The 55,609-nt window shown below is 70.1% G+C and carries 51 protein-coding genes (1 of these 51 cut by a window edge); 24 read left to right on the forward strand and 27 right to left on the reverse strand.

All coding sequences use genetic code 11. The annotated features are described in order from the left end of the window. Positions 1 to 691 precede the first annotated feature (691 nt). Positions 692 to 2,779 carry a M23 family metallopeptidase gene (locus HNR01_RS14125; RefSeq protein ID WP_183668170.1) on the forward strand — a complete coding sequence of 696 codons (2,088 nt, stop codon included), beginning with the start codon at positions 692 to 694 and terminating at the stop codon, positions 2,777 to 2,779. A gap of 167 nt (positions 2,780 to 2,946) precedes the next feature. On the opposite strand, the gene gluQRS is transcribed toward HNR01_RS14125, so the two are convergent. After that, on the reverse strand, positions 2,947 to 3,834 hold the full coding sequence (gene gluQRS, locus HNR01_RS14130) for a tRNA glutamyl-Q(34) synthetase GluQRS (RefSeq protein WP_246417510.1): 888 nt from the start codon (positions 3,832 to 3,834) through the stop codon (positions 2,947 to 2,949). 29 nt (positions 3,835 to 3,863) lie between these two features. Further along, positions 3,864 to 4,163, reverse strand: a complete 300-nt coding sequence (locus tag HNR01_RS14135) for a hypothetical protein (protein WP_183668172.1) — start codon at positions 4,161 to 4,163, stop codon at positions 3,864 to 3,866. A gap of 276 nt (positions 4,164 to 4,439) precedes the next feature. Between HNR01_RS14135 and HNR01_RS14140 the strand changes: the two genes are divergently transcribed. Further along, positions 4,440 to 4,658 (forward strand): hypothetical protein, encoded by a 219-nt coding sequence (locus tag HNR01_RS14140; protein ID WP_017486666.1) that lies wholly within the window; start codon positions 4,440 to 4,442, stop codon positions 4,656 to 4,658. Positions 4,659 to 4,688: 30 nt separating this feature from the next. Here the strand turns inward: HNR01_RS14140 and htpG are convergent, their stop codons facing one another. Together htpG and HNR01_RS14150 are read right to left on the reverse strand one after the other, a co-directional pair. Further along, positions 4,689 to 6,563 carry a molecular chaperone HtpG gene (gene htpG / locus HNR01_RS14145; protein WP_183668173.1) on the reverse strand — a complete coding sequence of 625 codons (1,875 nt, stop codon included), beginning with the start codon at positions 6,561 to 6,563 and terminating at the stop codon, positions 4,689 to 4,691. A gap of 156 nt (positions 6,564 to 6,719) precedes the next feature. Beyond that, positions 6,720 to 7,034 carry a hypothetical protein gene (locus HNR01_RS14150; RefSeq protein WP_017486668.1) on the reverse strand — a complete coding sequence of 105 codons (315 nt, stop codon included), beginning with the start codon at positions 7,032 to 7,034 and terminating at the stop codon, positions 6,720 to 6,722. A gap of 323 nt (positions 7,035 to 7,357) precedes the next feature. Between HNR01_RS14150 and HNR01_RS14155 the strand changes: the two genes are divergently transcribed. The 7 genes from HNR01_RS14155 to HNR01_RS14185 all read left to right on the forward strand — a co-directional run bounded on the left by HNR01_RS14155 (position 7,358) and on the right by HNR01_RS14185 (position 15,939). Continuing rightward, on the forward strand, positions 7,358 to 8,953 hold the full coding sequence (locus HNR01_RS14155) for a gamma-glutamyltransferase family protein (RefSeq protein WP_183668174.1): 1,596 nt from the start codon (positions 7,358 to 7,360) through the stop codon (positions 8,951 to 8,953). 139 nt (positions 8,954 to 9,092) lie between these two features. Then, positions 9,093 to 10,730, forward strand: coding sequence for a dihydroxyacetone kinase subunit DhaK (locus HNR01_RS14160; protein ID WP_017486670.1), 1,638 nt, complete (start codon positions 9,093 to 9,095; stop codon positions 10,728 to 10,730). An 11-nt stretch (positions 10,731 to 10,741) separates the two neighbouring features. Further along, complete coding sequence (locus tag HNR01_RS14165) at positions 10,742 to 11,587, forward strand: class I SAM-dependent methyltransferase (RefSeq protein WP_183668175.1); 846 nt, start codon at positions 10,742 to 10,744, stop codon at positions 11,585 to 11,587. Between the two features lie 54 nt (positions 11,588 to 11,641). Further along, positions 11,642 to 12,931, forward strand: coding sequence for an oxalate/formate MFS antiporter (gene oxlT, locus HNR01_RS14170; protein WP_026105849.1), 1,290 nt, complete (start codon positions 11,642 to 11,644; stop codon positions 12,929 to 12,931). 126 nt (positions 12,932 to 13,057) lie between these two features. Beyond that, positions 13,058 to 14,296 (forward strand): precorrin-6y C5,15-methyltransferase (decarboxylating) subunit CbiE, encoded by a 1,239-nt coding sequence (gene cbiE / locus HNR01_RS14175; RefSeq protein ID WP_183668176.1) that lies wholly within the window; start codon positions 13,058 to 13,060, stop codon positions 14,294 to 14,296. Then, entirely contained in the window at positions 14,275 to 14,694 is a 420-nt protein-coding gene (locus HNR01_RS14180; RefSeq protein ID WP_183668178.1) for a cobalamin biosynthesis protein, read from the forward strand. The genes cbiE and HNR01_RS14180 overlap by 22 nt, the downstream gene beginning before the upstream one ends. A gap of 87 nt (positions 14,695 to 14,781) precedes the next feature. Beyond that, positions 14,782 to 15,939 (forward strand): GGDEF domain-containing protein, encoded by a 1,158-nt coding sequence (locus HNR01_RS14185; RefSeq protein ID WP_183668180.1) that lies wholly within the window; start codon positions 14,782 to 14,784, stop codon positions 15,937 to 15,939. Here the strand turns inward: HNR01_RS14185 and HNR01_RS14190 are convergent. Then, positions 15,919 to 16,824: a LysR family transcriptional regulator gene (locus HNR01_RS14190; protein WP_017486675.1), complete on the reverse strand. Its 906-nt coding sequence runs from the start codon at positions 16,822 to 16,824 to the stop codon at positions 15,919 to 15,921. The genes HNR01_RS14185 and HNR01_RS14190 overlap by 21 nt on opposite strands. 89 nt (positions 16,825 to 16,913) lie before the next feature. Here HNR01_RS14190 and HNR01_RS14195 point away from each other — a divergent pair, with 89 nt between their 5' ends. From HNR01_RS14195 to HNR01_RS14205, 3 genes are all read left to right on the forward strand, one after another. Beyond that, entirely contained in the window at positions 16,914 to 17,357 is a 444-nt protein-coding gene (locus HNR01_RS14195) for a PACE efflux transporter (RefSeq protein WP_183668182.1), read from the forward strand. 64 nt (positions 17,358 to 17,421) lie between these two features. Beyond that, a complete protein-coding gene (cobM, locus tag HNR01_RS14200) occupies positions 17,422 to 18,252 on the forward strand; it encodes a precorrin-4 C(11)-methyltransferase (protein ID WP_183668184.1) in 831 nt (276 codons plus the stop codon). Beyond that, positions 18,249 to 19,574, forward strand: a complete 1,326-nt coding sequence (locus tag HNR01_RS14205; RefSeq protein WP_183668186.1) for a cobyrinic acid a,c-diamide synthase CobB — start codon at positions 18,249 to 18,251, stop codon at positions 19,572 to 19,574. Before cobM ends, HNR01_RS14205 begins: the two co-directional genes overlap by 4 nt. 265 nt (positions 19,575 to 19,839) lie before the next feature. Here the strand turns inward: HNR01_RS14205 and HNR01_RS14210 are convergent, their stop codons facing one another. Beyond that, positions 19,840 to 20,247 (reverse strand): helix-turn-helix domain-containing protein, encoded by a 408-nt coding sequence (locus tag HNR01_RS14210; RefSeq protein WP_017486678.1) that lies wholly within the window; start codon positions 20,245 to 20,247, stop codon positions 19,840 to 19,842. 449 nt (positions 20,248 to 20,696) lie between these two features. Between HNR01_RS14210 and hmuQ the strand changes: the two genes are divergently transcribed. Next, a complete protein-coding gene (hmuQ, locus tag HNR01_RS14215) occupies positions 20,697 to 21,032 on the forward strand; it encodes a heme-degrading protein HmuQ (RefSeq protein ID WP_017486679.1) in 336 nt (111 codons plus the stop codon). A gap of 159 nt (positions 21,033 to 21,191) precedes the next feature. On the opposite strand, the gene HNR01_RS14220 is transcribed toward hmuQ, so the two are convergent. Beyond that, positions 21,192 to 22,472: an MFS transporter gene (locus HNR01_RS14220; RefSeq protein ID WP_183668188.1), complete on the reverse strand. Its 1,281-nt coding sequence runs from the start codon at positions 22,470 to 22,472 to the stop codon at positions 21,192 to 21,194. A gap of 385 nt (positions 22,473 to 22,857) precedes the next feature. On the opposite strand from HNR01_RS14220, the gene HNR01_RS14225 reads away from it, so the two are divergent. Further along, positions 22,858 to 24,363 carry a sugar transferase gene (locus tag HNR01_RS14225; protein WP_183668190.1) on the forward strand — a complete coding sequence of 502 codons (1,506 nt, stop codon included), beginning with the start codon at positions 22,858 to 22,860 and terminating at the stop codon, positions 24,361 to 24,363. A 36-nt stretch (positions 24,364 to 24,399) separates the two neighbouring features. Here HNR01_RS14225 and HNR01_RS14230 read toward each other — a convergent pair whose 3' ends face one another. Further along, complete coding sequence (locus tag HNR01_RS14230; protein WP_183668413.1) at positions 24,400 to 24,993, reverse strand: Fur family transcriptional regulator; 594 nt, start codon at positions 24,991 to 24,993, stop codon at positions 24,400 to 24,402. A 208-nt stretch (positions 24,994 to 25,201) separates the two neighbouring features. Here HNR01_RS14230 and HNR01_RS27905 point away from each other — a divergent pair, with 208 nt between their 5' ends. Genes HNR01_RS27905 through HNR01_RS14240 form a run of 3 tightly spaced genes read left to right on the forward strand, consistent with a single transcriptional unit; the run spans position 25,202 to position 27,161 of the window. Then, entirely contained in the window at positions 25,202 to 25,333 is a 132-nt protein-coding gene (locus HNR01_RS27905) for a hypothetical protein (protein ID WP_255538675.1), read from the forward strand. A gap of 8 nt (positions 25,334 to 25,341) precedes the next feature. After that, positions 25,342 to 26,277 carry a metal ABC transporter ATP-binding protein gene (locus HNR01_RS14235; RefSeq protein ID WP_375373205.1) on the forward strand — a complete coding sequence of 312 codons (936 nt, stop codon included), beginning with the start codon at positions 25,342 to 25,344 and terminating at the stop codon, positions 26,275 to 26,277. After that, positions 26,274 to 27,161: a metal ABC transporter permease gene (locus HNR01_RS14240; RefSeq protein ID WP_183668192.1), complete on the forward strand. Its 888-nt coding sequence runs from the start codon at positions 26,274 to 26,276 to the stop codon at positions 27,159 to 27,161. The genes HNR01_RS14235 and HNR01_RS14240 overlap by 4 nt, the downstream gene beginning before the upstream one ends. Before the next feature lie 79 nt (positions 27,162 to 27,240). Here HNR01_RS14240 and HNR01_RS14245 read toward each other — a convergent pair whose 3' ends face one another. After that, positions 27,241 to 27,837 carry an exopolysaccharide biosynthesis protein gene (locus HNR01_RS14245; RefSeq protein WP_026105853.1) on the reverse strand — a complete coding sequence of 199 codons (597 nt, stop codon included), beginning with the start codon at positions 27,835 to 27,837 and terminating at the stop codon, positions 27,241 to 27,243. A 285-nt stretch (positions 27,838 to 28,122) separates the two neighbouring features. Here HNR01_RS14245 and bcsS point away from each other — a divergent pair, with 285 nt between their 5' ends. Next, positions 28,123 to 28,899, forward strand: a complete 777-nt coding sequence (gene bcsS, locus HNR01_RS14250; protein ID WP_183668194.1) for a cellulose biosynthesis protein BcsS — start codon at positions 28,123 to 28,125, stop codon at positions 28,897 to 28,899. 70 nt (positions 28,900 to 28,969) lie between these two features. Here the strand turns inward: bcsS and HNR01_RS14255 are convergent, their stop codons facing one another. Continuing rightward, entirely contained in the window at positions 28,970 to 29,704 is a 735-nt protein-coding gene (locus HNR01_RS14255; protein WP_183668196.1) for an SDR family NAD(P)-dependent oxidoreductase, read from the reverse strand. Positions 29,705 to 29,866: 162 nt separating this feature from the next. Between HNR01_RS14255 and HNR01_RS14260 the strand changes: the two genes are divergently transcribed. Together HNR01_RS14260 and HNR01_RS14265 are read left to right on the forward strand one after the other, a co-directional pair. Continuing rightward, on the forward strand, positions 29,867 to 30,733 hold the full coding sequence (locus tag HNR01_RS14260; protein WP_017486690.1) for a formyltransferase family protein: 867 nt from the start codon (positions 29,867 to 29,869) through the stop codon (positions 30,731 to 30,733). Between the two features lie 4 nt (positions 30,734 to 30,737). Further along, positions 30,738 to 30,902: a DUF2256 domain-containing protein gene (locus tag HNR01_RS14265; RefSeq protein ID WP_017486691.1), complete on the forward strand. Its 165-nt coding sequence runs from the start codon at positions 30,738 to 30,740 to the stop codon at positions 30,900 to 30,902. 8 nt (positions 30,903 to 30,910) lie between these two features. Here HNR01_RS14265 and HNR01_RS14270 read toward each other — a convergent pair whose 3' ends face one another. The 4 genes from HNR01_RS14270 to HNR01_RS14285 form a co-directional block, all read right to left on the reverse strand. After that, a complete protein-coding gene (locus HNR01_RS14270; RefSeq protein WP_183668198.1) occupies positions 30,911 to 31,504 on the reverse strand; it encodes a nucleotidyltransferase family protein in 594 nt (197 codons plus the stop codon). Beyond that, complete coding sequence (locus HNR01_RS14275; RefSeq protein ID WP_183668200.1) at positions 31,491 to 32,501, reverse strand: molybdopterin-binding protein; 1,011 nt, start codon at positions 32,499 to 32,501, stop codon at positions 31,491 to 31,493. Before HNR01_RS14275 ends, HNR01_RS14270 begins: the two co-directional genes overlap by 14 nt. Before the next feature lie 4 nt (positions 32,502 to 32,505). Continuing rightward, positions 32,506 to 33,225, reverse strand: coding sequence for an XdhC family protein (locus HNR01_RS14280; RefSeq protein WP_183668202.1), 720 nt, complete (start codon positions 33,223 to 33,225; stop codon positions 32,506 to 32,508). A 64-nt stretch (positions 33,226 to 33,289) separates the two neighbouring features. Then, positions 33,290 to 33,613 carry an XdhC family protein gene (locus tag HNR01_RS14285; protein ID WP_012452917.1) on the reverse strand — a complete coding sequence of 108 codons (324 nt, stop codon included), beginning with the start codon at positions 33,611 to 33,613 and terminating at the stop codon, positions 33,290 to 33,292. Positions 33,614 to 33,795: 182 nt separating this feature from the next. Between HNR01_RS14285 and HNR01_RS14290 the strand changes: the two genes are divergently transcribed. Next, complete coding sequence (locus HNR01_RS14290) at positions 33,796 to 34,908, forward strand: branched-chain amino acid ABC transporter substrate-binding protein (protein WP_183668204.1); 1,113 nt, start codon at positions 33,796 to 33,798, stop codon at positions 34,906 to 34,908. A 336-nt stretch (positions 34,909 to 35,244) separates the two neighbouring features. Continuing rightward, positions 35,245 to 35,523: a translation initiation factor IF-1 gene (infA, locus tag HNR01_RS14295; RefSeq protein WP_017486696.1), complete on the forward strand. Its 279-nt coding sequence runs from the start codon at positions 35,245 to 35,247 to the stop codon at positions 35,521 to 35,523. Positions 35,524 to 35,600: 77 nt separating this feature from the next. On the opposite strand, the gene parC is transcribed toward infA, so the two are convergent. After that, entirely contained in the window at positions 35,601 to 37,847 is a 2,247-nt protein-coding gene (gene parC, locus HNR01_RS14300) for a DNA topoisomerase IV subunit A (protein WP_017486697.1), read from the reverse strand. Positions 37,848 to 37,966: 119 nt separating this feature from the next. After that, a complete protein-coding gene (gene recO, locus HNR01_RS14305) occupies positions 37,967 to 38,710 on the reverse strand; it encodes a DNA repair protein RecO (protein WP_017486698.1) in 744 nt (247 codons plus the stop codon). Between the two features lie 127 nt (positions 38,711 to 38,837). On the opposite strand from recO, the gene HNR01_RS14310 reads away from it, so the two are divergent. Together HNR01_RS14310 and HNR01_RS14315 are read left to right on the forward strand one after the other, a co-directional pair. Beyond that, positions 38,838 to 39,230 carry a hypothetical protein gene (locus HNR01_RS14310; protein WP_017486699.1) on the forward strand — a complete coding sequence of 131 codons (393 nt, stop codon included), beginning with the start codon at positions 38,838 to 38,840 and terminating at the stop codon, positions 39,228 to 39,230. 255 nt (positions 39,231 to 39,485) lie between these two features. After that, on the forward strand, positions 39,486 to 40,181 hold the full coding sequence (locus tag HNR01_RS14315) for a gamma-glutamylcyclotransferase (protein ID WP_017486700.1): 696 nt from the start codon (positions 39,486 to 39,488) through the stop codon (positions 40,179 to 40,181). A gap of 106 nt (positions 40,182 to 40,287) precedes the next feature. Here HNR01_RS14315 and HNR01_RS14320 read toward each other — a convergent pair whose 3' ends face one another. The 11 genes from HNR01_RS14320 to HNR01_RS14370 form a co-directional block, all read right to left on the reverse strand. After that, entirely contained in the window at positions 40,288 to 41,073 is a 786-nt protein-coding gene (locus HNR01_RS14320) for a lytic murein transglycosylase (RefSeq protein ID WP_153875597.1), read from the reverse strand. A 238-nt stretch (positions 41,074 to 41,311) separates the two neighbouring features. After that, the gene (gene dnaE, locus HNR01_RS14325) at positions 41,312 to 44,833 is read right to left on the reverse strand and encodes a DNA polymerase III subunit alpha (protein WP_183668206.1); all 3,522 of its coding nucleotides are present in this window, start codon (positions 44,831 to 44,833) and stop codon (positions 41,312 to 41,314) included. Between the two features lie 612 nt (positions 44,834 to 45,445). Further along, positions 45,446 to 46,156 (reverse strand): ABC transporter ATP-binding protein, encoded by a 711-nt coding sequence (locus HNR01_RS14330; RefSeq protein WP_017486703.1) that lies wholly within the window; start codon positions 46,154 to 46,156, stop codon positions 45,446 to 45,448. Between the two features lie 14 nt (positions 46,157 to 46,170). Further along, complete coding sequence (locus tag HNR01_RS14335) at positions 46,171 to 47,490, reverse strand: lipoprotein-releasing ABC transporter permease subunit (RefSeq protein ID WP_017486704.1); 1,320 nt, start codon at positions 47,488 to 47,490, stop codon at positions 46,171 to 46,173. A 12-nt stretch (positions 47,491 to 47,502) separates the two neighbouring features. Beyond that, positions 47,503 to 48,828, reverse strand: coding sequence for a proline--tRNA ligase (gene proS, locus HNR01_RS14340; protein WP_017486705.1), 1,326 nt, complete (start codon positions 48,826 to 48,828; stop codon positions 47,503 to 47,505). Positions 48,829 to 49,303: 475 nt separating this feature from the next. After that, entirely contained in the window at positions 49,304 to 49,642 is a 339-nt protein-coding gene (locus HNR01_RS14345) for a DUF1467 family protein (RefSeq protein ID WP_183668208.1), read from the reverse strand. A gap of 70 nt (positions 49,643 to 49,712) precedes the next feature. Beyond that, positions 49,713 to 50,117: a methylmalonyl-CoA epimerase gene (gene mce, locus HNR01_RS14350; RefSeq protein ID WP_017486707.1), complete on the reverse strand. Its 405-nt coding sequence runs from the start codon at positions 50,115 to 50,117 to the stop codon at positions 49,713 to 49,715. Positions 50,118 to 50,249: 132 nt separating this feature from the next. Then, positions 50,250 to 51,923, reverse strand: coding sequence for a ribonuclease J (locus HNR01_RS14355; RefSeq protein WP_017486708.1), 1,674 nt, complete (start codon positions 51,921 to 51,923; stop codon positions 50,250 to 50,252). A gap of 19 nt (positions 51,924 to 51,942) precedes the next feature. Beyond that, positions 51,943 to 52,833 (reverse strand): biotin--[acetyl-CoA-carboxylase] ligase, encoded by an 891-nt coding sequence (locus HNR01_RS14360; protein ID WP_183668210.1) that lies wholly within the window; start codon positions 52,831 to 52,833, stop codon positions 51,943 to 51,945. A 6-nt stretch (positions 52,834 to 52,839) separates the two neighbouring features. Further along, complete coding sequence (gene nuoN, locus HNR01_RS14365; RefSeq protein WP_017486710.1) at positions 52,840 to 54,279, reverse strand: NADH-quinone oxidoreductase subunit NuoN; 1,440 nt, start codon at positions 54,277 to 54,279, stop codon at positions 52,840 to 52,842. After that, positions 54,276 to 55,609 carry the 3' portion of an NADH-quinone oxidoreductase subunit M gene (locus HNR01_RS14370; protein WP_183668212.1) on the reverse strand. Its footprint extends 250 nt past the window's final position, so the window shows 1,334 of its 1,584 coding nt (coding positions 251-1,584); its start codon lies off the right edge, out of view; its stop codon occupies positions 54,276 to 54,278. Before HNR01_RS14370 ends, nuoN begins: the two co-directional genes overlap by 4 nt.

Below are 55,609 nucleotides of genomic sequence, written 5' to 3' on the forward strand. Positions count from 1 at the left end.
CTTCATCTCTCACGGTCCGGCCAAAGCCAGACCCGCAAGGACATGAACAAGCCGCCCACGTTTCTCTTTCTCGTCGATTCACTTGTCAAAGAGCACGAAGCCGACACCCGAAGGTGATGCCTCCACCAAAGACGCGCCGACAGCCCGGTTGCCCGGCCCATGCAGCCCACCCTCGGCGATGAAGTCCGCGGCGCAGGTCGAACCCGCCGCCAGCGGTCCGCGGCGTCTAGAGCCGGCGAACCGTCCTGTCAACCGCCCCGATCAAGCGCCACGGCGCCGGAGACGATCGACACCCCGGGACGAGAAGGACAGCGATCGCCCGATCCAGTTACCCGGATCAGCTCCGCTCCACCGACAATCCCGAAGACCGTCGAAGCCCTCGCCCACCAAGCGGTGGACCGCGGCGCCCCGTCGGTGAGGCAGCATTTATGGGGTCAACGATCCGGCGTCAACGGCCCAGTCGAAAAAAGTTCCGCAGCACATCACGCCAACATGACCGCCGTGCGACGGCACCCTTCCGGGGACGCGTCGGTGAAGGGAGTGCCGTCGCCTCAATCTGGACATGCTGGCCTCGGACATCCGTCCCGTCGGTCACCCTTCCTGCCTCGAACTCCCCTGTCGCTCGCGCCGCGTGCGTCTGGTAGGACGAAGCGGCAGAATCCGGTCCGAAGCGCCGACGCAGAGGAAGTCCGTGACGCGCGAGCGACTGAAGATCGGGGGAACGGCCGGGACGGCGAAGCAGCGCCCGCCGACGCTGCCGCGCGGCGTCGAGCCGCCGCTCAACCTCTTAGGCGCGGATGCCCGGCAGATCGACCGCCGGGACGTCAACCTGCGCTGGCTCTGCGCCAGCGCGCTCACCGGCATCACCGGTGTGCTCCTGATGGGCGCGGCGATCCATGTTTCGCTTCAGGGCGAGGTTTCGCTCGCCGCCGTCTCGGATCGTCCGAATCTCGGGCCCCGCCCGCAGACCCAGGCGCCGTCGATCGAGGAACCCGGCATCGCCTCCGCCCAGAAGGGCGACCGGCTTGTGCGCAACCTGATGATCGCTTCGGCCAAGCAGAGCTTTCGCACCCCGGTCACCGTGCGGCTCGGCGATCGGGAGATCATCAAGGTCCGGCCCTTCGTCCGGATCTCGTCCAACCTGTCGATGTCGACCGGCGTGTTCGCCAGCGATATCCCGCGTTTCGATCCGATGAAGTTCGTTTCCGACGAGCCGCAGGAACGCGCGCCCGATCCCGGCGCGGCGGACGCGCCGGGGGCCGAGGTGACGGTGGTCAAGCGCGATCTCGCGGAGATCGCGATCGATCCGGGGTCGCCTGCACTGTCGGACGAGGACGTGACCGCGCAGATCGAGGAGGAGCGGCGTCTCGCGGCAGAGGCCGGGCGCCGGACGGCCCTGCCGCTGGCGCCGCAGATCCTGCTCTCGCGCACCCTGCAGCAGGGCACCGCCTTCAGCGGATTCGGGGACGGCAACGGGAAGCCCAAGCTCGGCGAGGAGAACAGCCCCTTCAAATCGATCGAAGTCCTCGTCGTCCCCGAGAACGTGACGAAGCTCGCCAAGGTCGAGCTCCGCTCCGGCGAGGCGCCGCTCGTCGAGGAGCGCGACCTCGCGCTCAAGCGCGGCGAGACCCTCGATGGCGTGCTGAAGGCAACGGGGCACGCCTCCGACGCGGCGATCGCAGGCATCGTCGCGGCGCTCGGCGGCAAGGCCAAGGTGGCGGCCCTGTCGGAGGGCCAGCAATTCCGCGTGCAGATCGCGCCGGGCCCGAAACCCGGCGACGGGCGGCAGGTGACCCGGGTGGTGCTGTTCGGCGAGAGCGGCGTCCAGGCGATCGCCGCCCTCAACGATCACGCGGCCTTCGTGCCGGTCGCGCCCCCCGTGGACGAGTCGCGGGGGCGCAACCGGGAACAGGCTCAGGCCGACGCGCCGGACGGCGAGGAAGAGGACGAGGGCAGCGGGCCCCGGCTCTACCAGAGCCTCTACGAGACCGGCGCGCGCCACGAGGTGCCGCGCTCGACGATCGAGGATATCATCCGGATCTTCAGCTACGACATCGATTTCCAGCGCCGCATCTCATCCGGCGACGGGATCGACCTGTTCTACACCTACGACGAGGAGGCCGGCCCCAGCGCCGCCGAGCGGCCGGAACTGCTCTACGCCGCGCTCAATCTGGGCGGCGAGTCGCGCAAGGTCTACCGCTTCCAGTCGCCCGACGATGGCTCAATCGACTATCTCGACGAACAGGGCCGCTCGCTCAAGAAGTTCCTGATCCGCAAGCCCATCGCCGACGGCATCATGCGTTCGGGCTTCGGCTACCGGCGCCACCCGATCCTCGGCTACGCCAAGCTGCATACCGGCGTCGACTGGGCCAACCCGATCGGCACGCCGATCGTGGCCGCCGGCAACGGCACCGTCATCAAGGCGGAATGGGACTCGGGCTACGGACGCCGGGTCGAGGTGCAGCACATCAACGGCTACGTCACGACCTACAACCACATGTCGCGCTTCGCCCGCGGGATCAGCGCCGGCACCCGCGTGCGGCAGGGGCAGGTGATCGGCTATGTCGGCTCGACCGGCCTCTCCACCGGCGCGCACCTCCATTACGAGGTGATCATCAACGGCCACTTCGTCGATCCGATGAAGATCCGCGTGCCGCGCGGGCGCGAACTCGACGGTCGCCTGCTCGCCGAGTTCAAGCGTCAGCGCGACCAGACCGAGACGACGATGCAGAAGTCGAAGACCGCGACGGCGATGGCGCAGCGCGACGCGATGCGGTGAGGCGGCGGGGACGACCGGGTGCGGCGAGCGCCCGGGCCGATCAAGTTCGGATCGTTCGAGACGATCGCACCGTACCTGGCCCCCTCACGGTCGCTCGCCGCCCCTCACGGATTCCCGATCGGCCGGTACGGCACAAGCCCCGGTGAGACATTGGATCAATCAAAGGTTTAGAATCCGAGCCGTGCACGCACATGTTCGGCCGTGATGCCACGGGCCCGCAGGTCCGCCAGGGACTCGGACCCCTTCGACTTGGCGAGCTTCTCGCCGTCCTCCGTCCGAATCAACGGGTGATGGTGATAGGCCGGCGCAGGAAGGCGCAGGAGACGCTGAAGCAGGGCGTGCAGATCGGTGGCCGCCTCGAGGTCCTGGCCGCGCACGACATGGGTGATCCCCTGCACGGCGTCGTCGCAGACCACCGAGAGGTGATAGCTCGTCGGCACGTCGCGTCGGGCGACCACCGCATCGCCCCAACGGGCGGGATCGGCGGAGACGGTCTCCAGCACGCCATCATCGGGTGAGAAGCGGCGGATGACGAGCGGTTCGGCAAGCCTCTGGAGCGCCGCCGCCATGTCGAGGCGCCAGGTGTGCGGCGCGCCCCGCTCACGACGGGCCGTCGCGTCGGCGGCGGACACGTGTCGGCAGGTGCCGGGGTAGAGCGGCGCGCCGTCGGGATCGCGCGGAACCGCCTCGCCGCGCGCGGCGCGGGCCGCGACCTCCGCCGCGATCTGCCCCCGCGAGCAGAAGCAGGGATAGATCAGCCCACCGGCCGCCATGGCATCGCGCGCCGCCGCGTAATCCGAAAAGTGCTCGGATTGGCGGCGGACGGGCGACGGGAAGCGCAGGCCGAGCCAGTCGAGGTCGGCCAGGATGCCGGCCACGAATTCGGGTCGGGTACGGCCGAGATCGATGTCCTCGATGCGCAGGAGCAGGCGCCCGCCCCATCGCTCGGCGATGCGGGCGTTCAGGAGCGCGGAATACGCGTGACCGAGATGCAGGTGGCCGTTCGGGCTCGGCGCGAAGCGCAGCACCGGTGCTGGCCCCGTCCCTTCAGACAAGCCGGCCATCGTTCACGGCGATGTCCCCGTCACGGCTCTCCGGCGTCGCGCCGGCAAGTCACGGGGCCGGGCGTGCAGGCGATGCCCGGCAGCGAGCAGGCGGTTTCCTCACCGATACGGCGGCAGACCTTGCAGCCGTCGCCCCACTCGGAACAGCTCTGATCCTGTGCCGGGTCCGAGACCGTCGCGGTCGTCGGCGCGGCGGGATGGGACGCGGGCGGGGCCAGGGCTCCGATCAAGACGGTCGCGGCCACGAGGGCGATCACGCCCCAGGTCACCCGGCGGTCGAGGCGGGCGGTCTGCGGATCGGGAGAGAGGTCGGCGGCCATGGCTGCGGTGTTCGCGCGGAAAATGCAGGGCTGTCAACGCCGACGGACCGGCAGGTCGGTGATCAGATCATGAGCAGGGCGCCGGCGAGTCGCGTCCTGATCGCGGCCGAGTTGCTCGGTCACCGCTCACGATCATGTGGGCGTTGCGAACAAGCGTCACCGGCAATCTGTGCATGTGTCGCAGGAACTTCCGGCACGCTCGTTGCGATGACGCAAACCGGACGATCAAGAAGCGACCTCGGGAGGAGAGACACACGCCACCACGGAGCCCCAGGCATGCTCTACGGCCTCTACTTCCTGACCTGCATGGTCGCGAATCCCACGCACTGCGTCATGCGGGTCCATCGCTTCAACGAGGACATCGTCACCCCGCAACAATGCCTGTCGGTGGCCCAGCCGCAGATGGCGGCATGGCAGAACGCCCACGGTGACCGCTGGCGGGTCGCCCGCTTCCGCTGCGGCGCGCCGCCCCGGGATGACGGGACACGGATCTGATCGTCCGCATCCCGCCCTTTCCTCAAGTCCTTACTGCGCCGGCGTGGCGGTACGGCCCGCCAGCGCCGCCGCGACGGCGCGGGCGAAGGCCACCGGGTCACGGGGCGTGTCACCGTCCTGAACCCGCGCGAGATCGAGCAGCGTGCCGGCCTCGGCCTTCAGATCCTCGCCAGCCTCGGCCCGGTCGTTGAGGGAACGGATCAGGGCGTGACGCGGATTGATCTCCAGGATCGGCGCGGAACCACCGAAGCCGCGGCCGGCCCGGCGCAGAAGGCGCTGCATCTGGAGGTCCGGCCCCATGCCGGAGGCGGCGAGCACGACGGCGCTGTCGACGAGGCGGTCGGTGACCCGCACGTCGGACACGTCCGGCTCCAGCGCCAGCTTGAGGGCGGCCACCAGCTTGTCGACCGGCGGCGCCTCGGCCTGCTCACCCTCGGTCTTGAACTTCGAGAGATCGGCCGCACCCTGCGTCACCGAGCGCAGGGGTTTGTCCTCGAACTTGCCGAGCTGTTCCGGCCAGAAGGCATCGACGTGGTCGGACAGCAGCAGAACCTCGACGCCGCGGGCGCGGAAGCCCTCGAGCTGGGCGGAGTTCTTGAGCGCCTCCACGTCGTCGGCGACGAGGTAGTAGATCGCCTCCTGCTCCGGCTTCATCCGCGACACGTAATCGGGCAGCGAGGTCCAGCCCTCTTGCGTCGATGAGCGGAAGCGCAGCAGCGGCGCGATCTCGGCGCGGCGCTCGAAATCCTCGTAGATCCCCTCCTTCAGCACCGAGCCGAAATTCTCGAAGAATTTCTGGTACTCGTCCGCCTTCTCCGTGTTCTTCGAGCGGCTCGACAGCTCGTTGATGACGCGGGTCGTGACGGCGCGGCGGATCTTCTGAAGCGTCGGCGTCGACTGCAGCATCTCGCGCGAGACGTTGAGCGGCAGGTCGTCGGTATCGACCACGCCGTGAACGAAGCGCAGCCAGTTCGGCAGCAACTCGGCCTCGTCGGTGATGAACATGCGCCGTACGTGCAGCCGCACCTTGGAGCGGCGGTCATCCTCCACCGCCATGAACGGCTTCATGCTCGGCACGAACAGGAGGCCGGTGAATTCGAGCGCGCCTTCCGCCCGCCAGTGCAGGGTCGCCCAGGGCTCGTCGAAGCCGTGGCTGACGGTGCGGTAGAACTCCTTGTACTGCTCGTCCGTGATCTCCGATTTCGGCTTGCGCCAGAGCGCGGTGCCGCGGTTGGCCGCCTCCTCCTTGCCCTCGGCGTCACGGATGGCGATCGGCACGGCGATGTTGTCGGCCCATTTGCGCACGACGTGGTCAAGCCGATAGCTCTCCAGATACTCGTCGGCATCTTCCTTGAGGTGCAGCACGATATCGGTGCCGGCCTGCTCGCGGGCGGCCGGCTCCAGGGTGTAGCTGCCCTTGCCGTCGGAGGCCCAGGTCCAGGCCTCGTCCGAGCCCGCCCGGCGCGAGGTGACGGTGACGCGGTCGGCCACCATGAAGGCCGAGTAGAAGCCGACGCCGAACTGGCCGATCAGACTCGGGCGCAGATCCTCGCCGCCCTCACCCGCCTTCGCCTCGCCGAGCGCCTGCGAGAAGGCTCGGGTGCCGGAGCGGGCGATGGTGCCGAGATTCTGCGCCAGATCCTCCTTGGTCATGCCGATGCCGGAATCGGAGATGCTGAGGGTGCGCGCCGCCTTGTCGGGGGCGATCAGCACGCGGGCGTCGGAGGGGAGTGCCAGGGCCTCGTTGGTCAGCGCCTCGAAGCGGCGCCGGTCGGTCGCGTCGGCCGCATTGGCCACCAACTCGCGCAAAAAGATCTCGCGGTCGGAATAGAGCGCGTGGACGACGAGATCCAACAGGCGCCCGACCTCGGCACCGAATTCGTGCCGCTCTACCGTCTCGCTCAAGAGCATGCCTCCGCAGTTGGAGTGCCGCGCGAAACGACCGCGGCAGCGCGGCCGATGTCTCGCGAACGGCACTCGGAAAAAGCGGGGGCGATATGCCTACGGCAGGACGGCAATTCAATCGCCGCGGGCGCGTGCCGGCGACGAAATCGTTGCGTTTCAGGCCGCCAAGGCCGCGGGCGATGCGGAGCCGGCGGCCGGCGCCGCCTCGATGCGCTGGTGGACGGTGTCGAACGCGGTGCGGATGGCCGCCACCGCATCCTCGACGGCGACCAGGGCGGCGAGCTGCAGGTTGCCCGGGACTTCACCGACGCGGCGGGTCGCGGAGACAATGGAGTGCTCGAGCCTCAACAATTCTTCCTCGGCATCCGCGCCGGAAAGATGGGCCAGCCGCTGAAGTGCCGCTTCCAAAGCATGGCGCAAGACAAGTGTTCTCACGCGATCCTGAAGGATCGCCCGGTCGTTCTGCTTCATGTGTGGAGATACCTGTCGATTCGCGAGGGCGATCATGTCACCCCGCCCGCCCCGGCGCAGTTCCTTTTGTGCAACATTTGTGGAAAGGCCGCCGCGGCGAGGGAACCTTTTCAGATTTCGCGAGATGCGCGCTGCGCGCGGTCCTGCACTCGCAGGGCCGGCGGGCGGCGGCGAAAGCGTGTCCTTTAACCGACGCGCGGCCGGCGAATGCCGGACCTGCACCGGAACGTGGAGCGTGACGGTTGCCCTGCGCGCCCGCGCATGGTCCTGATCCTGCCTCGCGTTCCTGCTTTCCCGATCTCAGGTTTCGTCAGAGTTCCAACATGCCCGACACGCCCGTCTTCGCCCATGCGGCCGTCGCCGCCCCCCATGCCCTGGCGGCCGCGGCCGGGCAGAATGTGCTGGCGCAGGGCGGCAACGCGATCGAGGCGATGGTGGCCATGGCCGCGGCCATCGCGGTGGTCTACCCGCACATGAACGGCATCGGCGGGGACGGCTTCTGGCTGATCCGCGAGCGCAACGGCCGGGTGCGCGGCATCGAGGCCTGCGGGCCGGCTGGAGCCCTCGCCACGCGGGCGCGATACCGGGAGAAGGGGCTCGACGCGATCCCCTCCCGCGGCCCGGATGCCGCGGTGACGGTCGCCGGAACGATCGGCGGCTGGCGCCTCGCCCTCGACATGGCCCGTGCCTTCGGCGGTCGGCTGCCCCTCGACGCGATCCTGGCGGATGCGATCCGCCACGCCCGCGAGGGCTGCGCGGTCTCGGCGTCGGAGGCGCGCTACGTGCCGAAGGAACTCGACACGCTGCACGACGCGCCGAACTTCGCGGCGACCTACCTGAACGAGGGCAAGCCCTACGCGGCGGGGGCGATCCGGGCGCAGCCCAAGCTCGCCGATACCCTGGCCCAGCTCGTCCATGCGGGGCTCGACGACTTCTACCGCGGCGACATCGCCCGAGAGATCGCCGCCGACTTGGAGCGGCTCGGCGCGCCGGTGACCCGCGCCGACCTCGAAGCCTATGCGGCCAAGGAGCGGGCGCCCCTGACCCTGCGGCGGCGCGATGCCAAGCTCTACAACTTCCCGCCGCCCACCCAGGGAATCGCGGCGCTGATCATCCTCGGGATCTTCGATCGGCTGAACATCCGCGAGCCGGAGACCACAGCCCATTACCACGGGCTGATCGAGGCGACGAAGCGCGCCTTCGCCATCCGCGACCGCTTCGTCACCGATTTCGACCGACTCAAGGGCGACCCGGCCGCCTTCCTCGATCCGAAGCGCCTCGACCGCGAGGCGGTGCTGATCGACATGGGCCGCGCGGCGAGCCTCCCGGTGCGCGCGGGCGAGGGCGACACCGTCTGGATGGGGGCGATCGATCGCGACGGCATGGCGGTCTCCTTCATCCAATCGGTCTACTGGGAGTACGGCTCCGGCACGGTGCTGCCCGCCACCGGCATCTGCTGGCAGAACCGCGGCATGTCGTTCTCGCTCGACTCGAGCGCGGTGAACCCGCTGGAGCCGGGCCGGCGCCCATTCCACACCCTGATCCCGGCGCTGGCCGCCTTCGACGACGGCCGGGTGATGTCCTACGGCTCCATGGGCGGCGACGGGCAGCCGCAGTTTCAGGCGCAGATCTTCACCCGCTACGCCGATTACGGGATGCCGGTGGCCGACGCGGTGGATGCGCCGCGCCTGCTCTACGGCCGCACCTGGGGCGCGGAATCGCTCAGCGTGAAGGTCGAGGACCGGTTCGATCCGGGCTGCATCGCGGCGCTCCGGCGGATGGGCCACGACATCGAGGAATTGGGCGGCGCCTACATCGACTCGCTGGGACATGCCGGCATGCTGGTGCGCCACCCGCGCGACGGACGGATCGAGGCGACGCACGATCCGCGCTCCGATGGCGGCGCGGCCGGGCTCTGATGCGGGCCGGCCCGGGCTGAGGCGCCCAAGGGTTACACTGCCCAAGGGTTACACCGTCCGAGGGTTACACCGTCCGAGGCACGCGATACCCTTCGCCCGAAGCCGGCCCGGCGAGCGGGCGAGACGGGAGGAGCAATCCTTGGCCCACTTCATCAACGACCGCGCCGGCCTCGTCACCGACGCCATCGATGGGCTCATCGCCGGCAGCGGCGGCGTCCTGGCGCGGCTCGACGGTTATCCTGAGATCCGCGTCGTGCTGCGGGCCGAGCCCGAACCGGGCCGGGTCGCCGTGGTCTCCGGCGGCGGCTCGGGGCACGAGCCGGCCCATGCCGGCTTCGTCGGGCCGGGGCTGCTCGCGGCGGCGGTGTGCGGCGACGTGTTCGCCTCGCCCTCCGTCGATGCGGTGCTCGCCGGGATCCTGGCGGTGACGGGCGAGGCCGGCTGCGTCCTCGTCGTGAAGAACTATGCCGGCGACCGCCTCAATTTCGGCCTCGCCGCCGAGCGCGCCCGCGCGATGGGCCGCCGGGTCGAGACCGTGCTGGTCGCCGACGACATCGCCCTGCCGGACGCGGCCCGGCCGCGAGGGCTGGCCGGCACGCTCCTCGTCCACAAGGCCGCGGGCCACGCCGCCGCCGCGGGCGCCCCGCTCGACGACGTCGCGGCGCTGGCCCGGCGCACTGCGGACGCGGTGCGCACCCTCGGCATCGCCGTCTCCACCGCGACGATCCCCGGCGCGAGGCCGGAGCCGCGCTTGGCCGAAGGTCAGGCGGAACTCGGACTCGGAATCCACGGCGAGCCCGGCATCGAGCGCATCGACCTGCCCCGCGCCGACGCGCTTGCCGCGCTTATGACCGCGCGCTTCCCCGCTCCCATCGCGGGAGCCGACAGGCTGGCGCTCCTCGTCAACAATCTCGGCTCGACCACGGCCCTGGAGATGGCGGTGCTGACGAAGGCGGTGCTCGCGACCGATCTCGGACGACGGGTGCGGCTGCTTCTCGGCCCCTCCCCGGTCATGACCGCTCTCGACATGCACGGCGCCTCCCTCACCTTCCTGGCCCTGGACGACGCCATCGAGGCCGCCCTGCTCTCCGAGACACCGGTCGCCGCCTGGCCGCGCGCGCGGATCCTGTCTCGACCGCTCGTCCGACCCCTGCCCGACGGGCTGGCCGGCGGGCCGGCACCGGCCGCTTCGCGGGATGCGGGCGTCGCTGCGCGCATCGAGGCGGTGTGCCGGGCGCTGATCGCCGCGGAAGCCTCGCTCAACGCCCTCGACGCGCGGGTGGGGGACGGCGATACCGGCTCGACCTTCGCCGAGGGCGCCCGCGCCGTCCTGGCCGATCTCGACCGGCTGCCTCAGGCCGAGCCCGCCGCGCTCTGCCGGGCGTTGGGCGAGCGCCTCGGACGCGCCACCGGCGGTTCGAGCGGTGTGCTGCTCTCGATCTTCTTCACCGCCGCCGGCGCGGCGCTCGCGGCGGGTGAGGAGTGGCCCGGAGCCTGCGCCGCCGGCCTGGCACGGGTGCGCGAGATCGGCGGGGCCGGCCCCGGCGACCGCACGATGCTCGATGCGGCGATCCCGGCGGTCGACGCGCTGGCGGCCTCCGGCCTCGACGCGGCGGCGCGGGCCGCCCGGGCGGGCGCCGAGGCGACCGCCGGGATGGAGCGGGCCGGCACCGGCCGCTCCAGTTATCTCGCCGGCACCGACCTGAAGGGCCACCCCGATCCCGGCGCGGTTGCGGTGGCGACCGCCTTCGAGGCACTGGCCTCCGGAGCGAAGTGAGACGATCGACGATGAGCACCCTGAACAAGGATCAGAGCGACTACTGGAACGGCGAGGTCGGCCAGCGCTGGGCCGCGTACCATCAGGCCCTCGACGCCGCCTTCGCGCCCTTCACCGAGGCGCTGTTCGCTGGCGCCGCACTCGATCCGGGCGACCGCGTGCTCGATATCGGCTGCGGGGCGGGCGACACCGCCCTGATCGCCGCGCGGCGGGTTGGGCGCAGCGGCCGCGTCACCGCCGCCGACCTGTCGGAGCCGCTCCTGGCCGTCGGCCGCGAGCGGGCGGCGCGGGAGGCACCGGACGCCGCCCCGATCGAGTGGCTGCGGGCCGATGCTCAGGATCATGCCTTCGAGCCGCAGTTCGATCACGCCCTCTCCCGCTTCGGCGTGATGTTCTTCGAGGACTCCGCCGCCGCCTTCGCCAACATCCGCCGTGCCCTCGTGACGGGTGGCCGGCTGCGCTTCCTCTGCTGGCGGAGCATGGCGGAGAACCAGTGGGTCACGCTCGCACGGGATGCGGTGCTTCCGCTCCTGCCCGAGATCGAGCCCCCGCAACCGGGCGCGCCCGGCCCCTTCCGCTTCGCTGCGCCGGACACGCTTTTGCCTATTCTTGAGGCAGCCGGTTTTCGCGCCATCGCCTGCGAGCCGATCGATCGCCTGATGCGGGTCGGTGCGACGCCGGAGGCAGCGGCCGACTTTGTCGCCACGCGCGGTCCCGTCGCCCGGCTGCTGCGCGAGCGCGACCCGGCCCTGCAGGCGACTGCCTTAAAAATCATCACGCAGCTGTTCACCGAGCGTTTCGGCAAGGGTCCGGTCGATCTTGGCGCCGCCTGCTGGCTCGTCAGTGGGCACACCTGAGGTTCAGTCCTGGCACGCCCTTTGCTGAGCCCCCGCGCCGCAAGGGAGTGAATGATGCATACAGTTTCCGATCGGACGCGGTGGATCCAGCTCGGCCTGGGTCTCCTGGTCATGATGACGATCTCCAGCCCGCAATATGTCTGGACGCTGTTCGTGAAGCCGTTCCAGGCGACCACCGGCGCGAGTCTCGCCGCCGTGCAGGTCGCCTTCACGATGCTGATCGTACTCCAGACCTTCTTCTCGCCGGTGCAGGGCTGGCTGATCGAGCGCTTCAGCGCCAAGGCCATGATCGCGCTCGGCGCCGCCCTGTCGGGCCTGGGCTGGGTCGCGGCCTCCTACACCGACACGCTGTGGGGGCTCTACGCAACCTACGGCCTGCTGTGCGGCCTCGGCACCGGCATCGTCTATGTCGGCGTGGTCGGGCTGATGGTGCGCTGGTTCCCGGAGCGGCGCGGCTTCGCGGCCGGCGTCGTGGCCGCGGGCTACGGCATGGGCGCGATTGCCACCACCTTCCCCATCACCGACATGATCGCGGCCTCCGGCTACCGCCACACCCTGCTGGTGTTCGGCGCGATCATGGCGGTCGTCGGCTTCGTCGCGGCGCTGGGCCTGCGCACGCCGAAGGCCGGTGAGACCCCCGCCATCCCCGCCGACAAGGTGGCGAGCGCCGCCCGCGACGTGGCCCCGGCCGAGATGCTGAGGAGCCCGCTGTTCTGGCTGATGTTCGCCATGATGGCGATGATGTCGACCGGCGGCCTGATGGTGGTCGCGCAGTTCGCAGCCTTCGCCAAGGAGTTCGGCGTGGCCGACGCGATGGTGTTCGGCTTCGCCGCACTGCCCTTCGCGCTCACCTTCGACCGCATCACCAACGGCCTGACGCGGCCCTTCTTCGGCTGGGTCTCCGACCATGTCGGCCGCGAGAACACCATGGCGGTCGCCTTCGCCCTCGAAGCCGTCGCCATCGGCCTGCTGCTGATGTTCCGCGAGAACGCCTACGCCTTCGCGCTGCTCTCGGGTGTCGTCTTCTTCGCCTGGGGCGAGATCTTCTCGCTGTTCCCCTCGACCCTGACCGACACCTTCGGGACGAAGCACGCCACCACCAACTACGGCTTCCTCTACATGGCCCAGGGCGTGGGCTCGCTGCTCGGCGGCCCCGTCGCCGCGCTGATCCACGACGCGGTCGGGAGCTGGGTGCCGGTCTTCGGCATCGCCATCGTCCTCGACCTCGTCGTGGCGGCGCTGGCGTGGTTCGTGCTCAAGCCCGCCCGCCGCGCCTATCTCGGTGTGCCCGGACCGGCGGTGCCGGAGGTGGCCACGCCGCTGACCGCCCGCCCGGCGGTCTGAGGCGGTCCCGTCAGGCGCCGGCCCTGGCAGAACCGGGCCGGCGCGCGTAACGGATGGCTTCCGCGGGGCCGACCGCCTCGCACGAAAGACATCCGCCATGAACACGACTCCCTGGCGGCGCGGATCATGACCGCGCCGCTTTCCCCTGAGCCGGGACGTCTCCCCTGGCTCGCCATCGTCGGCATCGGCGAAGACGGGCGAGCGGGCCTCTCGCCCGCCGCCGCCGCCGCCCTGGACACGGCGGAGGTGGTCTATGGCGGGCGCCGCCACCTCGCACTGGCGGCGCCGCTCGGCTCCGAGACCCGGCCCTGGCCGAGCCCAATCGACGCGGCCTATCCCGGCATCCTGGCCCTGCGGGGTCGGCCCACCTGCATCCTCGCCACCGGCGACCCGTTCCACTACGGCATCGGCGCCGAGATCGCCCGCCTGGTGCCGGCACCCGAGATCCGCGCCTTCCCGCAGCCCTCCGCCTTCAGCCTCGCCGCCGCCCGGCTCGGCTGGTCGCTGCCCGAGACCGCGTGTCTCACCCTGCACGGGCGTGACCTCTTCGGCATCGTGCCCCAGCTCCAACCCGGCGCCCGCCTCCTCGCCCTGTCCTGGGACGGCGCGACGCCCACCGCGCTCGCCACACTGCTCGCCGAACGCGGCCTCGGCGCCTCGCGGCTCACCGTGCTCGAGGCGATGGGCGGACCGCACGAACGCGTCCGCGCGGCGCGGGCGGACGGCTTCGACCTCGCCGAGATCGCCAGCCTCAACACGATCGCGGTGGAAGTGGAGGCGGCACCCGGCGCACGGATCGTCCCGCTGAGCCCCGGCCTCGACGATGGGTGGTTCGAGAATGACGGGCAGCTCACCAAGGCCGAGATCCGCGCGGTGACGCTCGCAGCCCTCGGACCGCGGGCCGGCGAGACCCTGTGGGATCTCGGCGCCGGCGCGGGGTCGGTCTCGATCGAGTGGTGCCTGCGCCATCCCGCCAACCGCGCGGTCGCGGTGGAGCGCCGCCCGGACCGGGCCGAGCGCATCGGCCGCAACGCGCGGGCGCTCGGCGTCGGCGCACGGGTGCAGGTCGTCGTCGGCACCTCGTCCGCGGCGCTGTCCGCCCTCCCCTCTCCCCGGGCGGTCTTCGTCGGCGGCGGGGTCGCCGAGCCCGGTCTGCTCGCGGCCTGCCGGGACGCGCTGCCGCGCGACGGCCGCTGCGTCGCCAATGCCGTCACCCTGGAGGGCGAGGCGGCCCTGCTCGCGGCCTTCGCCGAGACCGGCGGCGCCCTGCGCCGGCTCTCGGTCGCCCAGGCCGTGCCGGTCGGCGGCCTCACCGGCTGGCGCCCGGCCATGCCCATCACGCAATGGGTCTGGACGAAGTCGTGACCCCGCCCCGAATCGTCGCCGGCATCGGCTTCCGCCGGGCGACGCCTCCGGCGGAAATCATCGCGCTGCTGCACCGTGCTCTCGGTGAGGCCGGGCTCGCGCCCGGGCGGCTCGCCGCCATCGCCACCGCCGCCGACCGGGCCGCGGAACCGGCGATCCGCGAGGCCGCCGCCGCCTTCGGCCTCACGCCGACGGCGCTCGATGCAGATGACCTGACGGCGGTGGATGCGCGGGTCGTGACCCGGTCGGAGCGGATCGAGGCGAGCCGTGGCGTCGGCTCGGTGGCGGAGGCAGCCGCGCTCGCCTGCGCCGGCGCGGCGGCCCGCCTCGTCCTGCCCCGCATCGCCAGCGCGGGGGCCACCTGCGCCCTCGCGGATCCGGTGTCAGGGTTTCCTTAACCGAGAAATCGCTCGGCGCGGCGGGGGAAGGGAACCTTTCACGCGATCGGGCCCAAGACAGCGCCGTGCAGCAGGGAGGATCGGGCGGTGACGGAGTTGTCGGTTCCCACCCTGCAATTCACCGATTTCCTGGTCTTCGGCGCCTGCGCCGCGATCTTTCTCTGCAACTGGCTGCTCCGTCGGCAGAAGACCTACTTCCTCTGCTTCGGAGCGAGCTACGCCGTCTGTGCGGCCATGGCCGTGTGGTTCGTGGATTTCGGCTATTACGGCAGCATCTGGTCGCCGTTCGGATGGTCGCTTGCCGGAGCGACCTTCTGGATCGGGCTGCGCCTCTTCGACGGGCGCCCGGCGGTGACCGCGCCGATGATCGGCCTGTTCCTGCTCCCGACGGCGACGCATCTCGGGCTCACCCTCGCGGGCGTCGGTCCCGCCGGCGTCAATGCCGGCAGCACGATCGCCTACGCCATCCACGAGGGCGCGGCCGCGCTCTACATCTTTCGAAGCCCGCCGCGGCGGTCCCCGCTCCGCCACCTGATCGCCTGGGCGCTTCTCGCGATCGCGCTGGTGATCTGCCTGCCCCTGCTGCCGGTGCCGGAGACCTCGATTCGCCTGTCCATCATCGCCATCTTCATCGTCGATCACATCACCTCCATCCTCCTGACCACGGCGATCCTCGCCCTGGAGGCGGAGCGGGCCCACGCGGCGATGGAGCGGATGGCGCGGACGGACGCGCTGACGGGGGCGCTGAACCGGCAGGGCCTCGCGGCGAGGGCCGGCGGCGTGGCCGAGGCCGGCATCATCGTCGCCGATCTCGACCATTTCAAAGCGATCAACGACCGGTTCGGGCACGCCGCGGGCGACGCGGTACTGCGCGACTTCGCCGGGAGGGCGGCGGCGCTCCTGCCCGAGGACGGCCATCTCGCCCGGCTGGGAGGCGAGGAGTTCGGGATCGTGCTGCCCGGGCACGACGACAACGCGACGGCCTATCTCGCCGAACGCCTTCGCCGCGCGGTCGGCACGGTGCCCGTCCTCTGGAGGGAATCGGCGGTTCCGATCACGGTGAGCATCGGCGTCGCGATGCTCGGGGCCGGAGAGACCCTGAACGAGAGCCTGGAACGCGCCGACGGGGCGCTCTACGACGCCAAGACCGGCGGCCGGAACCGCGTCCGGATCGCGGCGGCGCGCCGCCCGGCGCCCGCTGCGGCCGCCAGCGCGGTCTGCCACTCAGCCTGCACCGCCGCCTGACAGGCTGCCGATCCGCTCCGCCGCGAAGCGCTGGCGCAGCCATGCCGCCGCCGGGCCGCAGGGCCGCTGCTTGTGCCAGACCAGTTCCAGGGCGATCGGCCAGTCGCCCTTGTCGAACTGCAGGTCCGGCGTGACGAGGTCGGGTGCGGTCAGCGACGAAGCGATGACGTGATCGGTCACGAAGGCCCAGCCGATCCCGTGCTTCACCAGTTCCAGGATCACCCAGTGGCTTTCCACCCACCACACCTCGGCCGCCACCCGCAGGCGCCGCTTCTCCGGCCCGTCGCTGCGCGCTGCCACGAGGATCTGGCGGTGACGCTTCAGTTCCTCCCACTCCACCCGGGCCTTCGCGAGCGGGTGATCGCGTCCGCAGACCAGCTTGAGCGGCACCCAGCCGATGGTCTGGAAGCCGAGCTCCGTCGGCAGGACCTCCTGACGCCACATCACGCCGAGGTCGGCGGCGCCCGACTGCACCATCCGGCTGACATCCTCCATCAGCGGAAAGAGCAGTTCCAGCTCCACGAAGGGAAAGTGCCGGGCGAAGTCGGCGAAGAGGGCGCCGAGCGCGTGCTCGGGATAGAGTTCATCGATGGCGACGACGAGCCGGTTCTCGACCCGCCGCTCCAGGCTGCTCGCCACGCCGATCAGGTGTTCGCGCCGATCCAGCACGACGCGCGCCTCCGAGAGCAGCCGCTCGCCCGCCGGCGTGAGCACCGGGTTCCGGCCCGTCCGACTGAACAGCGCCAGTCCCAGGTCGGTCTCGAGATTGGCGACCTGGGTGCTGACGGCCGATTGCGCCTTCCGCAATACGCGGGCGGCGCCCGAGAACGATCCGGCCTCGGCCGCGGCCACGAAGGCCTGAAGCTGATCGAGCGAGACGGCCATCCATCTGGTTTCCAGATACGTTCCAACTTGGTTTTCGGATTATCGCCGATAGAAGGCGGCGGACCAATCCCGATCCTTTGGACCCGTCCATGCGCACCACCCGCGACCGCATCCGCCACACCCTCCTGTTCGAGCTGTTCGGCCTCGCGCTCATCGTCCCGCTCGGAAGCGTGCTGTTCGGGCTGCACGCCTCCGACATGGGCGTGATCGGCGTAGGCAGCGCGCTCGCCGCGACGGCGTGGAACTACGCCTACAACCTCGGCTTCGATCGCGTGATGCAGCGGTGGGTCGGGCACACCCGCAAGAGCCTCCCGCTGCGGGTGGGACACGCCGTGCTGTTCGAGGCGGGACTGCTCGTGATCCTGCTGCCGCCGATCGCCTGGTATCTCGGCATCGGCCTCGTCCAGGCCTTCGTCATGGATCTCGCGATCGCGGCCTTCTACGTGGCCTACGCCTTCGTCTTCAATCTCGCCTACGACCGGGCCTTCCCGCTGCCGGGCTGGGGCGAGGTCGCGGCGGAGCCGTCCCGCTGAGCCGGGCGGCCACCGCGATCATCGTCTCTCCCCAACGCCCGTCCCGATGCTGTAAGCGGACGCCATGACCGTCCACTTCATCGGCGCCGGGCCGGGCGCCGCCGACCTCATCACCCTGCGCGGCCGCGACCGGATCGCGGCCTGCCCGGTCTGCCTCTATGCCGGCTCGCTGGTGGCGCCGGAGATTCTGTCGTGGTGCCCTCCGGGGGCGCGCATCGTCGACACTGCCCCCCTCGACCTCGACGCGATCATGGAGGAGATCGGGCGCGCCCACGCGGACGGCCGGGACGTGGCGCGGCTGCATTCCGGCGATCTCTCGGTCTGGAGCGCCCTGGCCGAGCAGACCCGGCGGCTCGACGCGCTCGGCATCCCCTACACCGTGACGCCGGGCGTCCCCGCATTCGCCGCCGCCGCCGCCCTGCTGCGGCGCGAGCTCACCGTGCCGGGACTGACGCAATCCGTGGTGCTCACCCGCACCTCCGGCCGGGCGAGCCCGATGCCGGAGCGCGAGCAGCTCTCCGCCTTCGCCGCCACCGGCGCGACCCTGGCGCTGCACCTCTCGATCCACGTCGTCGAGCAGGCTTGCGCCGACCTCGTCCCGTTCTACGGGCCGGATTGCCCGGCCGCGGTCGTGTTCCGCGCCACCTGGCCCGACGAGCGGGTGCTGACTGGGACGCTGACGACCCTGCCCGAGCACGTGCGCGCAGCGAACATCGAGCGCACCGCGCTGATCCTGGTGGGTCCGGCGCTTGACCCGTCGGATTTCCGCGAGAGCGCGCTCTACGCACCCGATTACGATCGCCGCTTCCGGCCCCGCGGCGCGGTCGGTGCGGTGGGCACCCTTGGCGGCGCATCGAACGCGCGTGGCGAAGCATCGGACGAGGCCGCATCGTGACCCCCGCCCCCGGCCTCCTCGTCGCGGCACCGCGCTCCGGCTCCGGCAAGACCACGGTGACGCTCGCGCTGATGCGGGCGCTGCGCCGCCGGGGTGTGGCGCTGCGCGGCGCCAAATGCGGGCCGGACTACATCGACCCTGCCTTCCACGAGGCGGCAACGGGAGCCCCCAGCCTCAACCTCGACAGTTTCGCCATGCCCGACGCGCTGCTCGACGCCTGCGCCGGCCTGAGCGCCGATCAGGCAGACCTCGTCGTGGCCGAGGGTTCGATGGGGCTGCATGACGGCATCGTCGCCGGCGAGGGCCGCACCGGCGCGAATGCCGACATCGCCGCGCGCTACGGCTGGCCGGTCCTCCTCGTGCTCGACGTGTCGGGCGCGGCGCAATCGGCGGCGGCGGTCGCACTCGGCTGTGCGGCCTACGATTCGCGGATCCGGATCGCGGGCGTGATCCTCAACAAGGTCGCGAGCCCGCGCCACCGCCGCCTCGTCGAGGCGGGACTGTCGCGGGTCGGGCTGCCGGTGCTCGGCGCCCTCCCGCGGGAGGCGGGTCTCGTCCTGCCCGAACGTCATCTCGGCCTCGTCCAGGCCGGAGAGACCGCCGACCTCCACGCCCGTCTCGACCGGCTCGCGGATCTCGCGGAAGCCTCCCTCGATCTGGACGCGATCGTTTCCGCGGCCGGTGGGCACGCCCCCGCCGTCACCGCCGGCTTGCCGAAGCCGCCGGCGCAGCGGATCGCGGTGGCGCGGGACGCCGCCTTCTCCTTCCTCTATCCGCACATGCTGGCGGGTTGGCGCGCGGCCGGTGCCGAGATCGTGCCGTTCTCGCCGCTGGCCGACGAGGCGCCGGGCGCCGATTGCGATGCCTGCTGGCTGCCCGGCGGCTATCCCGAGCTGCATGCGGGCCGGCTCGCGGCGGCGAACCGCTTCCGCGATGGCCTGCGGGCCTTCGCCCGGACGCGGCCGGTCCACGGCGAGTGCGGCGGCTACATGGTTCTGGGTGAGAGCCTGGAGGATGCGGACGGAGTGACCCAGCCGATGTGCGGCCTGCTGCCGGTGGCGACCTCGTACCGGCGGCGCAAGCTCCATCTCGGCTACCGCGTCGCGCATCTCCTCGCCGACGGGCTGCTGGGTGCCGCGGGCACGCGCCTCGTCGGGCACGAGTTCCACTACGCGAGCGAACTCACGCCCAGCCCGGAGGGCGACCTCGCGCTCGCACGGGTGACGGATGCGGAAGGGGTGCCGCTCGGCCTCGCCGGCCACCGCCGGGGCCACGTCACGGGAAGCTTCTTCCACCTGATCGCCGGGACCGGGGAGGCGTGAGAAGGATCCCCGCCGGCCGCGTCGGCTCGATCACCGCTGGTCGGGGCAGGGATCGGCCCCGTGCCGGACGCGGGCGGCTTGAGCCACCCCAACCCGCAGAGACCGAGAGCCGCAACCGTTCCGTCCGAAGCGGCGGATCCGGGTCCGCGCTCGAGCGCCGCGAGCCGACCGGTACGGTTCCCGGCTCGATCAAGCGGAGACCGTATCAGCCCTGGTCCGACACGGTCCTGAACGCCGAGCCCGAATCCCTTCCGGCGCAGAACCGCTAGGCGTCGAGGACTTCCGGGTCCTTCTTGCGGCCGAGGCGGGCGGCGCTGCGCACGATCGCCAGAACCTCGCGGCGCAGCTGATCGTCCTCGATCGTGGCGAAGGCGCGCAGCAGATCGACGGCACCGTGAGCGCGGAGGAAGCCGAAGACCTCCGTCTGCTCCTGGGCGGCGGCGCCGTCGCCCTCCTCGAAGAAGGCGGAGACCGGAACTTCGAGCAGACGGGCGATCTCACGCAGGCGCCCGGCGCCGACACGGTTCTGGCCCTTCTCGTATTTCTGGACCTGCTGGAACGTCACGCCCACGGCGGTCCCGAGCGCGGTCTGGCTCAAGCCGCGTGCCTTGCGCAGCGCGGTGATCCGGAGCCCGACGAGGCGGTCGACATCGGTTGTCTGTTTCGGCATCATCTTACGGCACGGTCCCTGTTCGACGTCGCGGACCAACCCAAGGACCTTAGGTCGGCAGCGCTTGAGCATTTGCCAGCGCCTTCGGGCATCGCGGAACGCTTCTACTGCCGAAGCAGGTCGGGCAGATGCGTTGCGAGGCTACCGTATCGCTGTGGTTTAGCCTGGCTGCAGCATCACCATGAAGTGCATACGCAATGCAAGTACCTACCTGTTGGCGGATCGGAGTTTTCAGTTTGCTGTCAGGTTTCTGTTCTCCAAACGTTCCTGCGGCAGAGTCGACAAGCCTCGCTTGAAGTTGGTGAGAGTTCTCGCGAATTCGCTGCGGGAGGGGCACTCACCCTGCAGGCGGTGAGAGCGCTTCGGTTCACCTTATGAGCGAGACTACGTAGAGTCATCAAATTCGGGCGGCCGCGCGGCGGTCGGCCCGTTCAGATCGGGAGCATTCGGGCATGTTCATCGCGATGAACCGGTTCAAGGTCGTCAAGGAATCGGCGCAGGATTTCGAGCAGGTTTGGCTCGGGCGCGACAGCCATCTCGGCGAGATGGAGGGGTTCGTGGAGTTCCATCTGCTGAAAGGACCGGAGGCCGAGGATCACATCCTCTACGCCTCGCACACCATCTGGCGCTCGCGGTCCGATTTCGAGGCCTGGACCCGCTCGGAACAGTTCCGCAAGGCGCATGGGCGGGTGCCGGGCACCAAGCCGCTCTATCTCGGCCACCCGCAATTCGAGGGGTTCGAGTCGATCCAGACCGTCGCTCGGCCGGAAAGCGAGCAGGCGGCCTGATTCCGGCTCCCCTGACGCCTCGTCCCAGAGCGCTGATGAGCGGCATCCATCCGGGACGAGAGCGCAACCTCTGGTCGCTCTCAGCGAACCGGAACCCTTGATCAGCCCCGGCCGCGATCCGACGTCGGCGGGCGGCGGATCGGTCCCGATCCGGCGGCATCACCGCAGGCGGGGCAGGAACACCGCCGTCAGCCCGATGGCGGGCAGGTAGGCGCAGAGATCGTAGACCCGCTCGATGCCGACATGATCGGCCGTCTCTCCGAGCAGAGCGGCCCCGAGGCCGCCCATGCCGAAGGCGAAGCCGAAGAACAGACCGCCGACGAGGCCGATTCGGCCCGGCAACAATTCCTGTGCATAGACCAGGATCGCCGGCATGGCCGAGGCCAGGATCAGGCCGATCGGCACCGACAGGGCCACCGTCCAGAACAGGCTCACATGCGGCAGGGCGAGGGAGAAGGGCAGCACGCCGAGTATCGAGATCCAGATCACGAGCTTGCGCCCGAAGCGGTCGCCGATGGGACCACCGAGGATCGTGCCCGCCGCGACCGATCCGAGGAAGACGAACAGGTAGACCTGAGCCTGCGCCACCGGCACGCCGAACCGGTGGATCAGGTAGAAGGTGTAGTAGGACGAAAAGCTCGCCATGTAGAAGTACTTGGAGAAGATCAGCCCCAGCAGGATCGCGACCGTCGCCACGACCCGCGCACGGCTCAGCCGGCCGGAGGCCGCCCCGGTGCTCGACCGGGCGATCCGCGGCGCCCCCGCGAGGTGCCGTGCGTACCAGCGGCCGACCGTGCCGAGCACGAGGATGCCGGCCAAGGCCGCGAGGCAGAACCAGGCGACGCTACCCTGGCCGTAGGGCACCACGAGGAAGGCGGCCAGCAGCGGCCCGAGCGCCGTGCCGGCATTGCCGCCGACCTGGAACACCGATTGCGCCAGCCCGTAGCGTCCGCCGGATGCGAGGCGCGCCACACGGCTCGCTTCGGGGTGGAAGATCGCGGAGCCGAGACCGATCAGCGCCGCGGCGGCGAGCAGGGCGCCGTAGGCGGGCGCCGCCGACAGCAGCGCGAGCCCGGCGAGCGACAGCCCCATGCCGACGGCCAGCGAGTAGGGCAGCGGGCGCCGGTCGGTGTAGAGGCCCACCGCCGGCTGGAGCAGCGAGGCCGTCCCCTGGAACACGAAGGTGATGAGCCCGATCTGCCCGAAATCGAGGTGGAAGCCTGTCTTGAGCAGGGGATAGAGCGCCGGCAGGAGCGACTGCACGAGGTCGTTGAGGAGGTGCGAGAGGCTGAGGCCCAGGAGCACCGCCAGGGCCGGTCCCGAAGAGGGCTCGGGCCCCTGCCGGATCGCCTGCAAGGGGGCCTTCAAGGGGGCCTGCGTTGACAGCGCTCCGGCGGGCAGGCCCTGCAACGCCGGATTCTCACCCGCTTCGGCTCTCATGCCGCACTCCGTCCGGACGGCGCTCCGGTCTTGATTTACTCGAAAGACCGACGCTGAACTCGCGGGGGCTCCGCGGCGCGAAGCCACCGATTCCCCGTCGAAATCGTCTCGTTCGTCTCACATCGGCGCCGCGCCGCAGCCGGCCCGGATCGATCCGGGCTCGCGTTCGGCCCGCGCGGAGGCGAAGGAACCACGACGGAGCGCGGCCGATCGAAGGATCGGCCACGCTCCGTCGGTCGTATGTCAGGCCGCCGTGGCCCCGGCAACGGCGTGCGGGCGCATCCGGTGCGCGGCTTGCGCGGGGAACCGCGAAACCCGGCGCGGCGGCTGAAGACGTCCCGCTTCGGGACAGATCACCGCCTCCGGGCAGCACAGCGCGGGACACATGTTTCACGAGCGCCCACCTCAGCAGTACCAGCGCCTGCCCGGCGACCGGGCGCGCCGCTCCGTCTGGGCCTCTCTCCTGCCGCAGCGGCGGCGCACGGCCCTGCGCGTGGGCATCTCGGCCACGCTGCTCACCGCCGATCTGCTGGCCATCCTGGCGGTCGGCTACGCCATGGATGCGGCCTACCACGCCTATATCGGCGACGGCGTGCTGATCCCGCTCACGCACAGCATGAACCTGCAGACGGCCGGGTTCCTCGCCGTCATCGTGGTGGTGACCAACCTCGTCCGCGGCGAGTACAGCATCGAGCGCTGCCTGTCGCAGACGCCGCACCTCCAGCGCCGGGCGGCGCTGTGGCTGATGGCCTGGGCAGTCGCTCTGCTGGCCGGCTTCGCGACCAAGACGACCCAGGACTTCTCCCGCGTCGCCTCGGTCGCCTTCTTCCTCTCCGGTCTTCCGGTCACGATCCTCGTCCGCGCGGCGGCGGTGGCGCTGGTGCGCCGCAGCAGCACTTCGGGCTCCCCATCGGTGAGCCGCGTCCACCTCGTCGGCTACGAGGAGGACGTGACGAGCTTCTACGCCAACAACGACGTCGATGCGCTGGGCCTTCGAATCGTCGGCACGAGCTACCTGCGCCGTTTCGATCCCTCCTCCGGTGCTGCGAGCGCGGAATCCCTGCTCGCCGAGGATCTCGACCTCGCCGTCTCGGTGGTGCGGTTCCTGCGGCCGGACGACGTGTTCGTGCTGGTGCCCTGGTCGGAACCCGCCGACATTGAACGCTGCATCGACGCCTTCCTGCGGGTGCCGGCCGCCCTGCACCTGCGGCCCGGCACGATGATGGACCGCTTCCCCGACCTGCAGGTCGCCCGGGTGGGGCGACTGTCGGGCATCAATATCGGTCGCCGCCCGCTCTCCGTCGGGGAGATCCTGCTCAAACGCGCCTTCGACGTGACGCTGGCGGGGCTCGGGCTCGTGCTGCTCGCCCCCCTGTTCGTCGCCCTCGCCGTGCTGATCAAGCTCGACAGCCCCGGCCCGGTCTTCTTCCGGCAGCGGCGCTACGGCTTCAACCAGCAGGCCTTCGGCGTTTACAAGTTCCGCAGCATGAAGGCCGCCCCCGACGCTCCCTTCCGGCAGGCCTCGCGCAACGACGACCGCATCACCCGCATCGGCGCTCTGCTGCGCCGGACCAACCTCGACGAGCTGCCCCAGCTCCTCAACGTGATCCGGGGCGACATGTCGCTCGTCGGTCCGCGCCCGCACGCGCTGGCGCACGACCGCAGCTTCGAGCGGCGCATCGCCCTCTACGCCCGCCGCCACAACGTGAAGCCCGGCATCACCGGATGGGCGCAGGTGAACGGCTTCCGCGGCGAGACCCTGACCGACGAGGCGATGGAACAGCGGGTCCAGGCGGACCTGCACTACATCGACAACTGGTCGCTCTGGCTCGACATCACGATCCTGTTCCGCACGATCGCCTCGCCGCGGGCCTACCGCAACGCGTTCTGACCGGGCGCTCCAGCCTGCACCTTCCGCTCGGGCGTGCTACGCGCGGGGCGCGGTGTCGGGTGGATCCCCGCGCTCGCGGCAGGCGCCGCACTCGCCCTCGACCTCCAGGATCCGGCTCGTCGGGGTGAATCCGGCCCCGGCCAGCGTCTGGTCGAGGGCGCTCTCGACGGCCGGAGCCGTCATCTCGTCGATGCCGCCGCAGGTGCGGCAGATCAGGAAGACGAGGCCTGCCCCCGCACCGTGTTCGTGCCCGCAGGAGACGAAGGCGTTGCGGCTGGAAATGCGGTGGACGAAGCCCTGCTCGGTGAGGAAGTCGAGTGCCCGATAGACCGACACCGCCGCGACCCGGCGCCCGGGCGCGCTCATCCGCTCGGCGATGTCGTAGGCTCCGAGCGGCTTGTGCTCCGCCGCCACCGCCGCGAGCACGTCCCGCCGCAGACGCGTGAACTGCAGGCCGCGCGCCTGGCACAGGCGCTCCGCCCGCTCGATCACGTCCCCGGCGGCACCGTGCCCGCCGCAGCAACCGGGCCCGTCATGACCCTGAGGGCCATGCGCGTGCCCGTGGCGGTCGCCCTGCCCGTCACTCTGCCCATCGCCCTGGCCGTGTTCCTGCTGCGCGTGACCGCGCATCCCGACCTCCCCGGTATCGGCGGCCGAGATCGCCGCATTCTCGCCGCCCGCCTCGGCACGGGCCGATTGAACTCGATCCGTGTTACAGTGTATCAGCCCCACCAAGATAGGCGTCCGGCCGCAATCGGGCAACGAGGCGGAGAACGCGCGGATCGCGGTCATCCCCGGCCTCCGCGACATCCTCCGCCCGGCCATCCTCGGAGATCCCATGACCCGTGCCGGCGGGACCGTCCGCCTCCCGCGCCGCTCGCTGTTCCGCAGCGGGGCCGGACTGCGACTGGCGGCGGCCCTCATTCTGTCGAGCCTGCTCTGGGCGGTGATCCTGTGGGCCAAGTCTTGAGCGATATCGTGAGCGGAGCCGTGAACGGCGGGTCGGCGCTGGCGGGCGCCATCCGGTTCCGCGGCCTGACCCTCGGCTACGACCGGCATCCGGCGGTCCACCATCTCGACGGCACCATCGCGGCCGGCGACCTGCTCGCCGTGGTGGGACCGAACGGCGCCGGCAAATCGACGCTCCTGAAGGGCATCGTCGGTGAGATCCGTCCCCTCGACGGGACGGTCGAGGCAGGGCCGCGTTCAGGCGCGATCGCCTACCTGCCGCAGGCGGCCGAGATCGACCGCAGCTTTCCCGTGAGCGTCCTCGACCTTGCGGCGATGGGCCTGTGGCGGCCGCTCGGCGCGTGGCGCAGCCTCGCCCGTCAGCGGAGCCGACTGATCGAAGCCCTCGCGGCGGTCGGGCTCACCGGCTTCGAGGACCGGCCGATCGGCACCCTCTCCGGCGGCCAGTTCCAGCGCGCCCTGTTCGCTCGGCTGATCCTGCAGGACGCGCGGATCATCCTGCTCGACGAGCCCTTCACCGGCATCGACGAGCGCACCACCGCCGATCTGCTCGCGCTGATCCGTGGCTGGCACGGCGAGGGCCGCACCGTGGTCGCGGCCCTGCACGACCTCGCCCAGGTGCGCGCGCATTTTCCCTCGACCCTCGTGATTGCCCGCCGCCCCATCGCCTGGGGGCCGACCCGCGAGGTGCTGACGCCGCCGGTGCTGGCGCGGGCGCTGCGCCTGTCCGAAGCCTGGGATGAGGCCGCCGCGATCTGCCGCCATGACGCACATCATGACGCGCATTACGAGGTTCACCCTGCGGACGGGGCCGCGGCGGCGGAGCCCCACGAGCACGGGCCGAGTCACGGGCACGATCACGGGCCTGCCGCCCACGACCATCGTGGGCACGAGCATCGCCACGACCATCACCATGATCACGCGCGTCACGGAGCCATGTCGTGACGCTCGCCGATCTCGCGGATCTCCTCGTGGGCCCCTTCGTCGAATTCGGCTTCATGCGCCGGGCCCTCGCCGGCTGCCTGGCGCTGTCCCTGTCGGCACCGCCGCTCGGCGTCTTCCTGATGCTGCGCCGGATGAGCCTGATGAGCGAGGCGATGAGCCACGCCATCCTGCCGGGGGCCGCCGCGGGCTTTCTCGTCGCCGGGCTGTCGCTGCCGGCGATGACGCTGGGCGGCCTCGTGGCCGGCCTCGCGGTGGCTCTGGCTGCCGGACTCGTCACCCGCTCGACCGTGCTGAAGGAGGATGCGAGCCTCGCCGCCTTCTACCTGATCTCGCTGGCCGGCGGGGTGTTCCTCGTCTCGCTGCGCGGCTCGCAGGTCGATCTGCTGCACATCCTGTTCGGCACCGTGCTGGCGCTGGACGACGACGCGCTCACCCTGCTCGGCGGCATCAGCAGCCTGACGCTGGTCGCGCTCGCCCTGCTCTACCGCCCGCTGGTAATCGAGTGCGTCGATCCCCTGTTCCTGCGCACGGTGAGCCGCGCCGGCGGTCCGGTCCACTCAGCCTTCCTCGCGCTGGTGGTCGTCAACCTCGTCGGCGGCTTCCAGGCGCTCGGCACGCTGCTCGCGGTCGGGCTGATGCTGCTGCCGGCGATCACCGCCCGGTTCTGGGCCGCAGACCTGTCGGGCCTGATTCCCGTCGCGATGCTGGTCTCGATGCTGTCGAGCGTGGCCGGCCTGCTCGTCTCCTACCATGCCGGCATCCGGCTCCCGACGGGGCCGGCGATTGTCCTGGCGGCGGGCGCGCTCTACCTCGTCTCGATGCTGGTCGGCCCCCGCGGCGGCCTGATTCACCGCCTCGTGCGGCGGCGGCATCTGGAGGCGTGATCCTCGAGCCGCTCGGGACAGCGGGTTCGAATCCCGCTCCGGCGCCGCGCGAGCCCGTCAATGAGAGAGCGGAAGGCCCTTACAATCCGAGGCCGGGGATCGCCTGCGACAACCAGGCGAAGGCGCCCATGATGCTGGCGAACAGAGTGTAGACGAAGCCGATCGAGATCCCGACGCCGACGCCGCCGATCAGCAGACCGATCAGCACGACGAACCCGTCGCGCTCGACCAGGCCGAGGCCGATCAGGGAGACGGCGAGCCCGAGCGGGATCTGGCCGAAGAAGGGGGGCGCCACGATCAGCGCCAGCGCCAGCGCCAGAATCAGCACCCCCATACCGCGCATGCCGACGGCCCCGTCGAACACGCTCAGGCGCGGGCGCGACCAGCGCTCCAGCCGGCGTAGGAGCGGTACCGCCCGGCTGACGGCCTTCTCCACCGTCGCGCGGGCGATCGACTGATCGAGCAGCCGGCGCGGCAGCCACGGCGCCGACATCCCGGCCACGATCTGGATGGCGATGACGAGCAGGACCAATCCGCAGACCAGCGGGATCGGCGGCGGCATCGGCAGGCAGTTGGGCAGGCCGAGCAGCACCACGAGCAGCGCGAAGGCGCGGTCCCGCAGCACGGCGACGATGTCGCCGACGGTCAGCCGCTCGCTCTCCTGGCTCGCAAGCATCGTGAGAACGTCGGAGGTGCGGGCAGCGGAGGACAAACCGGCTCGGCCGTTGATCTTTCGGTGAGCGCGGCTCTAGCCCAACCGGAACCATCCGCCAAGCGCGATCACCCCGCACGCGTGCCGTGCCACACTCGGGAAGATCACGTCCAAGTTTATCTATCGAACCCCAATCTTACCTCAAGTAATATCGATTTAGGCCTTCATCCTGGGTTGTAAATTCCGCTTAACTTTCACTAAAACTTCTGACAACCATTGGTCGTTTCGACGATCATATTGCGACCTCCAATGTCGAGCCGTGCCCCTTCGGGCGAAAGTCGTCGCCGCTCGGACGCCTCCCGGCGGACTACGATTCGCCGCGTCTCGCGGTGGCTCGCCGTCCTTGGCTCGGCTTCGTGCACCCTCGGCGATCCGGCCGAAGCTGACGAGACGACGCTGAAAGCCGTCCTGTTCGGGAGCATGGAGGCCGCGGCCTCGACCTTCTCGAGCGGCGGGGCGAAGCTCGTCTTCGATCGGTTCGAGCGGGACGGCCCCGTCGCCCTGGTGACGGCCGGCGGTGGAGTGCGGCGCGAGGGCAGCGGCTCCTCGCCGATCCGGATGCGCCTGACCACCCTCGGATCCGCGCTCGCCGGCTATCAGTTCATCCGGGATTGGGGGGCGGTGACGGTGTTCGCCGGCCCGGAGGCCTCCTGGGAGGCGCTGTCCGGCCCCGGCTTCGTTCTCGTGCAGGCCATGCCCCTGCGGATGGGCCTGCGCCTGCAGGGCGAGGTCTGGGCGCGGCCGACGGAGACGACGCTCGCGACCGCGACGCTGATTCTCGGCTCCGCCCGCAGCGACGCTTATGTCCGGCTGTCCTGGGGCACGGCCCTATTGGGCGCCTATCTTGGCCCGGAGGCGGCCGTTTACGGGGACGCGACCGATTACCGGAAATGGAGCGTCGGGCTGCATGCCACCGACTACGCGATGGGCGGCTACCATTTCCGCCTGTCTGCCGGATGCCAGCTCGAAACGCCGCTCAACCAGTGGAGCCCTTACGTCTCCCTCACGGTCTGGAACGCATTGTGAGGCGCGCCTATGCCGCGCCCCGTCCCGAGAGCCGGCGGCCGGTATCCGGTGGGGGCTCGATCCCGCAGCTCTACCCCTTGGTGCGCAGCGAGGAGCGCCCGCCATCGACGCCGATCACCTGCCCCGTGACGTAGGCCGCCTCCCGTCCGACGAGGAAGGCGGCGAGCGCGGCGACGTCCTCCGGTTCGCCCAGGCGCTGAAGCGCGTGCATGGAAGCGATGCCGGAGGCCAGCGTCGCATTGCGGGTGATGGATTCGGCCAGCGGCGTGCGGGTGAGCGAAGGGGCGACCACGTTCACCCGGATCGCGGGCGCGAGTTCCGCGGCCAATGAAAGGGCGAGCCCCTCGACCGCTCCCTTTGCCATGGCGACCGAGGCGTGGTGCGAGAATCCCTGTGCGGCGGCCACGGTGGAGAACAGGACCACGCCCGCACTCCCCTCCCCCGCGCCCGCCTTGAGCGCGGGGGCCGCGGCCTGCACCGCGAGAAAGGCGCCGAGGGCGTTGACGCGGAAATCCGCCTCGATGCGGGCGGGATCGAGTTTGGCGAGCGGTGCGAGCTGGATCGTGCCGACGGCGTAGACGAGGCCGCCGAGGCGCGCGCCGGCCTCGTCCGCGACGCGCGGGAAGAGGCCCGGATCGGTGACGTCGCCGGCGGTGTAGCCGGTCTCCCCGAGTTCGGAGGCCGCTCGCTCCAGGCGTTCCGGATCGCGCCCGACGAGGTGGAGGGCCGCGCCCCGGGCGCGCAGGGCCCGTGCCGTGGCGAGGCCGATTCCACCGGTCCCGCCGTAGATCACGACCCGCTCCATGCAAGCCCCCCTCTCCGCCGAAGCGCCCGATCGGGCTCGGCGATTTCGCACGTGTCTGAAATCCATTAGCTAAGGCGAAGCCGGTCGGCGGGGAGCCGATCCGCGCCGCCGCAGGCCCGCGCCGAACGTCGCAGGGCGGCCAGCAAGGGGATGTCGCCAGCCATGAAATTCGCCTTCGCCGGCATCGATTTCCTCGGCGGCGTGTTCGACGGGCTGATCGAAGCGGGATGGACGCCGGTGAAGCTGTTCACCCGGCCCTGCGACGGCATCTACGATTTCAACGAGGTGGTGGTGGCGCAGGCCCGCCGTCACCGCATCCCGATCCAGCTCTCGCGGATCCTGCCCGACGACATCGAGCGGCTCGCCCAGGAGCACGGCCGCGACGTGGTCCTTGTGGTGGCCGGCTACCCCTGGCTCGTGCGGGGCTGGCACGGGCGGGTGCGCTACGCGCTGAACTTCCATCCCTCACCGCTGCCCACGGGCCGGGGTCCCTACCCGCTCTTCAAGGCGGTGCTCGACCGCTACGAGAGCTGGGGCGTCACCGCCCACGTACTCGCCGAGCAGGGCTTCGACACCGGCGACATTCTCGCCCAGGATCTGTTTCCCCTCGGCAGCCACGAGAGCCACGAGTCGCTGCTCGCCAAGTGCCAGATGGCGGCCCGCCGTCTCGTCCTCGGCCCGATCGGAAAGGAGCTGGCCGAGCGGTGGCGCAGGGCGGAGCCGCAGGGTGACGGCTCCTATTGGCCGCGGGTGAACGACGCCGACCGCACCCTCGACTTCCGCAAGGACGTGGCCGAGGTGCTGCGCCGCGTGCGCGCGTTCGGCGCGATCGAGACCATCGCCCGGCTCGGCCAATCGCGCGTCTTCGTCGCCGCCGCCGACGGCTGGCAGGAGGTCCACGGCCACGCCCCGGGCACGGTCGTGCATCGCTACCGTCGCCACGTCGTGGTGGCCGCCCGCGACGGCTACGTGCAGCTCACCCGCTGGAGTCCGGTGCCGCTCAACGAGGCGGGACAGATCGGGCGCTGAGCCGATGCCGCCGATGCGCCGAAAAGGCGACCTCCCTCAAAAAGTCTGCGCCCAGTGCGGCCGCCCCTTCGCATGGCGCAAGAAGTGGGAGCGGGTCTGGGACGAGGTGCGCTACTGCTCCGACCGTTGCCGGACGGAGGCGAAGCGCGAGGCGCGCGGCAAGGACTGAGGCCCGCCTCAGCCCCCCAGTGCCTCCGGCGTGTCGACGTCGTAGATCACCGCCGGATCGGCCGGCACCTCCAGCACGTCGCCGCGCCGTTTCAGGATCGGACCGGCGCCGCGATCGCCGCTCAGGGCGGCGAGGTCGGTGCCCAACCGGGCGAGATCGAGCAGCACCGGATTGCCGCGCAAACCGCCGCTCACCGGCACCACGGCAGAGGGGCGCGGCGCGGCCGCCTTATAGGCCGCGATCAGCGCATCGATATGGGCCGCCTCGATCCGCGGCATGTCGCCGAGCAGCACCACCGCCGCCCTCGTCCGCGGCGGCAGGGCGGCGAGCCCGAGGCGCAGCGAGGCCGAGAGGCCGGCAGCGGGGTCGGGGTTCTCGATCAGCGTCAGGTCGAGGCCGGCCAGCGCGTCCCTCACGGCCTGGCGATGGGCTCCGAGGACGGCGACGACGGAATCGGCGCGGGAGGCCAGAGCCGCCTCGACGGCGCGGCGCACCATCGGCCGGTCGCCGTAGGGGGCGAGCATCTTCGGCGTGGCCCCGAAGCGGGAACCGAGGCCGGCGGCGAGGATCACCGCGCCGATTGCCGGGTCAGACGCCGTCACCGCCCGACCTCGGCTGGCCGCGAAGGGGAATCTCGGTGAGCAATCCGCCGACGCCGAGGCGCACGATGTCCGCCCGCCGCACGGCGAGACCCGCGAGCAGGCGGTGCAGGACGAAGTCGAAGCCGTTCTCCTTCGGCGAGCGGGCGCAGCCCGGTGCACCGATCACCGGCACGGTCCCGAGCGCGCCGAGCAGCAGCAGGTTGCCGGGATCGACCGGCATTCCGAACTGCTCGACCCGGCCGCCCGCCGCCTCCAGCCCGGCGGGAATCACGTCACGCCGGTCGGCGATGGCCGAGGCGCCGAACGCCACGACGAGCTCCGCCCCCTCCGCCACCGCGGCGGCGACGGCGCCCGCGACCGCGCCGGCCTCGTGCCGCACCCGGGTCTCGGCGACGATGCGCGCGCCCGTCGGCGTCAGCCTTTCGGCCAGCACGCGCAGGGTCTTGGCGACCGTCGCGGCCTTCAGGCCGGGCAGCAGCGTCGAGACGACGCCGACGCGCTCCAGGCTGTAGGGCGCGAGGCGCATCGGCGGCGCGTCGGTCGCTGCGAGCGCCCGCTCCAGCGGCGCGGCGGCGACCGCGTAGGGGATGATCTTGACCGTCGCGACCATCTCGCCCGCGGCCACCGGCCGGAAGGCCGGCAGCGTCGCCACCGTGATCGCCTCGTCCACCGCGTTGACGGCGTCGATGCGCGCGGGCTCGACCACGAACACGCCCGCGGCCTCGGCGAACAGGTTGCAGCGCCCCGTGAACGGCGCCTCCGCGCGAAGGCCCTCCCCGGCGAGATGACCGGCGAGCCGGGCCGCGGCCGCGTCCTCGCCGACGTCGCCGGGATCGAGCCGCACCGCCAGGATCTCGGGGATTCCGGATGCGGCGAGCCGCTGAGCCTCCTCGGCGGGGATCGGCCGGCCCTTCTTCAGGCTCGCGCCCTCGGCGCGCACGGTATGGGCGGCGATCAGCCCCGCACTGTCGCGGGTCGCGACGGGTCCGAACTGCATGGGCTCAGCGTCCCGCATCCGCCGCGTCGCGGCCCTTGAGGCGATCCTTGCGCAGGGTCGCGACGAGCTGGGCGAGGATCGACAGCGCGATCTCGGCGGGCGAGACGGCGCCGATGTCGAGCCCGATCGGTGCGTGGATGCGCCCGATCGCCGCCTCGTCGAACCCCGCCTCCCTGAGACGCTCCGCGCGCCGCGCATGGGTCTTTCGCGAGCCGAGGGCGCCGATATAGGCGCAATCCGCCCGAAGGGCCGCGATGAGGGCCGGGTCGTCGATCTTGGGATCGTGGGTGAGCGCCGCCACCGCCGTGTAGGCATCGAGCGGCCCGATGTCCCGCAGCGCCTCGTCCGGCCAAGCAGCGATCAGGCGCACGCCGGGAAACCGCTCCGGACTGGCGAAGGCGCTGCGCGGATCGATCACCGTCAGGTCGAGGTCGAGCTGCGCTGCGAGCGGCACCAGCGCCTGGGAGATGTGCACGGCGCCGATGACGACGAGGCGCACCGGTGGGGCGTGGACGGCGACGAACACGGAGCGCCCGTCCGGTCCCTCGCCGAGGCCGCTCTTGCCGGTACGCAGGCGCTCGCGCAGCAGAGGGGCGAGCGGATCGACGTCGATCGCGGCGGCGCGCACGAGTCGCTGACCGCCATCCTCGGGATCGGTGACGATCAGGGCCGCGCGGCGCGCCGCGCGCTCCGCATTGAGGGCCGACAGGGTGTCGAGGCGCATGGGGTCTGTCGCTCGATGCGAGACGGGCCGCTCACGGTCGGAGCGGGAGGGGGTTCGAAGGCGGTCAGTCGATGCGTTCGACGAAGACGCGGATGCGGCCGCCGCAGGAGAGGCCGGCCCGCCATGCGGTCTCATCGGCGACGCCGAATTCCAGGGTGCGGGGGCGCCCGTCCTCGATCACGTCGAGCGCCTCGGTGATGACCTCGCCCTCGACGCAGCCGCCGGAGACCGAGCCGAGGAAGCGGCTGTCGCCGTCGATCACGAGGTGGCTACCGACCGGGCGGGGCGCCGAGCCCCAGGTCTCGATCACGGTGGCGAGCGCGACGGCGCGCCCCTCACGCCGCCAGCCCTCAGCGGCACGCAGGATATCGTCCTCTGTGGAGAGCATGGGCTTCACGTCCTGAAAATCTAGGTCCCGCCGCCCCCGACCGTCCCGTGACGGGAGAGGTAGGCGCGCCGGCTGTTTTCGCAATGCGGCGAGCGGAGGCGCTTGCAAGGCGCTTGCATGGCCCGCGGGCGGGCCTCATCAGGTTTCGGGGGATGTCCCAGAGGCCGGATCGGGGGCGTGGTGTGACGAAGCGGAGCGCGTTGGCAAGCCTTCTCATCCTCGCGCTCGCAGGCCATGCCGACGCCGCCGAGCCGCTGAAGATCGGACTCGCCGCCCCCTTGAGCGGGCCGGATGCCGGGTTCGGCCAGGGGGCGCGGCTCGGGGCCGAGCAGGCGATCGCCGAGATCAACCGGGCGGGCGGAGTGACGGGCCGCAAGCTGCAGCTCGTGGTGCAGGACGACGCCGCCGACCCGAAGCAGGCGATGGCCGTCGCCCGCCGCTTCGCCGGCAGCGGCGTGCGCTTCGTGATCGGGCCGCTCACCTCGGGGGCGAGCGCTGCGGCGAGTGCGGTCTACGAGGAGGCCGGCATCGTCTCGGTCACGCCGGGGGCGTCCTGGGCGCCCCTGACCCGCCGCGGCGCCGGCCTGCTGTTCAGGCTCTCGGGCAGCGACGCGCAGCAGGGTGCGATCGGGGGCACGCTGCTCGCCGAGCGTTTCCGTGGGAAGCCGGTCGCCGTGGTCCACGACAAGACCAGCTTCGGCCGCGGGCTCGCCGACGAGGCCGTCCGCGCTCTCAAGGCCCGCGGCGGGCAGGAGCGGCTGTTCGAGGGCGTCTCCCGCGACGATCGCGAGATCGCCGCGCTCGTCGCCAAGCTGCGGGCGCTCGGGATCGAAGCGATCTATTTCGGCGGTCTGTCGGCGCCGGCGACCGGACTGATCCGGGCGATGCGCGAGGCCGGCCTGACGACGACGGTGATCGGCAGCGACGGGCTGCTCGACAAGGAATTCTCGCAGGTGCCCGGCGCGGAGGGCACGCTGATGACGGTTCCCTCCGCGCCGCCGCGCCTGCCCGAGCCGAGGGGCGCCAGGGCGCCGAGAAGTCCCGAGGCCGACCTGTTCGCCGGCTCGGCCTACGCGGCGGTCGAGATCCTGCGGCAGGGGATCGAGGGCGCGCGCTCGGTCGAGCCGGCCAAGGTCGCGGCCTATCTGCACGGCGGCGCCCCCCTTCGCACGGTGCTCGGCGAGGTGGCGTTCGACGCGGGCGGCGATCTCGTGAAGCCGCCCTTCACGGTGTTCGCGTGGCGCCGGCTGCCGGACGGGCGGCTCGACTTTGCCGGCAACGAAGTCTCGCCATGAGCCCAACAACGAGACGGTTCGGAACCGCGGCCGCCGTGAAACCCACCGGAGGTTGAGGTTAAGCGGTCGATCCGCGGCGGATATTCTTGCACAAACCGCCTCCGACGCTTAAGTCGCAGGCTTGGTGCCCTTCGCGAAACGCCCGTCGCGCCGCTTGCCCGGCCGGAGGGAGGACTCCCCGATCCGGGAGTTTCGCGAAAGGCGCCCGACGCCCGGCATCGCTGACGCCTCTCGTCCCGAGCGGATCGGACCCGCAGCGCCGCGCGTTTCGCACGACAGACCGATTTTGGATTTGCCGGAGCGCCCCGTGCAGGCAGCCCGGCCGGAGACAGGTGCATGGCGAAAGAGGAATTGATGCAGTTCGACGGCTTGGTCGTCGAGATCCTGCCGGACGCGCGCTACCGCGTGCAGCTCGACCAGGGTCACGAGATCGTCGCCTACACGGCCGGCAAGATGAAGAAGAACCGCATCAAGACCCTGGCCGGCGACCGCGTCACCGTCGAGATGTCCCCCTACGATCTGGAAAAGGGCCGCCTCGTGTTCCGTCACAAGGACGAGCGCTCCTCCGGCCCGCGCCCGCCGCAGCGCGGCGGTCAGCAGTTCCGCCGCCGCTGACGGCGCCGGACCGCTTCTCGTTGGATCGAACGTGCCGAGCGGCGCCCTGTAGGGCACCGCCCGAAAGCCCCGAAAAGTTACTTCCCGAACCGCTCGAACTTCGGGAAGCTGCGGGTCATCAGCGTGCCGGCATCGGACCGGTGGCCCATCCACTTCTCCAGCATCCCCGCATTCGCCAGCCGCGCCTGACCCGAGCCGTCGCGCCAGGGCAGGCCCTCGGCCAGGGTGAAGACGCAGGCATCCGCGAGCCGGCTCTGGCGGCAGCGCTGCAGCCGCACGCCCTTGCCGCGGCCGAGCTCCGTGACTTCGGAAGCCGGGAAGACCAGCATCAGCTTGTCGGACGAGCAGACGGCGATGTGGTCGCCCTCCGCCGGTACCAGAAGCACCGCGCTGGCCCCCTCGTCGAGGCCGAGGATCGCCTTTCCTTTGCGGGTATTGGCCACCAGCGCGTCGGAGGGCGCGATGAAGCCGCGCCCGTCCGAGCCGGCGACGAGCAGCTTGCTCTCGGGCTTGTAGGGCAAAGCCGCGACGATCTCGGTGCCGTCGTCGAGATCGACCATCAGCCGCACCGGATCGCCGAAGCCGCGCCCGCCGGGCAGCTTCGAGGCCTCCAGGGTGAAGACCTTGCCGTTGGAGGCGAGCAGCAGGATTTTCGCCGTCGTCTCGCTGAGGAAAGAGACCTTCAGGGTGTCGTCGCCCTTGAAGGCGACGCCGGACAGCTCGGTGACGTGCCCCTTCAGAGCGCGGATCCAGCCCTTCTCGGACAGGATCACGGTGATCGGCTCGCGCTCGACCATGGCGGCGGTGAAATCGATGCCGGCGGTGTCCGGCGGGTTCTCCAGGGTGCTGCGCCGCTTGCCCAGCTTGGTCTCGGGCCCGAACGTCTTCTTCACCGCGCGGATCTGCTTGGTGATCTCGGTCCACTGGAGCTTCTCGGAACCGAGCAGCGCCTCGATCCCCTCCTTCTCCCGGGTCAGCTCCTCGAACTCGCGCTTGAGCTCCATCTCCTCGAGCTTACGGAGCGAGCGCAGGCGGGTGTCGAGGATGGCGTTGGCCTGCAGCTCGGTGAGTTCGAACCGGGCCATCAGGGCCGCCTTCGGCTCGTCCTCCTCGCGGATGATGCGGATCACCTCGTCGAGATCGAGATAGACGATGAGCAGGCCGCCCAGGATCTCGAGGCGCCGCTCGATCTGGCCGAGGCGGTAGCTCGAGCGGCGCTGGAGCACCACGCGGCGATGGTCGATCCACTCGCGCAGGCACTCGGCGAGCCCGATGACGCGGGGCACGACGCCGCCGACCAGCACGTTGAGATTGAGCGGGACCCGCGCCTCCAGCTCCGAGAGACGGAACAGCGATTCCATCAGCAGCACCGGATCGACCGAGCGCGAGCGCGGCTCCAGCACGATGCGCACATCCTCGGCCGACTCGTCGCGCACGTCGGCGAGAAGCGGCAGCTTCTTCTCCTGGAGGAGATCGGCGAGCTTCTCGATCAGCCGCGCCTTGGGCACGCCGTAGGGGATCTCGGTGACGACGATGTTCCAGGTGCCGCGTCCGAGATCCTCCTTGGCCCAGCGGGCACGGACGCGAAAGCCGCCCCGGCCGGTGCGGTAGGCTTCGCGGATCGTCTCGGCGCTGTCGATCAGGATGCCGCCGGTCGGAAAATCCGGCCCCTGCACGAAGGTGCAGAGCTGCTCCGAGGTCGCCTCGCGGTTCTGGATCAGGTAGAGCGCCGCGTCGCAGAGCTCGGCGGCGTTGTGGGGCGGAATCGAAGTCGCCATGCCGACCGCGATGCCCTGGCTGCCGTTGGCGAGCAGGTTCGGGAAGGCCGCCGGCAGGACGACGGGCTCCTCCTTCTCGCCGTTGTAGGAGGGGCGGAAATCGACCGTGTCCTCGTCGATCCCGTCGAGCAGCAGGCGGGCGACCTCGGTCAGCCGCGCCTCGGTGTAACGGTAGGCGGCCGGGCCGTCGCCGTCGATATTGCCGAAATTGCCCTGGCCATCCACCAGCGGGTAGCGCTGGGCGAAGTCCTGGGAGAGGCGCACCAGCGCGTCGTAGATCGCCTGGTCGCCGTGGGGGTGGAAGTCACCCATCACGTCGCCGACGATCTTCGCGCACTTCTTGAACGCCGAGCTCGGATCGAGCCGCAGCAGGCGCATGCCGTAGAGGATGCGCCGGTGCACGGGCTTGAGGCCGTCGCGGGCATCGGGCAGCGCGCGCTGCATGATCGTCGAGAGCGCGTAGGCGTAGTAGCGCTCCTCCAGCGCCGTCTTCAGTTCGACGCTCTCGATGCCGTCGCCCGGCGGCGGCAGGACGGGCTGGCCCATCACTCACTCCACATCGTCAATTCGTCTTCGAGGGCCGACCCTGCGCCGGCTCCCGTCGTCCCGCCCCCCGTCGTGACCGAGTGCGGACCCCTGAAATCAGATGGAACATAACACGAACATCATCCGCTCTGGCCAGTGCCGAGTGCGACGAATCGTGCCCGCTCCTCCGGTGCGTCCTGCGCCCGCGGGCGCCAGACATGCTGATCGAGGAAATAGCCCGTCAAGGTAAACCCCTCCCGAACGTCGCCCGCATCGGGCGTGCGCCAGCCGCTGCCGGGCTGGTCGCGATCGCGCAGGAAGGGCGGCAGGGCCAGCAACCGGTCGCGATAGGGCTCGCCCGCCGAGGCGCTGACCGCGCGCCCGCTCTTGGGCGAGACGTAGACCAGCGCGTCGTTGGCCCCCGTCGCCGCGCAATGCGACAGGTCGAGGCCGAAGCCGAGGCTCGCCAGCAGCGCCATTTCGAACCGCACCATCAGGGCGGGGGCGATCTCGGGATCGTCGAGATGGGTCATCAGAACCTGCACCGCCTCGTAGAGCTCCGGATGCGGGTCGCGCTCGGGCAGGAGCCGCAGCAGGGCGGAGAGATGGCCGATTCCGTAGAGCGCCAGCCCCGAACCCATCAGCCGCGAGGCATTCATGGTCAGGGGCTCGACGGCGTAGGAGCCGAGCGCCCCGTCGAGCCGCGCCCGCCACGTGGCGCGGAGCGTGTTGCCGGGCTGAAGCATCGGCTGCATCCGCCGCGAGCGCCCGCCATGGACGAGCCCGAGATGACGCCCGTGCTCCGGCGTCATCAGTTCGAGCACAACCCCGGTCTCGCCGTGCTTGCGCAGGCCGATCACGAGGCCTTCGTCGGTCCACTGCATGGGAGAGAGATAAGCATTTTTTCGCCCCGCGGGAGCACGAAGGACACTGATCTGTGAAGCGGGCGCAGGGCCGTTTCCCGGCCTGATGGAAATTGCTACGCCTTCACCCGCAACAGGAGATTCGGCGATGTTCGCGGGGCGTCGGGGCATGGTGTTCGCGGTGGCCCTGACAGCGGCCGGCTGCTCGGTGCGCGCGGCGCCGCCTTCCACCGCCACGACCACGGGCCCCGTGCGCGAGCGGATCGCGACGCTCACCCGCGGCCAGGTCGAGTTCGGCTCGGTCTCGCTGATCCCGGTGCGGTTCGAACACAGCCGGATCGCCGGACCGTTCGAGGACGGAGGCCGACGGCTGTATTGCGTCTCGACCCGGATGAAGGGCCGTACCTTCGGCAAGCCCGAGCGGCCGAAGCTCGTGGTACGGGAGGAGGCCGGCGCGCTCACCGTCCTGCGCGACGAGGAGGACGTGTGCGAAGGGCACCGCAGCGAGCCGTTTTCGGAGTTGGATTCGCCAGCCGGCTGAGAGCCTGACGACCTGCGTTGCGCCGGCAAATTCCTCGCTCCTCATACTGAGGTGCCGAGCGAAGCGCGGTCTCGAAGCACTCCGGAGCGGTCGATCCCACGGCGCCCGCTCCGGTGAAACGTCGCGGCGTGCTTCGAGGCTGCCGGCGCAGCACCTCAGCATGAGGGCCGTCGAGAGACGCCGGGACAGGGCGGTCAAACATGAGGTGACAGAGGGGTTGCGCTCGCGCGCCCAAAAGTGATCCGCTCCAGCCCAATGGCTCTCCGTCCCCTGTCGCTGTCCCTCGACCTCATCGCCCGTGCCCATCCCGGCACCGTCCCCGACGACCCGAATGCGCTGACACTGCTCTCCGACGACGCCCTCGCGCCCGAACTCGAAGCGATGCTGGCGCGGCGCGCCTCATCGGACGGTGGTTTATGGGTGTTCGCCTACGGCTCGCTGCTGTGGAGCCCGGAATTCGCCTTCACCGAGCAGCGGCTCGGCACGGTGCGGGGCTGGCATCGCCGCTTCTGCCTCTTACAGCGGCGGTATCGCGGCACGCCGGAGAGGCCCGGCCTTGTGCTGGGGCTCGACCGGGGCGGCGTCTGCCGCGGCGTCGCCTTCCGCCTCGCCGACACCGACCCGCACGCGACCCTGATGCCGGTCTGGCGGCGGGAGATGAAGGGCAAGGGCTACGACGGCCGCTGGGTCGCGGTGGAAACGGAAGCCGGGCCGGTCACGGCTCTGACCTTCATGGTGAACCGGCAGAGCGACCGCTACACCGGACGGCTTTCCGACGAAGAGATCGCCCATAAGATCGCGACGGCCTGCGGACATCTGGGGCCCAGCGCCGAGTACCTGTTCCGCACCGTGGAAGCCTGCGCGCGGCTCGGCATCCACGACCGGCACCTGTGGTCGCTCCAGGCGCTCGTCGCCGAGCGCCTGCGCGAGCGGCACGCGGCCGGCCCCTAGGCTCGCCCCGTCATCGCGGGGCGGAGCCGGAGCGATCCAGGGCGTCGTCCTTTTCGGCGGGGTCGCGCCGCTGGACGGCTTGGCTCCGCTCGCCGTGACGAACGGATTACTGCCCGTCGATCCGGGCGCCCAGGAGCGCGATGGCCCGCTGGTAGACGCCGGCCGCGTTCCAGCCCTGGATCGCAGCGAAGTTCGGCTCGCCGGGCTGATAGCCCGCCCCCCGCTGCCAGCCGTGACCCTTCAGGAAGTTCGCGGTGGAGTTCAGCGCGTTCGGAGCGCTGTCGAGGCTGCCGCCGACGCCGTAGGTCAGGACGTTCTTGGGCAGGAACTGCGTGTGGCCGACCTCGCCGTGGGCCGCGCCGCGGGTCGTCGGCGTCAGCACGCCGCTGTCGACGAGCTTGAGCGCGGCGTAGAGCTGATCGGTGAAGTAGGCCGAGCGGCGGCAATCGTAGGCGAGCGTCGCCACCGCCGAGAGGGTGTTGACGTTGCCCTTCACCGCGCCGAAGCCGGTCTCCATGCCCCAGATCGCCAGCAGGGGGCCCGGCGGCACGCCGTAGCGCTGCTCGATCGAGGCGAAGAGGGCCGCGTTCTGAGCCTTGAGGGCACGCCCGCGGGAGACGATGGTGTTGCCGCCGCGCTTGGCCAGGAACTGGTCGAGCGAGAGCTTGAAGCTCTTCTGGCCGCGATCCGCCGAGATGGTGGCGGTGGAGTAGGAGGTGTTGGCGAGCGCCGCGAGCGCCGACGGGCTGGCACGGCCCTTGGCCTCGGCGATGAACTCGTCCTTCCAGGCCTCGAAGCCGGCGGCGGTGTTGCCGCACTGCGCCGCCTGCGCGGCGCCGGCCAGCCCCACCAAGGCGGCGGCGGCCGTCATTCTCAAACCGTGTCCGGTCATCCCACACTCCATCGTGCGGCGGCCATGCGGCGCCGCGGCATTCGAAGGGCTTCGGCCGCTTCGCGGCGCCGGGCGAACTCCGCCGATCGGAGTCCCCATGGGCCACCTTGGGTTTGGCCGAACCTTACCTTGGCAGAATCACCGAGCTGTGGCGGCGATGAGGCACGAAAGGTTCTGCAACGCCCATATCCTGCGGAGGTGCGCGGATTGGTTACCGGAGCGTTGGGACGGGGCCTCCTCAATTCACCTCGACCTGCACCACGCCCGGCACGGCGCGCAGTGCGCCCGCGACCTGCGGGGTTGCCTGGTAGCGGTCCTTCAGGCGGACCTCGACCTCGCGTTCACCTCCGTCGAGAATCAGGATCAGCGAAACCTCGCCCTCGCCGCGCAGGGTCAGGCGCTGCTGCACCGAACCCAGGGCCCGGTCGTCGCGCAGGAAGATGCGCATGCCCTTCTGATGGCGGGCGGCCGCCTGATCGAGGGGTTCGGCGGTGGTGATGCGGGCGCGCACATCCTCGCCCTCGAGGTTCGCCTGGATCGTCAGCACCAGCGGGCGGCCGGGTTCGAGGATGTCGCGGTACTGGTTCAGCCCCTCGGAGAAGATGATCGCCTCGAAGTGGCCGGTCTGATCCGAGAGGATGACGATGCCGAGCTTGTTGCCGCTCTTGGTGCGCCGCTCGGAACGGTCGAGCACGGAGGCCGCGATCCGCCCGACGCTGGCCGTGCCCGCCCGCACCGCGCGGCAGAAATCCGCCCAGGACTGGACCCGCAGCTTTTCGAGGATCGGCCCGTACTCGTCGAGCGGGTGGCCCGAGAGGAAGAAGCCGATGGCGTCGCACTCGCGCTTGAGCTTGTCCGTGTGGGTCCAGAACTCGTGGGCCGGGATGCGGAGCGCCACGTCCGCCGAGGCGACGCCGCCGAACATGTCGGTGATGCCCGAGGTCTCGGCCTCGGCCGCGCCCTGCGCCATCTTCATCATCGGCTCGACCGCGGCCCAGGCCCGCGCCCGGTCGGGCTCGATGCAGTCGAGCGCGCCGGCCGCGATCAGGTTCTCCAGCGTGCGCTTGTTGACGTGGCGCGGATTGAGGCGCCGGGCGAAGCAGGCGAGATCCTTGAACGGCTTGTCGCCGCGGGCGGCGACGATCGATTCCACCGCCGAGCGGCCGACTCCCTTGATCGCCGCGAGAGCGTAGAGGATGCGCCCTTCCTTGACGTCGAACACCACGCCCGAGGTGTTCACCGAGGGCGGCTCGACCGTGATCTTGAGCCGCTGCGCGTCCTGGCGGAATTCGGCGAGCTTGTCGGTGTTGTCGATGTCGAGCGTCATGGCCGCGGCCAGGAACTCGACGGGAAAGTTCGCCTTCAGGTAGGCGGTCTGGTAAGTCACGAGCGCGTAGGCCGCCGCGTGGGACTTGTTGAAGCCGTAATCGGCGAACTTGGCGAGCAGGTCGAAGATCTCGTTGGCCTTGGCCTGAGCGATTCCGCTCTCCAGGCAGCCCTTCACGAAGCGGTCGCGCTGGGCGTCCATCTCCGCCTTGATCTTCTTGCCCATGGCGCGGCGGAGCATGTCGGCCTCGCCGAGTGTGTAGCCCGCGAGAACCTTGGCGACCTCCATCACCTGCTCTTGGTAGACGATGATCCCGAAGGTCTCCCGCAGGATCGGCTCGAGCATCGGGTGCGGGTACCAGCTCGCCTCGTTGCCGGCGTCGCGCCCGAGCTTGCGCTCGCAATAGACCGGGATGTTGGCCATCGGGCCCGGCCGGTAGAGCGCCACCAGCGCGATGATGTCCTCCAGGCGGTCGGCCTGCATCTCGCACAGCGCCTTGCGCATGCCGGCGGATTCCACCTGGAACACCGCGACCGTCTCACCGCGCCCCATCGGCTCGTAGGTCTTCTTGTCGTCCAACGGGATCTGGGCGAGATCGACCTCGATGCCGCGCTGCTTCAACAGGTCGGTGCAGCACCGCAGCATGGTGAGGGTCTTGAGGCCGAGGAAGTCGAACTTCACCAGCCCCGCCTGTTCGACCCACTTCATGTTGAACTGGGTCACCCGCATGCCCGTCTTCGGGTCTCGGTAGAGCGGCACCAGTTCTTCCAGGGGACGGTCGCCGATCACGACGCCGGCGGCGTGGGTCGAGGCGTGGCGGTGCAGACCTTCCAGCTTCTTCGAGATCTCGATGAGGCGGGCGACGATCGGCTCCTCCTCGATCGCCTGCTGCAGCTTCGGCTCGCCCTCGATCGCCTGGGCCAGGGTCACGGGGTTGGCCGGGTTCTGCGGCACCAGCTTGGTCAGCTTGTCGACCTGCCCGTAGGGCATCTCCAGCACGCGGCCGACGTCGCGCAGCACGCCGCGGGCGAGGAGCGTACCGAAGGTGATGATCTGCCCGACCTGGCGTTCGCCGTAGCGCTGCTGCACGTAGCGGATCACCCGCTCGCGGCCCTCGACGCAGAAGTCGATGTCGAAGTCCGGCATCGAGACGCGCTCGGGGTTGAGGAAGCGCTCGAACAGCAGGCCGAAACGGAGGGGATCGAGGTCGGTGATGAGGAGCGACCACGCCACCAGCGAGCCAGCGCCCGAGCCGCGACCCGGGCCGACGGGAATGTCGTGGTCCTTGGCCCACTTGATGAAGTCCGAGACGATCAGGAAGTAGCCCGGGAACTTCATCTTGACGATGACGTCGAGCTCGAACTTCAGGCGTGCCCGGTAATCGTCCTCGGTGAAGCCGGGCGCGGTGCCGTGCTGCTTGAGGCGCAGGTCCAGCCCGGCCTCCGCCTGACGGCACAGCTCGGTCGGCTCGTCGGCGGCGACCGCCTGGACCGGTGCCTCGGCGGCCTCGGCCAGCACCTCGGCCATGGGCGGGGCCTCGCCTGCGGCGACGCTGGCGAAGTTCGGCAGGATGGGTTTGCGGGTGCGCGCCCGATAGGAGCAGCGCATGGCAATCTCGACGGAGGCCGAGAGCGCGTCCGGCAGATCGCGGAACAGCTCCATCATCTCGGCGCGCGTGGTGAAGGCGTGGCGCGGGGTGAGGCGGCGGCGGCGCTCGTCGGAGACGAGGCGGCCCTCCGCGATCGCGAGCAGGGCGTCGTGGGCGTCGTAGTCGCCGGGCTTGGCGAAGAACGGCTCGTTCGTCGCGACGATGCCGAGGCCGTTCCCGTCGGCGAGCCGCAGCAGCTCGCGCTCGACCGCGCGCTCGTCGTCGAGGCCGTGGCGCTGGATCTCGACGTAGAGGCGCTCCTCGCCGAAGGCCCCTTTCAGCACCTCCAGGCGGCGGGCCGCCTGGTCGGCGCGGCCGGCGCGCAGGCTGGTATCGAGCGGCCCCGTGAGCCCACCGGTGAGGCCGATCAGGCCGTCGACATTGCCCTCCAGGGCCGAGACGGCGAGGTTGGGAGCGGCGCCGAGCGGACCGTCGAAATAGGCCCGGCTGCCCAGCCGAAGCAGGTTGCCGTAGCCGGTCTCGTCCTGGGCGAGCAGCACGATGTTGGCGCAGCCCGCCTGCGGCATGCGCGCCATCGGGTCGGGCGCCTCGAAGCAGACCGTCAGTTGGAGGCCCGCGATCGGCTGGATGCCGGTGCCGGCGGCCTTTTCGGAGAATTCCAGCGCGCCGAACAGGTTGTTGGTGTCGGTGAGCGCGAGCGCGGGCTGGCGGTCGGCGGCCGCCGCCTTGACGAGGTCGGCGACCTTCACGCCGCCTTCGAGCAGCGAGTAGGACGAATGAACGTGGAGGTGGACGAAGCCGACCTCTTTGAGCGTGCGCGCCATGAGGGACCTTGTTCGGATCCCCCTAAGATCGCCGTTCAAGGCCTTGCGAGTCTGTCACCGGCACGCCGCACCGCGGGCGATATCCACCGTTCTTCGAACCCGGCGTCGTCCGGACGGGTGATCCAGTGTGAAACCACCCGCCTGATGACATTTCCTGTGAGCAACGCCTCCGGCACCGGAACAAAGCGCGCTCGAATGCGGACCGTTAATGGATCGGCGCCAAGGCTACCGCCCAGAGCGCGACCGCACCGAAGAGCAGGCCGAAGGCGGTGAACTCGACGACGCTGGTAAGGAACACGCGCTTGGTCATGGCTTCCACTCCGTGTTGATGGAGTGATTTTTGTTCCTGTTTTGTTCTGTGTAAAGTCTGGGGACGCGGTGACACGGCGGTATGGTGAACGATGTGTTGCCAGCGCCACTGTGAGGCTGCAGCCTCCCGCGCCCGACCGCCGCCGAGCGCCCTGCCTCGGTGCCGATGCGTGGCAGGCCCTTTCCATTATTGCGAGGCGGATACGATGCGATCCAGCGCCTGCCCTCTCCGGATCCGCGCCACCGAGGCGCCTCGCATTCGCACGCGATGACGGCTGAGGATCGAACCCGAGGCGCTCGCCCCTAGCCGAGCTGCTCGATCATTCCGTCACGGATCGTCACCCGGCGATCCATGCGGGCGGCGAGCTCCATGTTGTGGGTCGCGATCAGGGCGGCGAGACCCGAGGCGCGCACGAGCTGGAGCAGGATGTTGAAGACCCGTCCCGAGGTCTGCGGGTCGAGGTTGCCCGTGGGCTCGTCGGCGAGCAGCAGGCGCGGACCATTGGCGACGGCGCGGGCGATGGCGACGCGCTGCTGCTCGCCACCCGAGAGTTCGGCCGGGCGGTGCGGCAGGCGGTCTTTGAGTCCGAGGAAGCTCAGGAGCTCGGCGGCGCGGGCCTCGGCCTCCTTGCGGGCGAGGCCGCGGATGAGCTGGGGCAGCACCACGTTCTCCAGCGCCGAGAACTCGGGCAGCAGGTGGTGGAACTGGTAGACGAAGCCCATCTCCTCGCGCCGCAGGCGGGTGCGCTCGGCATCCGACATCGCCGCCGTCGGCTGGCCGCCGATATAGACCTCGCCGCCGTCGGGCCGCTCCAAGAGGCCGGCGACGTGGAGCAGCGTCGACTTGCCGGCGCCCGAAGGGGCCACCAGGGCGACCAGCTCGCCCGGCCAGATCGCCAGATCGGTGCCGCGCAGGATCTCGAGTGCGCCCTCGCCCTGCTGGTAGCGGCGCTGGACGCCCGCGAAGAACAGGGCCGGCACCGGTTGGGCTGCGCCGGCATTCGTCTGAGCCATATCGGGGCGTTCCGTCAGCCGTAGCGCAGGGCCTGCACCGGATCGAGCCGGGCGGCGCGCCAGGAGGGATAAAGGGTCGCCACCAGCGACAGCAGGATCGAGGTGATCACGATGATGACGACCTCGCTCGTGTTCATCTCCGCCGGGATCTCGGCAAGGAAGCGCACGGTGGGATCCCAGGCGGTGGGAAACAGGGTGCGCTGGATCGGCTTGATGTTAAGGGTGAACAGCACGCCGCCGATCAGACCGATCGCCGTGCCGACGAGGCCGATCAGCGCTCCGTTGATGAGGAAGACCCGCATGATCGTGCCCGGCGTCGCGCCCATGGTGCGCAGGATCGCGATGTCCGAGGACTTGTCGCGCACGAGCAGGATCAACCCCGAGATGATGTTCAGGGTCGCCACGATCACGATGAGGTTGAGGATGAGGAACATCACGTTCCGCTCCACCTCCAGGGCGCCGAAGAAGGTGCGGTTGGTCTGGCGCCAGTCGGTGAGCAGCACCGGGCGCTCGGCCGCCATCTCCAGCGGCTCACGCATCTCGCCGACCGCGTCGGCGTCGTCGAGATAGATCTCGATCACGCTGACATCGCCGTCGCGGTTGAAGAAGGCCTGCGCCTCGGTGAGCGGCATGAAGGCCATGGTGGTGTCGAAATCGGTCACGCCGATCTCGAAGATCGCCTTGACGGTGTAGGTCTTGGTCCGCGGCGCCGTGCCGAACGGGGTGCTCGCGCCCTTGGGCGTCGAGAGCGTCACCTGATCGCCCGCCTGGAGGCCGAGGGCGTCGGCGAGCCTCTTGCCGAGCGCGACGCCCTGGCCGTCGTCGAAGCCCTCCAGCGTGCCGCTCTTGATGGCGCCGGAGACCGCCGGGATCTTCGGCAGGTCGGCCTCGCGCACGCCGCGCACCAGCACGCCGGAGCCGCCATAGGGCGAGGAGGCGAAGGCCTGTCCCTGGACCATCGGCACGACCGCGCGCACGCCGGCGACCTTCTCCAGCCGGTCGGAGAGATCGACGTAGTCGGTGAAGAGCCGGTCGATCGGCGCGGCGAAGACGTGGCCGTTGAGGCCGATGATCTTGGAGCGCAGCTCGGTGCGGAAGCCGTTCATCACCGACAGCACGATGATGAGGGTGGCGACCCCCACCGCGATGCCGAGCACCGAGAACAGGGCGACCACCGACACGCCGCCGCCCCGGCGCCGCGCCCGCAGGTAGCGGCCGGCGATGATCCACTCGAACCCTGCGAAGGGCGGCGTCGACGCGCTCGCGCGGGCGTTCTTCAGCCGTGCCAGGACGCCCCGCAGGGAGATACCAGCCTTACCCAACGCGAGCGCCATCGCGGCCGGTCCTCAGACGCGCCGGATCCGGGCGGGCAGATCGACCGGGTCGAGGGTCTCGCGCTCCCCGCTGGCGCGGCGCTTCAACTCGACCTTGCCCTCCGCCAAGCCCTTCGGGCCGACGATCACCTGCCAGGGCAGACCGATCAGGTCGGCGGTGGCGAACTTGGCGCCCGGTCTCTCGTCGCGATCGTCGTAGAGCACCGAGAGGCCGGCGGTTTCCAGCGCCGCCTGGATCTCGCCGCAGGCCGCGTCGCAGGCGGAGTCGCCGACCTTGAGGTTGATCAACGCCACGTCGAACGGGGCGATCGCGTCCGGCCAGATGATGCCGGCCTCGTCGTGGCTCGCCTCGATCGTCGCCGCCACGAGCCGGCTCGGGCCGATGCCGTAGGAGCCCATATGCACCGGCCGCTCCTGCCCGTCGGGGCCGGTGACGACCGCCTTCATCGGCGTCGAATACTTGGTGCCGAAATAGAAGATGTGGCCGACCTCGATGCCGCGGGCGGAGAGGCGCGAGGCCTCCGGCACCTCGGCGAACACCGCCTCGTCGTGCATCTCATCGGTGGCGGCGTAGTGCGAGGTCCAGGAGTCGACGACGCCCTGCAGCCCGGGGACGTCGTCGAAATCAACGGACGGGGGCGGCACCGGCATGTCGAGATAGGCGCGGTCGCAGAAGACCTCGCTCTCGCCGGTCTTGGCCAGGATGATGAATTCGTGGCTGAGGTCGCCGCCGATGGGACCGGTATCGGCGCGCATCGGGATCGCCCGCAGGCCCAGCCTTTCGAAGGTGCGGAGATAGGAGACGAAGACCTTGTTGTAGGAGTGGCGCGAGGCGGCCTGATCGAGGTCGAACGAGTAGCCGTCCTTCATCAGGAACTCGCGCGAGCGCATGGTGCCGAAGCGCGGACGCACCTCGTCGCGGAACTTCCACGAGATCTGGTAGAGGTTCTTCGGCAGGTCCTTGTAGGAGCGGGCGCTCGCGCGGAAGATCTCGGTCACGACCTCTTCCGCCGTCGGGCCGTAGAGCAGGTCACGCTCGTGCCGGTCCTTCAACCGCAGCATCTCCTTGCCGTAGGCCTCGTAGCGGCCGGACTCGCGCCAGAGATCGGCCGCCTGGATCGTCGGCATCAGGATTTCGATGGCGCCCGCGCGATCCTGCTCGGCGCGGATCACGTCGCAGACCTTGTTGAGGACGCGCAGACCCAGCGGCAGCCACGCGTAGATGCCGGCCGCCTCCTGGCGGATCATGCCGGCACGCAACATCAGGCGATGCGAGATGATCTCCGCTTCCTTGGGCGTCTCGCGCAGGATCGGCAGGAAGTAGCGGGAGAGACGCATCGTTGGACCTTGGAAGAGGGCAGGCGCGGCCAGCGGAGGAGCTAGGCCAGCGTGCAGGGGGACACAACACATTGCCCCCGCAAAACACAAGCGCCCGGCGAACACAGGATCGGCCTGCAATACGGCGGAACGAAGCCGGCGAAGCGCCGGCGGACAGCGTCGTTGGCCGGGTAAGAAGGCCGTTTGCCGCGTGTCTTGCAAAAAAGCGCCGCGAACCGTCTCTGGCCTGATGACAAAGAGAAATCTTCTTCCTATAAGCAGCGCCGTGATGGTCGCAGCCCACGAGGCAGCGCACGGTCCGAGTCTTGGGAGGAACAATCAGCCAACGCGCCGCAAGCAATGCGCGACATAAATCAGGCTGAAAAATACTTCGGTTTTCCAAAGCAAGGCCTCGTGCCTTGCTTTTTGTTTTTGCACCGAACTCGCCCCGTAGTTGGCTCGATATCCAGCCCCGGGCGACGTGCAGCTTTCGCCGCTACAGGCGGGCCAACGGGAAGATCAGCAGCGCCGCGAAGAACGCCACGGCGGCCAGGAGAGTCGTCAGCAGGGCCTTCTCGCGCAGGCGCGGGCTCGCAGGTGCGCCTGGATCCTGACCGGGCACGATCCGCTGCGGGTCGGCCTCGGCGGCATTGCCCAGCGGCAGGATCGCGAACAGGAAGGTCCACCACAGGACGAAGTAGAGCGCCAGGGCGCCGAATACCGTCAGTTCGAACCCCTTGACGGCCACCGTCGCGAACAGCGCGATCAGCACGGCCACCGCCAGCAGGGTCAGCGGAGTCGAGGCGGTCAGGGTGCGAAGAAGCGAGCGGGACATCGTTTTCGAACAGCCGGGGGAACGGCCGGGCCTGCGCCCGGCCGAAGGAATTTCAATCGGACGCGGCTTCTCAGACCTGCTCCAGCTCTACCAGCGTCCCGAGGAAGTCCTTGGGATGGAGAAAGATCACCGGCTTGCCGTGGGCGCCGATCTTCGGCTCGCCGGTGCCGAGCACACGCGCGCCGGCCGCCTTCATCTGGTCACGGGCGGCGATGATGTCCTCCACCTCGTAGCAGACGTGATGGATGCCCCCGGCCGGGTTCTTGTCGACGAAGCCCTGGATGGTCGAGTTCTCGCCAAGCGGCGACATCAGCTCGACCTTGCTGTTGGGCAGTTCCACGAACACCACCGTCACGCCGTGCTCCGGCTGCGGCAGCGGCTCGGTCACCTTGGCGCCGAGCGTGTCGCGGTAGACCGCGGTCGCCGCATCGAGGTCCTTCACCGCGATGGCGACGTGATTGAGCCGTCCGATCATTCTTGTCTCCTCCCTGCCCGAACCCGATCCCGTCGCTGCGAGCGGCAGCGAAGCGATCCAGCGGCGCGCGATCTCCGGACGCGCGGAGCGCTGGATTGCTTCGGCCTCACCTCGCCACGACGGGAGAGCCTATCACACCTCCACAACCTGCACGTGGCAGGCGGGCTTCTTGCCCCAGACCTCGTTGACGGCGGAGCGCACGGCGCGATCGACCGCGATCTCCACGGCCTCCGAGTCCTTCATCTTGCCGCGCGACAGGCCGTTGATCGTCCGGTTGACCGTATCGACGACGGTGTCGAGCAGGGGCTCGCCGTCGCGGCCGCGATTGGGCAGTCCCATGATGTCCACCGCCGGCTCGCCGGCCATCTCGCCACGCTCGTCGATGGCGAGCGCCACGGAGACGATGCCGGTCTGGGCGAGCTTGCGCCGCTCGGGGATCGCCCGGTCCTTGGCGTCGATGAGGACGTTGCCGTCCTTGTAGAGCCGGCCGGCGCGGACGTGCTCGACCACCTCCGGCTTGCCCGGCGCGAGGCGCACGACCGCGCCGTTACGGGCCTTCACCACGGTCTCGACGCCCTGCGAGCGGGCGAAACGCGCGTGCTCGTCGAGATGCAGGGCCTCGCCATGGACGGGCACCACCGCCTTCGGCCGGGTCCACGAATACATCGCCACCATCTCCTCGCGGCGGGGATGGCCGGAGACGTGGACGAGTTCGGTGCGGTCGGTGATGACCTCGATGCCGTCCTCGATCAGGTCGTTGATGATGGCGCCGACGTCCCGCTCGTTGCCGGGGATGGCGCGCGAGGAGAAGATCACCCGGTCGCCGGCGGTCAGCGAGATTGCCGGATGGTCGTGGCGCGAGACCCGCGACATGGCCGCCCGCGGTTCGCCCTGCGAGCCCGTGAGCAGGCAGACGACCTTGTCGCGCGGGACGTGGGAGTAGGAATCGGCCGTGAGGAAGTCCGGCAGACCGTCGAGGTAGCCGCATTCGCGGGCGACATCGATGACCCGGTCCATGGCCCGCCCAACCGCGATGACCTGACGGCCGCAGGCCTGGGCGGCCTCCGCCACCGCACGGATGCGGGCGACGTTGGAGGCGAAAGTCGTCACCGCGACGCGGTGCGGCGCGTTCTCGATCAGCTTGCGCAGGGTCGCCGAGACCTCGGCCTCGCTCGGCGAACGGCCCTCGCGCAGCACGTTGGTCGAGTCGCAGACGAGCGCCAAGATGCCCTCGTCGCCGAGCGCGGTGAAGGCCTCCGGCGAGGTCGAGTCGCCGGCCACCGGCGTGTCGTCGAGCTTCCAGTCACCGGTATGCAGCACGAGGCCGTGCTCGGTGCGGATCGCCACCGCGTTCGACTCGGGGATCGAATGCGCCACCGGCACGAACTCGATCTCGAACGGCCCGACCGTGACGCGCCGGCCCGGCTTGATCTCGCGCAGATCGACCTTCGGCGCGCCGGGCTCGGAGAGGCGGCGGGTTTCCAGAAGCTGCTTGGCGAAACGCGTGGCGTAGACCGGAGCCTTGAGCCGCGGCCACAGCTCCGAGATCGCGCCGATATGGTCCTCGTGCGCGTGGGTGATGAAGATGCCCAGGAGATCCTTCTTGCGCTCCTCGATGAAGGTGAGGTCGGGGAACATCAGGTCGACGCCCGGCAGCCCTTCCTCGCCGGCAAAACCCATTCCGCAATCGACCATGATCCATTTGCGCTGCCGCTCCGGTCCGATCCCGTAGAGGCCCGCATTCATCCCGATCTCGCCCACGCCGCCGAGCGGCACGAAGACGAGTTCGTCCTGCCGTGTCGTCATCTTGTCCGTCTATCCAGTCTCAGGCCGCCGTCGCGGCACTTCCGAAATGCACCTCGCCCGCCGTCACGGTTCGTCGGGTTCCGTCCGGGGCGAGGATCACGAGCCGCCCCCCCTCGTCGATCGTTTCAAAGATGCCCGTCAGCGTGGCCTCGGCCATGCGAACCGAAACGGGGGCTCCTACCCCCGCCGCGCGCTCCAGCCACCGCCGCCGGATATTCGAGAATCCGCGCCCCTTGTTCCAGATCCGGACGGCTTCGACAAACCGTTCCGACAGGATTTCGAAGAGCATCGGCGCATCCGCCGCGGAAAACGACGCGAGCGCCACCGCCGGATAGGGCAAGCCTTCGGGCGCGGCCGCGACGTTCACACCGAAACCGACGACGACGGCGCGCCGCCCGCCCGGCAGCGTCTCGGCCTCGAGCAGGATGCCCGCGAGCTTCGCACCGCCCGCGAGAACGTCGTTCGGCCATTTCAGATGGATGGTATCGGAGGCGCAAGCAATGCCCTGCGGCAGCAGCGCATCTCCTCGTTCCGCTTGCGGAGTGAGGGCTTCGGCGACCTCGTCGTCGCACCCCTCACTCCGTGTGCCGGAAGAGGGGCTCAGACGACAGCAATCCCTGATCGCATCGACCAGCGCCACACCGGCCACGAACCCCAGGGTCGCGATCATCTCCGGCGCGACCCCTGCCACCGGCAGCAGCAGGCTCGCGGCGAGGTTGCCCTCCGGCGAGGTCCAGGCATTGCCGCGGCGGCCACGGCCGGCCTCCTGGCGGCGGGTCGTCACCCAGAGCGGGCCCGCCTCGCCCTCCTGGGCGAGGCGCAGCGCCTCGCTGTTGGTCGAATCGAGCCGGTCGTGGCTGTGGAGCCGGTGTCCCTCGGACCGGGCCGCTTGGCTTAAGCGGAACTGCATCCGCCTTTAGAACAGCGCCCGGGCGGCGTCGCCCGCCGCCGCGACAAGCGGGGCCGGGACGAGGAAGAACAGCACCACGACGGCGCTCGAGACGCCGAGCACGATCGCCGAGCCCGGAGCGATCCGCTCGTAGGGCGCCTTGGCCTCGTCGAAGTACATCACCTTGACGAGGCGCAGGTAGTAGAAGGCGCCGACGACGGAGGTCACGACACCGACCACGGCGAGCGTCACCAGCCCCGCCTGGATCGCGGCGGCGAAGACGTAAAACTTCGCGAAGAACCCGGCCAAAGGCGGGATGCCGGCCAGCGAGAACATCATTGCGGCGAGGCAGAAGGCCAGCCACGGATGAGTGCGCGAGAGGCCCGAGAGATCGTCGATCGTCTCGAACATCGTGTCCTTGCGGCGCAGGGACAGCAGCACCGCGAAGGCGCCGAGCGTCATGGCGAGGTAGATCACCATGTAGACGATCACACCGCGCACGCCCTCCTCCGAGCCGGCGGCGAGGCCGATCAGGGCGTAGCCGACATTGCCGATGGAGGAATAGGCCATCAGGCGCTTGATGTTGCGCTGACCGATCGCGGCGAAGGAGCCCAGCGCCATGGAGGCGATCGAGACGAACACGATGATCTGCTGCCAGACCGCCGTGACGTCGGGGAAGGCGCCGATGAAGACGCGCACCGTCATCGCCATGGCGGCGACCTTCGGCGCGGAGCCGAAGAAGGCGGTGACCGGCGTCGGCGAGCCCTCGTAGACGTCCGGCGTCCACATGTGGAACGGGACCGCCGCGAGCTTGAAGGCGACGCCGGCGGCCACGAACACGATGCCGAGCACGATGCCGAAGCTCGTCGGACCGTTGAGCGCCGTGACGATGCCGGGGAACGAGACCGTGCCGGTGAAGCCGTAGACCAGCGAGGCGCCGTAGAGCAGCATGCCGGAGGAGAGCGCACCGAGCACGAAGTACTTCAGGCCGGCTTCCGTGGACTTCACGTCGTCGCGGTGGAAGGCGGCGATGACGTAGGCGGCAAGGGACTGCAACTCCAGCCCGAGATAGAGCGAGATCAGATCGTTGGCCGAAGCCATCACCATCATGCCGATGGTGCAGAGCACGATCAGGATCGGGTACTCGAACCGGTCGATGCGCTCGCGCTGGAAATAGTCCCGCGAGAGCAGGATCGTCGCCGCCGAGCCGATCAGGATCAGCGACTTCATCACCCGCGCGAAGGGGTCGGCGATGAAGGCGCCGTTCAGCGTCGTCACGTTGCCCGTCTGCGAGACGACGAGGAAGAAGGTGAAGATCAGGAGGATCAGCGCGCCGACATTCACGCCCTCGGACGAACGCTCGCCGCGCCACGCCCCGTAGAGCACGAGCAGCAGAGCGCCGACGCTCAGGACGATCTCCGGCAGGACCGGCGTGATCGCCGGCAGGACGGACTGGATCGGGGTCATCGCGCGGCGGCCTCGACGGTTTTCTGGGACTCGGGTCCAGCCATTTTCTCGGCTGCGGCGAGCTTCGCCGCCTTGGCTGCGGCTTCCGCGGTCTGCGTGTTGGCGAGCGCCGTACGCATGTTCTGCATCAGCGCCTCGGTGGAGGGCGCGAAGGTGTCGAGCACGGGGGCCGGGTGGACGCCGTACCAGATCGTCAGCGCGACGAGCGGCGCGATGATGATCTTCTCGCGCGTGTCGAGGTCGAGGATGCCCTGGAGGTTCGGCTTGTCGAGCTTCCCGTAGATCACTCGGGCGTAGAGCCACAGGGCGTAGCCGGCCGAGAGGATGATGCCGAAGACCGAGAAGAAGGCCACCGTCGGGTTGGCGCGGAAGGCGCCCATCATCGCCAGGAACTCGCCGACGAAGCCCGACGTGCCCGGCAGGCCGACATTGGCCATGGTGAAGACCATCATCGCCGCGGCGTAGAGCGGCATCCGCTTCACGAGGCCGCCATAGGCCGCGATCTCGCGGGTGTGCATCCGGTCGTAGACGACGCCGACGCAGAGGAAGAGCGCGCCCGAGACGATGCCGTGGGAGATCATCAGGAACAACGCGCCCTGGATGCCCTGCTCGTTCAGGGTGAACAGGCCGAGCGTCACGAAGCCCATATGCGCCACCGACGAGTAGGCGATCAGCTTCTTGATGTCGGTCTGCATCATCGCGGTGAGCGAGGTGAAGATGATCGCGATCACCGACAGCGCGAAGACGAGCGGCGCGAAGGAGGCGGAGGCGTCCGGCAGCATCGGCAGCGAGATCCGGATGAAGCCGTAGCCGCCCATCTTGAGCAGGATGCCGGCCAGGATCACCGAGCCCGCCGTCGGCGCCTCGACGTGGGCGTCGGGGAGCCAGGTATGGACCGGCCACATCGGCATCTTCACCGCGAAGGAGGCGAAGAAGGCGAGCCACAGCCACCATTGCAGCCCGACGGGGAAGCGGTGCTGCAGGAGCGTCGGGATGTCGGTGGTGCCGGCCTCCCAGTACATCGCCATGATGGCGAGCAGCATCAGCACCGAGCCGAGCAGGGTGTAGAGGAAGAATTTGAAGCTGGCGTAGATGCGCCGCTTGCCGCCCCAGATTCCGATGATGAGGAACATCGGGATCAGGCCTGCCTCGAAGAACAGGTAGAACAGCACGAGGTCGAGGGCGCAGAACACGCCGATCATCGTCGTTTCCAGCACCAGGAAGGCGACGAAGTACTCCTTGACCCGGTTCTCGACGGAGAGCCACGACGCCCCGATGCAGAACGGCATCAGGAAGGTGGTCAGCAGGATCAGCGGCATCGAGAAGCCGT

The organism is Methylorubrum rhodesianum (assembly GCF_014199985.1).
Classification (GTDB): domain Bacteria; phylum Pseudomonadota; class Alphaproteobacteria; order Rhizobiales; family Beijerinckiaceae; genus Methylobacterium; species Methylobacterium rhodesianum.

What these genes read in the sequence shown, in the direction of transcription:
- HNR01_RS14315 (WP_017486700.1), top strand. Translation starts at nt 39,486, where the DNA reads ATGGCTCTCCGTCCCCTGTCGCTGTCCCTCGACCTCATCGCCCGTGCC.
- HNR01_RS14135 (WP_183668172.1), bottom strand. Translation starts at nt 4,163, where the DNA reads ATGGCCGCCGACCTCTCTCCCGATCCGCAGACCGCCCGCCTCGACCGC.
- HNR01_RS14260 (WP_017486690.1), top strand. Translation starts at nt 29,867, where the DNA reads ATGAAATTCGCCTTCGCCGGCATCGATTTCCTCGGCGGCGTGTTCGAC.
- nuoN (WP_017486710.1), bottom strand. Translation starts at nt 54,279, where the DNA reads ATGACCCCGATCCAGTCCGTCCTGCCGGCGATCACGCCGGTCCTGCCG.
- cbiE (WP_183668176.1), top strand. Translation starts at nt 13,058, where the DNA reads ATGACCGCGCCGCTTTCCCCTGAGCCGGGACGTCTCCCCTGGCTCGCC.
- HNR01_RS14220 (WP_183668188.1), bottom strand. Translation starts at nt 22,472, where the DNA reads ATGAGAGCCGAAGCGGGTGAGAATCCGGCGTTGCAGGGCCTGCCCGCC.
- cobM (WP_183668184.1), top strand. Translation starts at nt 17,422, where the DNA reads ATGACCGTCCACTTCATCGGCGCCGGGCCGGGCGCCGCCGACCTCATC.
- parC (WP_017486697.1), bottom strand. Translation starts at nt 37,847, where the DNA reads ATGGGCCAGCCCGTCCTGCCGCCGCCGGGCGACGGCATCGAGAGCGTC.
- dnaE (WP_183668206.1), bottom strand. Translation starts at nt 44,833, where the DNA reads ATGGCGCGCACGCTCAAAGAGGTCGGCTTCGTCCACCTCCACGTTCAT.
- recO (WP_017486698.1), bottom strand. Translation starts at nt 38,710, where the DNA reads ATGCAGTGGACCGACGAAGGCCTCGTGATCGGCCTGCGCAAGCACGGC.
- HNR01_RS14155 (WP_183668174.1), top strand. Translation starts at nt 7,358, where the DNA reads ATGCCCGACACGCCCGTCTTCGCCCATGCGGCCGTCGCCGCCCCCCAT.
- HNR01_RS14180 (WP_183668178.1), top strand. Translation starts at nt 14,275, where the DNA reads ATGGGTCTGGACGAAGTCGTGACCCCGCCCCGAATCGTCGCCGGCATC.
- HNR01_RS14225 (WP_183668190.1), top strand. Translation starts at nt 22,858, where the DNA reads ATGTTTCACGAGCGCCCACCTCAGCAGTACCAGCGCCTGCCCGGCGAC.
- HNR01_RS14320 (WP_153875597.1), bottom strand. Translation starts at nt 41,073, where the DNA reads ATGACCGGACACGGTTTGAGAATGACGGCCGCCGCCGCCTTGGTGGGG.
- HNR01_RS14140 (WP_017486666.1), top strand. Translation starts at nt 4,440, where the DNA reads ATGCTCTACGGCCTCTACTTCCTGACCTGCATGGTCGCGAATCCCACG.
- HNR01_RS14345 (WP_183668208.1), bottom strand. Translation starts at nt 49,642, where the DNA reads ATGTCCCGCTCGCTTCTTCGCACCCTGACCGCCTCGACTCCGCTGACC.
- HNR01_RS14190 (WP_017486675.1), bottom strand. Translation starts at nt 16,824, where the DNA reads ATGGCCGTCTCGCTCGATCAGCTTCAGGCCTTCGTGGCCGCGGCCGAG.
- bcsS (WP_183668194.1), top strand. Translation starts at nt 28,123, where the DNA reads ATGTCGAGCCGTGCCCCTTCGGGCGAAAGTCGTCGCCGCTCGGACGCC.
- HNR01_RS14275 (WP_183668200.1), bottom strand. Translation starts at nt 32,501, where the DNA reads ATGCAGTTCGGACCCGTCGCGACCCGCGACAGTGCGGGGCTGATCGCC.
- HNR01_RS14210 (WP_017486678.1), bottom strand. Translation starts at nt 20,247, where the DNA reads ATGATGCCGAAACAGACAACCGATGTCGACCGCCTCGTCGGGCTCCGG.
- HNR01_RS14230 (WP_183668413.1), bottom strand. Translation starts at nt 24,993, where the DNA reads ATGCGCGGTCACGCGCAGCAGGAACACGGCCAGGGCGATGGGCAGAGT.
- HNR01_RS14285 (WP_012452917.1), bottom strand. Translation starts at nt 33,613, where the DNA reads ATGCTCTCCACAGAGGACGATATCCTGCGTGCCGCTGAGGGCTGGCGG.
- proS (WP_017486705.1), bottom strand. Translation starts at nt 48,828, where the DNA reads ATGCGTCTCTCCCGCTACTTCCTGCCGATCCTGCGCGAGACGCCCAAG.
- oxlT (WP_026105849.1), top strand. Translation starts at nt 11,642, where the DNA reads ATGCATACAGTTTCCGATCGGACGCGGTGGATCCAGCTCGGCCTGGGT.
- HNR01_RS14360 (WP_183668210.1), bottom strand. Translation starts at nt 52,833, where the DNA reads ATGCAGTTCCGCTTAAGCCAAGCGGCCCGGTCCGAGGGACACCGGCTC.
- HNR01_RS14335 (WP_017486704.1), bottom strand. Translation starts at nt 47,490, where the DNA reads ATGGCGCTCGCGTTGGGTAAGGCTGGTATCTCCCTGCGGGGCGTCCTG.
- HNR01_RS14150 (WP_017486668.1), bottom strand. Translation starts at nt 7,034, where the DNA reads ATGAAGCAGAACGACCGGGCGATCCTTCAGGATCGCGTGAGAACACTT.
- HNR01_RS27905 (WP_255538675.1), top strand. Translation starts at nt 25,202, where the DNA reads ATGACCCGTGCCGGCGGGACCGTCCGCCTCCCGCGCCGCTCGCTGTTC.
- HNR01_RS14355 (WP_017486708.1), bottom strand. Translation starts at nt 51,923, where the DNA reads ATGACGACACGGCAGGACGAACTCGTCTTCGTGCCGCTCGGCGGCGTG.
- mce (WP_017486707.1), bottom strand. Translation starts at nt 50,117, where the DNA reads ATGATCGGACGGCTCAATCACGTCGCCATCGCGGTGAAGGACCTCGAT.
- infA (WP_017486696.1), top strand. Translation starts at nt 35,245, where the DNA reads ATGGCGAAAGAGGAATTGATGCAGTTCGACGGCTTGGTCGTCGAGATC.
- HNR01_RS14280 (WP_183668202.1), bottom strand. Translation starts at nt 33,225, where the DNA reads ATGCGCCTCGACACCCTGTCGGCCCTCAATGCGGAGCGCGCGGCGCGC.
- hmuQ (WP_017486679.1), top strand. Translation starts at nt 20,697, where the DNA reads ATGTTCATCGCGATGAACCGGTTCAAGGTCGTCAAGGAATCGGCGCAG.
- HNR01_RS14165 (WP_183668175.1), top strand. Translation starts at nt 10,742, where the DNA reads ATGAGCACCCTGAACAAGGATCAGAGCGACTACTGGAACGGCGAGGTC.
- HNR01_RS14195 (WP_183668182.1), top strand. Translation starts at nt 16,914, where the DNA reads ATGCGCACCACCCGCGACCGCATCCGCCACACCCTCCTGTTCGAGCTG.
- HNR01_RS14330 (WP_017486703.1), bottom strand. Translation starts at nt 46,156, where the DNA reads ATGGCTCAGACGAATGCCGGCGCAGCCCAACCGGTGCCGGCCCTGTTC.
- HNR01_RS14310 (WP_017486699.1), top strand. Translation starts at nt 38,838, where the DNA reads ATGTTCGCGGGGCGTCGGGGCATGGTGTTCGCGGTGGCCCTGACAGCG.
- HNR01_RS14245 (WP_026105853.1), bottom strand. Translation starts at nt 27,837, where the DNA reads ATGCTTGCGAGCCAGGAGAGCGAGCGGCTGACCGTCGGCGACATCGTC.
- HNR01_RS14265 (WP_017486691.1), top strand. Translation starts at nt 30,738, where the DNA reads ATGCCGCCGATGCGCCGAAAAGGCGACCTCCCTCAAAAAGTCTGCGCC.
- HNR01_RS14255 (WP_183668196.1), bottom strand. Translation starts at nt 29,704, where the DNA reads ATGGAGCGGGTCGTGATCTACGGCGGGACCGGTGGAATCGGCCTCGCC.